General features: G+C 38.1%; 49 protein-coding genes and 1 tRNA gene (1 of these 50 running past the window's edge). All 50 read right to left on the bottom strand.

Annotated elements, in window-relative coordinates; translation table 11 throughout:
• Positions 1 to 361 carry the beginning of an acetyl-CoA hydrolase/transferase family protein gene (locus E6X37_RS00250; RefSeq protein WP_118091359.1) on the bottom strand. The gene continues 1,145 nt to the left of window position 1, outside the view, so 361 of the gene's 1,506 nt are visible here — the first part of the coding sequence; it begins with the start codon at positions 359 to 361; its stop codon lies off the left edge, out of view.
• 524 nt (positions 362 to 885) lie between these two features.
• The gene (locus E6X37_RS00245) at positions 886 to 2,124 is read right to left on the bottom strand and encodes an O-antigen ligase family protein (protein ID WP_004696499.1); all 1,239 of its coding nucleotides are present in this window, start codon (positions 2,122 to 2,124) and stop codon (positions 886 to 888) included.
• Positions 2,125 to 2,133: 9 nt separating this feature from the next.
• The gene (locus E6X37_RS00240) at positions 2,134 to 3,441 is read right to left on the bottom strand and encodes a bifunctional folylpolyglutamate synthase/dihydrofolate synthase (protein ID WP_316102028.1); all 1,308 of its coding nucleotides are present in this window, start codon (positions 3,439 to 3,441) and stop codon (positions 2,134 to 2,136) included.
• A gap of 12 nt (positions 3,442 to 3,453) precedes the next feature.
• Positions 3,454 to 6,111, bottom strand: a complete 2,658-nt coding sequence (locus tag E6X37_RS00235; RefSeq protein ID WP_118091362.1) for a valine--tRNA ligase — start codon at positions 6,109 to 6,111, stop codon at positions 3,454 to 3,456.
• A gap of 20 nt (positions 6,112 to 6,131) precedes the next feature.
• Positions 6,132 to 7,022, bottom strand: coding sequence for a twin-arginine translocase subunit TatC (tatC, locus tag E6X37_RS00230; protein WP_118091363.1), 891 nt, complete (start codon positions 7,020 to 7,022; stop codon positions 6,132 to 6,134).
• Between the two features lies 1 nt (position 7,023).
• Entirely contained in the window at positions 7,024 to 7,995 is a 972-nt protein-coding gene (locus tag E6X37_RS00225) for a polyprenyl synthetase family protein (RefSeq protein ID WP_004698598.1), read from the bottom strand.
• Positions 7,992 to 8,690 carry a ribosome biogenesis GTP-binding protein YihA/YsxC gene (gene yihA, locus E6X37_RS00220; protein ID WP_004698657.1) on the bottom strand — a complete coding sequence of 233 codons (699 nt, stop codon included), beginning with the start codon at positions 8,688 to 8,690 and terminating at the stop codon, positions 7,992 to 7,994. The genes E6X37_RS00225 and yihA overlap by 4 nt, the downstream gene beginning before the upstream one ends.
• The gene (lon, locus tag E6X37_RS00215) at positions 8,690 to 10,999 is read right to left on the bottom strand and encodes an endopeptidase La (RefSeq protein WP_004696511.1); all 2,310 of its coding nucleotides are present in this window, start codon (positions 10,997 to 10,999) and stop codon (positions 8,690 to 8,692) included. Before lon ends, yihA begins: the two co-directional genes overlap by 1 nt.
• A gap of 65 nt (positions 11,000 to 11,064) precedes the next feature.
• Positions 11,065 to 12,318, bottom strand: a complete 1,254-nt coding sequence (gene clpX, locus E6X37_RS00210) for an ATP-dependent protease ATP-binding subunit ClpX (RefSeq protein ID WP_004698679.1) — start codon at positions 12,316 to 12,318, stop codon at positions 11,065 to 11,067.
• Positions 12,319 to 12,330: 12 nt separating this feature from the next.
• Complete coding sequence (gene clpP / locus E6X37_RS00205) at positions 12,331 to 12,924, bottom strand: ATP-dependent Clp endopeptidase proteolytic subunit ClpP (RefSeq protein ID WP_004696517.1); 594 nt, start codon at positions 12,922 to 12,924, stop codon at positions 12,331 to 12,333.
• A gap of 36 nt (positions 12,925 to 12,960) precedes the next feature.
• Positions 12,961 to 14,265: a trigger factor gene (gene tig, locus E6X37_RS00200; RefSeq protein WP_278618193.1), complete on the bottom strand. Its 1,305-nt coding sequence runs from the start codon at positions 14,263 to 14,265 to the stop codon at positions 12,961 to 12,963.
• A gap of 163 nt (positions 14,266 to 14,428) precedes the next feature.
• Positions 14,429 to 14,884 (bottom strand): CBS domain-containing protein, encoded by a 456-nt coding sequence (locus tag E6X37_RS00195; RefSeq protein ID WP_004696521.1) that lies wholly within the window; start codon positions 14,882 to 14,884, stop codon positions 14,429 to 14,431.
• Between the two features lie 111 nt (positions 14,885 to 14,995).
• Complete coding sequence (gene rlmH, locus E6X37_RS00190) at positions 14,996 to 15,475, bottom strand: 23S rRNA (pseudouridine(1915)-N(3))-methyltransferase RlmH (RefSeq protein ID WP_008714315.1); 480 nt, start codon at positions 15,473 to 15,475, stop codon at positions 14,996 to 14,998.
• 2 nt (positions 15,476 to 15,477) lie between these two features.
• On the bottom strand, positions 15,478 to 16,284 hold the full coding sequence (locus tag E6X37_RS00185) for an MBL fold metallo-hydrolase (protein ID WP_008714316.1): 807 nt from the start codon (positions 16,282 to 16,284) through the stop codon (positions 15,478 to 15,480).
• 105 nt (positions 16,285 to 16,389) lie between these two features.
• Positions 16,390 to 17,577: a RuBisCO large subunit C-terminal-like domain-containing protein gene (locus E6X37_RS00180; RefSeq protein WP_278457637.1), complete on the bottom strand. Its 1,188-nt coding sequence runs from the start codon at positions 17,575 to 17,577 to the stop codon at positions 16,390 to 16,392.
• Between the two features lie 204 nt (positions 17,578 to 17,781).
• Entirely contained in the window at positions 17,782 to 19,167 is a 1,386-nt protein-coding gene (locus E6X37_RS00175; RefSeq protein WP_004698561.1) for a nucleobase:cation symporter-2 family protein, read from the bottom strand.
• Between the two features lie 145 nt (positions 19,168 to 19,312).
• On the bottom strand, positions 19,313 to 21,862 hold the full coding sequence (gene xdh, locus E6X37_RS00170; protein ID WP_101928840.1) for a selenium-dependent xanthine dehydrogenase: 2,550 nt from the start codon (positions 21,860 to 21,862) through the stop codon (positions 19,313 to 19,315).
• 17 nt (positions 21,863 to 21,879) lie between these two features.
• Positions 21,880 to 23,229 (bottom strand): dihydropyrimidinase, encoded by a 1,350-nt coding sequence (gene hydA, locus E6X37_RS00165; RefSeq protein ID WP_004698618.1) that lies wholly within the window; start codon positions 23,227 to 23,229, stop codon positions 21,880 to 21,882.
• Positions 23,226 to 24,917: a selenate reductase gene (locus E6X37_RS00160; RefSeq protein ID WP_278618198.1), complete on the bottom strand. Its 1,692-nt coding sequence runs from the start codon at positions 24,915 to 24,917 to the stop codon at positions 23,226 to 23,228. The genes hydA and E6X37_RS00160 overlap by 4 nt, the downstream gene beginning before the upstream one ends.
• A gap of 28 nt (positions 24,918 to 24,945) precedes the next feature.
• Positions 24,946 to 26,274: a putative aminohydrolase SsnA gene (ssnA, locus tag E6X37_RS00155; RefSeq protein WP_101928838.1), complete on the bottom strand. Its 1,329-nt coding sequence runs from the start codon at positions 26,272 to 26,274 to the stop codon at positions 24,946 to 24,948.
• A 54-nt stretch (positions 26,275 to 26,328) separates the two neighbouring features.
• Entirely contained in the window at positions 26,329 to 27,264 is a 936-nt protein-coding gene (gene arcC, locus E6X37_RS00150) for a carbamate kinase (RefSeq protein ID WP_101928837.1), read from the bottom strand.
• A 68-nt stretch (positions 27,265 to 27,332) separates the two neighbouring features.
• On the bottom strand, positions 27,333 to 28,526 hold the full coding sequence (gene ygeW / locus E6X37_RS00145; RefSeq protein ID WP_004696537.1) for a knotted carbamoyltransferase YgeW: 1,194 nt from the start codon (positions 28,524 to 28,526) through the stop codon (positions 27,333 to 27,335).
• 152 nt (positions 28,527 to 28,678) lie between these two features.
• A complete protein-coding gene (locus E6X37_RS00140) occupies positions 28,679 to 29,989 on the bottom strand; it encodes a YgeY family selenium metabolism-linked hydrolase (protein ID WP_004698551.1) in 1,311 nt (436 codons plus the stop codon).
• A 12-nt stretch (positions 29,990 to 30,001) separates the two neighbouring features.
• Complete coding sequence (gene dpaL / locus E6X37_RS00135) at positions 30,002 to 31,213, bottom strand: diaminopropionate ammonia-lyase (protein ID WP_156697643.1); 1,212 nt, start codon at positions 31,211 to 31,213, stop codon at positions 30,002 to 30,004.
• Positions 31,214 to 31,222: 9 nt separating this feature from the next.
• Positions 31,223 to 31,855 carry a helix-turn-helix transcriptional regulator gene (locus E6X37_RS00130; RefSeq protein WP_316689331.1) on the bottom strand — a complete coding sequence of 211 codons (633 nt, stop codon included), beginning with the start codon at positions 31,853 to 31,855 and terminating at the stop codon, positions 31,223 to 31,225.
• Positions 31,856 to 32,253: 398 nt separating this feature from the next.
• Positions 32,254 to 32,673, bottom strand: a complete 420-nt coding sequence (locus E6X37_RS00125; protein WP_004696544.1) for a flavodoxin — start codon at positions 32,671 to 32,673, stop codon at positions 32,254 to 32,256.
• Positions 32,674 to 32,683: 10 nt separating this feature from the next.
• On the bottom strand, positions 32,684 to 33,271 hold the full coding sequence (locus E6X37_RS00120; RefSeq protein WP_008714331.1) for a DUF3793 family protein: 588 nt from the start codon (positions 33,269 to 33,271) through the stop codon (positions 32,684 to 32,686).
• A gap of 104 nt (positions 33,272 to 33,375) precedes the next feature.
• Positions 33,376 to 34,008: a hypothetical protein gene (locus E6X37_RS00115; RefSeq protein WP_195394636.1), complete on the bottom strand. Its 633-nt coding sequence runs from the start codon at positions 34,006 to 34,008 to the stop codon at positions 33,376 to 33,378.
• 190 nt (positions 34,009 to 34,198) lie between these two features.
• Complete coding sequence (locus E6X37_RS00110) at positions 34,199 to 35,887, bottom strand: glutamine--tRNA ligase/YqeY domain fusion protein (protein ID WP_195394635.1); 1,689 nt, start codon at positions 35,885 to 35,887, stop codon at positions 34,199 to 34,201.
• Between the two features lie 82 nt (positions 35,888 to 35,969).
• Positions 35,970 to 37,019 carry a 2-hydroxyacid dehydrogenase gene (locus tag E6X37_RS00105; RefSeq protein ID WP_278618201.1) on the bottom strand — a complete coding sequence of 350 codons (1,050 nt, stop codon included), beginning with the start codon at positions 37,017 to 37,019 and terminating at the stop codon, positions 35,970 to 35,972.
• 123 nt (positions 37,020 to 37,142) lie between these two features.
• The gene (gene mscL, locus E6X37_RS00100; RefSeq protein WP_316689330.1) at positions 37,143 to 37,610 is read right to left on the bottom strand and encodes a large conductance mechanosensitive channel protein MscL; all 468 of its coding nucleotides are present in this window, start codon (positions 37,608 to 37,610) and stop codon (positions 37,143 to 37,145) included.
• A 284-nt stretch (positions 37,611 to 37,894) separates the two neighbouring features.
• The gene (locus E6X37_RS00095) at positions 37,895 to 39,562 is read right to left on the bottom strand and encodes an ATP-dependent nuclease (protein ID WP_278618202.1); all 1,668 of its coding nucleotides are present in this window, start codon (positions 39,560 to 39,562) and stop codon (positions 37,895 to 37,897) included.
• 171 nt (positions 39,563 to 39,733) lie between these two features.
• Positions 39,734 to 40,621, bottom strand: coding sequence for a DMT family transporter (locus tag E6X37_RS00090; RefSeq protein WP_008714338.1), 888 nt, complete (start codon positions 40,619 to 40,621; stop codon positions 39,734 to 39,736).
• Positions 40,622 to 40,833: 212 nt separating this feature from the next.
• Positions 40,834 to 42,333: a threonine synthase gene (gene thrC, locus E6X37_RS00085; protein WP_278618203.1), complete on the bottom strand. Its 1,500-nt coding sequence runs from the start codon at positions 42,331 to 42,333 to the stop codon at positions 40,834 to 40,836.
• Between the two features lie 182 nt (positions 42,334 to 42,515).
• Positions 42,516 to 43,457 (bottom strand): Dyp-type peroxidase, encoded by a 942-nt coding sequence (locus E6X37_RS00080; protein ID WP_004696562.1) that lies wholly within the window; start codon positions 43,455 to 43,457, stop codon positions 42,516 to 42,518.
• Between the two features lie 281 nt (positions 43,458 to 43,738).
• Positions 43,739 to 43,814 (bottom strand) — tRNA-Lys (locus E6X37_RS00075).
• An 83-nt stretch (positions 43,815 to 43,897) separates the two neighbouring features.
• Entirely contained in the window at positions 43,898 to 44,200 is a 303-nt protein-coding gene (locus E6X37_RS00070; RefSeq protein ID WP_316604086.1) for a hypothetical protein, read from the bottom strand.
• Position 44,201: 1 nt separating this feature from the next.
• A complete protein-coding gene (gene moaA, locus E6X37_RS00065) occupies positions 44,202 to 45,167 on the bottom strand; it encodes a GTP 3',8-cyclase MoaA (RefSeq protein ID WP_004698566.1) in 966 nt (321 codons plus the stop codon).
• 26 nt (positions 45,168 to 45,193) lie between these two features.
• Positions 45,194 to 45,634 carry an MOSC domain-containing protein gene (locus E6X37_RS00060; protein WP_004698555.1) on the bottom strand — a complete coding sequence of 147 codons (441 nt, stop codon included), beginning with the start codon at positions 45,632 to 45,634 and terminating at the stop codon, positions 45,194 to 45,196.
• 213 nt (positions 45,635 to 45,847) lie between these two features.
• Positions 45,848 to 47,176, bottom strand: a complete 1,329-nt coding sequence (locus tag E6X37_RS00055) for a nucleobase:cation symporter-2 family protein (RefSeq protein ID WP_038125499.1) — start codon at positions 47,174 to 47,176, stop codon at positions 45,848 to 45,850.
• A 180-nt stretch (positions 47,177 to 47,356) separates the two neighbouring features.
• Positions 47,357 to 47,974: a cyclodeaminase/cyclohydrolase family protein gene (locus tag E6X37_RS00050; RefSeq protein ID WP_004698544.1), complete on the bottom strand. Its 618-nt coding sequence runs from the start codon at positions 47,972 to 47,974 to the stop codon at positions 47,357 to 47,359.
• A 29-nt stretch (positions 47,975 to 48,003) separates the two neighbouring features.
• Positions 48,004 to 49,674, bottom strand: coding sequence for a formate--tetrahydrofolate ligase (locus tag E6X37_RS00045; RefSeq protein WP_021148392.1), 1,671 nt, complete (start codon positions 49,672 to 49,674; stop codon positions 48,004 to 48,006).
• 249 nt (positions 49,675 to 49,923) lie between these two features.
• Positions 49,924 to 51,198 (bottom strand): SLC13 family permease, encoded by a 1,275-nt coding sequence (locus E6X37_RS00040; protein WP_077708600.1) that lies wholly within the window; start codon positions 51,196 to 51,198, stop codon positions 49,924 to 49,926.
• Between the two features lie 157 nt (positions 51,199 to 51,355).
• Entirely contained in the window at positions 51,356 to 51,967 is a 612-nt protein-coding gene (gene ttdB / locus E6X37_RS00035) for a L(+)-tartrate dehydratase subunit beta (protein WP_195394632.1), read from the bottom strand.
• On the bottom strand, positions 51,967 to 52,869 hold the full coding sequence (gene ttdA / locus E6X37_RS00030) for a L(+)-tartrate dehydratase subunit alpha (protein ID WP_004698665.1): 903 nt from the start codon (positions 52,867 to 52,869) through the stop codon (positions 51,967 to 51,969). Before ttdA ends, ttdB begins: the two co-directional genes overlap by 1 nt.
• Before the next feature lie 383 nt (positions 52,870 to 53,252).
• Complete coding sequence (locus tag E6X37_RS00025) at positions 53,253 to 54,281, bottom strand: AraC family transcriptional regulator (RefSeq protein ID WP_038150581.1); 1,029 nt, start codon at positions 54,279 to 54,281, stop codon at positions 53,253 to 53,255.
• Between the two features lie 192 nt (positions 54,282 to 54,473).
• On the bottom strand, positions 54,474 to 54,740 hold the full coding sequence (locus E6X37_RS00020) for a SemiSWEET family transporter (RefSeq protein WP_004698672.1): 267 nt from the start codon (positions 54,738 to 54,740) through the stop codon (positions 54,474 to 54,476).
• A gap of 415 nt (positions 54,741 to 55,155) precedes the next feature.
• On the bottom strand, positions 55,156 to 56,178 hold the full coding sequence (locus E6X37_RS00015; RefSeq protein WP_004698749.1) for an AraC family transcriptional regulator: 1,023 nt from the start codon (positions 56,176 to 56,178) through the stop codon (positions 55,156 to 55,158).
• Positions 56,179 to 56,192: 14 nt separating this feature from the next.
• Positions 56,193 to 57,260: a zeta toxin family protein gene (locus E6X37_RS00010; protein WP_004698578.1), complete on the bottom strand. Its 1,068-nt coding sequence runs from the start codon at positions 57,258 to 57,260 to the stop codon at positions 56,193 to 56,195.
• A 71-nt stretch (positions 57,261 to 57,331) separates the two neighbouring features.
• Positions 57,332 to 57,671 (bottom strand): cupin domain-containing protein (locus E6X37_RS00005; RefSeq protein WP_394802165.1); only part of this gene is annotated, 340 nt, incomplete at its 5' end.

The following is a 57,671-nucleotide window of genomic DNA, read 5'->3' as shown; positions in this document are numbered from 1 at the left end:
GAATATTTTGTGCCATTGTGCTTAAATGCATATCGATGTATTTAACATCTCCACCATTTAAAGCCTTTCTCATATCTTTATTGGTTTGATATGGAAAGCGGCGATTAATACCATTAGCACGAGTTAACGCACCATCAGCTTCATCACCTACGGAAGCACCTGTCCACAAATCGATTTTGAATGGTTCTTTTTCCATTCGTTCTGCCAATGCCAATGGCACAACTTTTGCATAACCCGATGGTGTAAAGCCGGAAATACCAACTTTGTCATTAGGGTTAATCAACTGAGCTGCATCATAAGCAGTGACAATTTTACCTTGCAGGTCCACATTTTTTACGCGGTCTTTGATGTCTATCACCATAACCATCTCCTTTAAGAGTAACATTGTTAAACGACAATTGAATCTCTTTGGTCTAATACGTTCCTTAAACCGACTTCATCGTAGTCCACATCCAATGTATTGTCAACTTATATGACTAAAATGTATTTTTTATCACACTCCGACTGTGCATTATGACCAAAACGCATAGGTTTTTACATTTTTACATAAGTTTTATTCACACCGATATAACTCACAGGAATTATCAATTTAATAGTATATATTGTTGTTTTTTATGTATATCGAACTATCTCAATACAACATATAGAGCCTTATCAATATAATAAAGAAATAATATATACAGAAACTGACCGCTACACCTCCTATAAAAATATAGATATACAAAAAACCGGTTTTCAAATGCAAGCAATAATGTTCAATTATTCTAACATTAGAAAACCGGTTAAATATACTTAAGCTTACCCTGCTAAGGTATGTATAAATTATACCATACTATGAAATTGTATCGCTACCATAAAACTTACTAATTATACAAAATATACCTTTTACATATGGGCCTTTGTGGAAAGTTGTACTTTCACAAAGGCCCCAACCCAACCAAGGAGTTGCCAAAAAACAATAGTAACTTGATGGCTATAGAGCTCAAAATCAGACAATCCACTAAAAAGAACTCCGATAGCTAAAGCGCCTATACCTATCTGTGCAGCTTGTCGGAACATATCCCCTTTCAAACGAACAGATGTAATAACATGACCGACGATAACTGCTAGGAATGATAGCAAGCCAGGAATACCTGTTTCAGCCAATATATTTAAATATAAATTATGGGCATGATACATCAACACATTAGGACCTTGAATGTAATAGTTATACTCTGGATAAACTAAGTAGAATGTATTCCACCCAATACCAAAGATTGGGTTTTCTCGTACGATATACATTGTGCTATCCCATAGAGCCCAGCGAAGATCTGATGACGTATCATGACCTTGGAATATAGACCAAAGTCGTGAAGCAACTTCCCCTTCATAGAAGTATAGAATTAACGGTACCACTAACAAGGATAAGAATAGTCTTCGTTCTACGAAAATAGCCCAATACAGAATCATGGCCGCAAAACTAATCCAAATACCACGCGAATAGGTTAATAACATCGTTAAAAATAATACAACACCAATAATCAGCATTGTAACAACTTCACGAGTACGATTCTCTTTCATATAAACAAGAATATAGCTAATACATACACTTAGTACCATCAATAGATAGGCCCCTAACAAGTTAGGATTTTGCAATGTAGACGCCATTCGACGCATCAATTTAGGGAATTGTGCTGCATCAACCCATTCTTTTATATGTATATTGGGAACAAATATATACTGATAGGCCCCAATAATGCATACAAGAACGGCTGTACCTAAAAAAGCACGAAGAAAATAGTTCCACTGTTTAGGTGTTCGAATATAGGTACGAACTAAATAGTACATGCCCCCACCCGCTACAATTTGGTAGAACCAGCTCTGAATAGACCAATCCCAGTTTGGGGACATTAACGACGATATACCTGTCCAGATAACAAAGATCATAACAGTCCAAGATAGATAGCCTGTCGGCAAACTCAATGATTTACTAGAAATTAAATCATATAATGCCAAACCTATAGCCAACCAGAGAAGTACATCTCCTACCATTGGTTGAAGAGGCATCGCAATGACAACACCATAGATTAATCGTTCAATATAAAAGGTAAGTCGTTTCTGATTAGGAATGAGTGAGAGTTCCATATTCTCACCTCAATGACTCATCTCATGGAAAAACCACTGACGAGCATCCCCTAGAATATATAAAGAACCACATACAGCAATGATATCACCAGTCTTTGTATGTTTGTAAGCCAATGCTAATGCAGCCTCAACAGATTCTGCAGTTTGATCCATCACCTTAGGTACAGTACGGAGAATCACTTCAACCAAGTTTTCAGGTACCTCTGTTCTATCTGTTGGTGCAGGTACAACGAGGACTGTGTCGCCAGATTTAACCACTTCACGAATAATAGCCTCTTGGTCTTTATCTTTAAGGATAGCCATTACCACCGTTTTCGGTGTGTTCTTAAATAGTTCATTGTACGTCATGGCAAAAGACTCAGCCCCTGCCGCATTGTGAGCACCGTCAAATATAAAGGTACGATCTAAGCCTCGTTTAACTTCAAAGCGCCCCGCCCACGTAGTGCGGGCAAATCCTTCACGCATCGTTTCTTCACTGATGTTCGTATCCTCTTTCATCAACAGGCGTACGGCCATCAATGCACAAGCGAGATTTACAGATTGGTGAATGCCAGCCATCGTCGTAAACAACATAGCAGGTGCAGCATCGTTAGAACTAACCGTAATCATTTGACCACCCGTTACAGCGCTGCGGCTATCAATACCAAAATCTTTATTAAAAACATAAAGCTTGGCATGTTGTTTTTTAGCTACGTCCTCAATGATATTAAGAGGTGTATCTTGTGCAGCTGTCACTACAGGCACCTTAGGTTTAATAATCCCCGCTTTATGGCGTGCAATTTCCTCGACAGTATCACCACAATATGCTTGATGATCTATTGTTACATTAGTAATAACAGATACTTTTGGAGTCACGATATTAGTAGAATCTAGTAAGCCACCTAAACCAACTTCTACTACAGCATAGTCGACACCTTGATCCTTAAAGAATAAAAATGCGGCAGCTGTTAATATTTCAAATTGTGTTGGCGCTTCTATTCCATTACTAATAATAGTATCTACTGCAATCTTTACGCGACTAATTAATTTTCCAAAGGCTTCCTCTGTTATATTTCCATCATTAATTTGAATACGCTCCGTATAGGATTGAAGGTGAGGCGATGTAAATCGCCCCACCCGTAATCCACTTGTAAACAGTGCGTAGGAAATATATGAGGTAACCGAGCCCTTACCATTTGTACCTGTAACATGAACAATTTTATAATCTTCTTGTGGATTCCCTAACACATCCATAAGAGCCGTAATTCGTTCAAGGCCAGGTTTAATACCAAATGAAGATGCCTGCTCCAAATAGGCTAAGGCCTCCTGATATGTCATATAAACCTCCTATTATAAGGTTTCAAGGAACGCTTCACGTTCCAATAACGCTTGTTGTTTTTGTTTATATTCTTCTAACTTTTCTTTTTCTTTTGCTACTACAGCTTCAGGAGCTTTTGCTAAGAAGCCTTGGTTAGACAATTTACCTTCCAAACGAGAAATTTCTTTTTCCATTTGGATTTTTTCCTTTGCAATACGCTCTCTTTCTTTTTCACCGTCAATCAAGTCTTTAAGTAAGAGATATACTTCCATACCATTGACAACGGTTACAGTCGCATTTTCTGGTTTTGGATCATCGGTACCAAGAATTGTTACTTTCTCAGCCCAAGCCAATGTTACGAAGTAGTCACTATGTTCTGCTACAGTTTTAGCTAATGCTTCATCTGTTGGCGCTACGATAACCTCAGCTTTTTTACCTAAAGGCACATTCATTTCAGCACGCATGTTACGAATACCTTTGATAGCATCCATCATAACTTCCATTTGACGTGCTGCCCCTTCAAGATTATCAAATTTCAATGCTTCAGGCCATTTAGTAACAACGATGCTGTCCCCTTCGTGTGGCAAATGTTGCCAAATATGTTCAGTTACGAACGGCATGAATGGATGTAATAATTCGAGCATATGACGTAAGATTGTTACAAGTAAATATTGAACTGTACGACGATCACGTTCGTTACTTTCACTATACAAACGAGGTTTCGCTAATTCAATGTACCAATCGCAGTACGTATTCCAAATGAAATCATATACGGAACTTGCAGCTTCACCAAGTTCGAATTTATCGAGATTAGATGTTACGCTTTGTACGGTTTCATTGTATTTTTGAACAATCCATTGGTCTGCTAATGTCAAATCATCTGCTGTTGGAACAAAACTTTCATCATAATTTGTAAGGTTCATCAATACAAATTTTGATGCATTCCAAATCTTATTGGCAAAGTTACGGTTAGCCTCAACACGTTCCATATAGAAACGCATATCGTTACCAGGTGTGTTGCCAGTTACAAGAGTAAAGCGCAATGCATCAGCACCATATTGGTCGATAACTTCAAGCGGATTAATACCATTGCCCAAAGATTTACTCATTTTACGGCCCTGGCTATCGCGGACAAGACCGTGAATAAATACATGTTTAAATGGAATTTCATGTTCAAACTCAAGAGCCATAAAGATCATACGAGCAACCCAGAAGAAGATAATATCGTAACCAGTTACAAGCACACTTGTTGGATACCATTGTTTAAGTTCTGGAGTTTGCTTAGGCCAACCCATTGTGGCAAACGGCCATAAACCAGAGCTAAACCATGTATCAAGAACATCTGGATCTTGTGTAACATGACCGTGGCAATGAGGACATTCTGTAATATCTTCACGGCTAACGATAGTTTCACCACAGTTATCACAATACCATGCAGGAATGCGATGGCCCCACCACAATTGACGAGAAATCGTCCAATCGCGGATATTTTCAAGCCAGTTCACATATGTTTTTGTAAAACGTTCAGGAACGAACTCTACTTCGTGGTCTTTAACAACCTTAAGAGCGGGCTCTGCCAATGGTTTCATATCTACGAACCATTGTTTAGATACCATTGGTTCGATGATTGTATTACAACGGGAGCAATGACCTACTGCATGGTCATGATCATCAATTTTTTCAAGTAGGCCTAATTCTTTAAGTTCTGCTACTACTTGTTTACGCGCTTCTTCACGAGGTAAGCCATTAAATTTGCCAGCACCTTCATTCATTGTTGCATCATTGTTCATAACAACGATGGATTCCAAATTATGACGTTGGCCCATTTCAAAGTCATTAGGGTCATGAGCAGGTGTAATTTTTACACAGCCTGTACCGAAGCTAGCATCTACATAGTCATCGGCAATTACAGGAATTTCTCGATTAACAAATGGCAAGATCAATGTTTTACCAATGAGATCTTTATAACGATCATCATCAGGATTTACTGCTACTGCTACGTCACCAAACATTGTTTCTGGACGAGTTGTAGCAACAACAACAAAACGATTATCTTCACCTTTTACAGGATATTTAATATGCCATAAATGGCCATGTTCGTCTTCATGCTCAACTTCAACATCAGATAACGCAGTGGCACAACGAGGACACCAGTTGATGATGCGTTCACCGCGATAGATCAAACCTTTTTCATAAAGGCTTACAAATACTTCGCGCACTGCATGGTAATACCCTTCATCCAAAGTAAATCGCTCACGGTTCCAATCACAGGATGCGCCAAGGCTACGGATTTGTTTTACAATAGTATCACCATATTCTTTTTTCCATTCCCACACGCGCTCTACGAATTTTTCACGGCCCAAATCATAGCGAGATTTTCCTTCTTCTTTAGCAAGCATCTCTTCTACTTTGATTTGTGTAGCAATACCAGCGTGGTCTGTACCTGGCATCCACAATACATTGTAGCCTTGCATGCGTTTGAAACGGATGAGGATGTCTTGTAATGTGTTATCAAGGGCATGCCCCATATGCAACATACCAGTTACATTAGGAGGTGGTAATACGATACTAAATGGCTCTTTATTCGTGTCTACTTCTTCGTGAAAGTATCCTTGATTTTCCCAATAAGAATACCATTTGCCTTCTATTTCACCAGGATTATATGTGGTTAAATTTTCGTAGGTTTTCATCGTTCCTCCTAAAAGACTCCTTAGCGCTTCATAATTTTAGCCAATACAAATAGGCTTGTTTCATATAGCAATATCATAGGTAATGCAATCATCGTTTGCGAGAACATATCCGGTGTAGGTGAAATGACAGCACCTATGATAAAGGATATAAGAATAAATATCTTTCGCTTCGTTTTTAAAAAGCGTGATGTAATTAAGTTGAAATATCCCAAAATAATTAAGATCAACGGCAACTCAAAGATTAATCCAAAGGGTAGTACAAAGGATAATACAAAGTCCATATACTGACCAATAGAAAACATCGGCTGTAATTCATCTGTAGCAAAGCCCATAAAGAACTTCACTGCTGCAGGCAATACGAGAAAATAAGAAAATACAATACCTATCCCGAATAGACCAATTGCTACTGGTAAGATCCAGTTAGATAGCTGCTTTTCTCGTACAGTTAGTGCAGGCTTAACAAATAGCCAAATCTGATGCAATATAATGGGAGCGGCTATGACTAAGCCACCTACAACAGACACCTTCATATATGTAAAAAATGCTTCAGTAGGTCTCATATAATAAAGCTTGCCAGCCGGTTTTAGGAGTATTTCCAATAATAAGTCTACATAATAATAAGAAATACAAGTTCCCACAATAACTGCTACAGCTATTATAATCAACCGTTTTCGCAGCTCTGAAAGATGTCCTACAAGGGACAATTCCCTTGCTTCATCCATCATCTTCTGCTCTATAGCCGTATAAACTGGTTCATCTTCCACATCCTCAGGAATGTGTTGAGTTGCCACCTTATATCGTTCTTGCTCAGACTTTTGTTCTGCTTCACGCCGTTTTTGACGAACTACACTGTCAAAAGAAGGTTTTTGCATGGGATATTCGAAATCCGATTTTGGTTCGAATGGTTCCATATTATACCTTTCTATCAGCTAGATTTTCTACAGCCATCACAAGGAATTCCTTCCCTGGGAAATCACGCACTGCAGCGAGTGCCGCTAGAGCATCTTTACAATATTTATCAGCTACAGCTAATGTATTATCAATGCCACCTTGAGCAATAACATAATCAATAATGTCTTGCTCATTACCACCATTATTTAAGCCTTTAATATCTTCAAGCAATTTATCTTTATTACCATCGTTAACGATACTTAATAACGGATACGTCAATAGTCCCTCTCGAAGATCATTCCCTACAGGCTTTCCCGTTGTCTCCGCTGTTTCACGATAATCCATAATATCGTCTGTAATTTGGAATGCCATGCCTAATGCATGACCATATTTTTTCAACTCTATGATTTCATCCTCTTGCCAATCTCCTAAGAGACCACCAAGCTCCATACAGCCTTCCATGAAGTCTGCTGTTTTCTTTTGCGTCTTTGTCATATAACGCTCTATGCCTTGATCGATGCGATATACATCTTCCATTTGCATGAACTCACCTTCTACGAGGCATGTAATAATATGAGAGAATACTTGAAGATACTTCATATTCGTCATTTCAGATACGATTTTAAATGCTTTGGCAAATAAATAATCACCACTAAGGATAGCTACCTTATTACCTTTATGCATGTGAATTGTATCCTCCCCACGGCGAATTTCAGCTTGATCTAAAACATCGTCATGGATAAGTGTTGCTAAATGAAGCATTTCAACAGCCTCAGCAATTTTAATGCGTTGACGCTCTATAGATGTACCTGCATTAGCAATCAATAGACACAATTGAGCGCGCAAACGCTTACCACCTGCTGCTGATAACGGTCGAATCAGTGCATTGAAGTCCTCTGCACCGGTATTAAAAGATGATGCAAGAGACTCTTCGACATGCTCTAAATCTAGAGCAATGCGTTCCATAATCTCTAATTCGTTCGTTTGACTCATGCTTCATCTCCTACCAAAATTTTATTGATTCGTTGTTGTAAAAGCTCACGTCCAGTATGCTTTAAAGAGCTGTACAAAATCGGCGGGGTAGCCGTTGGATATAGTTCTTTAATAATAGACAAGTTTGCAGACTTTTCTTTAGCCGTCAATTTATCGGCCTTGGTCACTACAATTTGTAACGGAACACCGGCTTCGACGAGCCAATCAAAGGCCACCTTATCAATGGTCATTTCAGGATGGCGACCATCGATAAGCAAACACAACAACATCAATCGTTCAGAATGTAAAATATAATCGGCAATAAAGGAAGACCACAGATTGCGGTTTCCTTTATTTGTCTTTGCAAAACCATAACCAGGAAGGTCCACAAGAAACCAGTTATATCTGCGTTCCTCGGTGTCAGAAATATCCTCTTTTGATTCAATATCAAAGTAGTTTATCGTCTTAGTCTTACCTGGCTGACCACTAACGAGGGCTAACCCACGATAGTTACATAAAGAATTAATCAACGAAGACTTGCCCACATTAGAGCGTCCAAGGAAGGCGATTTCTACGGTATCCCCTTCAGGATATTGATCCGCCTTCACACAGGAAGTATTATATTTTGCAGCTATAATACGAGGCCCCTTTGGTTCTTTTCGTGTATATTGTGGTTTTGGGCCCATTGGTTTAGTGGATTTTTTCTTCTTTTGCATTACACAAGTGCCTTTGCTAATACTTCATCCATTGTCTTAACTGGCGTAATGATGAGGCCTTCTTTCACAATGTCAGGTAATTCTGCAATATCCTTTTCATTGCCTTTTGGAATCAATACCTCTTTTATACCATGAGACAAGGCTGCTAATAATTTTTCTTTTAAGCCGCCTATTGGTAATACGCGGCCACGCAATGTGATTTCACCAGTCATGGCAATATCAGAACGAACCTTGCGGTTAGTCAAAATAGATACCATAGCTAATGTCATTGTAATACCTGCAGAAGGACCATCTTTAGGGGTTGCCCCTTCTGGCAAGTGAACGTGAATATCAAGCTTTTTATAAAAATCTTCTTCAATCTTTAAAGCTTTTGCATTATGGCGAATATAACTCATAGCCGCTTGACCAGACTCTTGCATAACCTTGCCGAGACTACCAGTTAAAGCCAATTTACCGGTACCATTCATAGTTGTAGCTTCACATGGTAATACTACACCACCAACAGATGTCCAAGCTAATCCATTTACATAGCCAACTTGTGCTTTCTTTTCTCGCTCTTGGTCAACAAAGATTGGTGCGCCTAAGAATTCGTGCAGATTCTTAGTAGTGACTTTTGGTGCGTCTCCGCCTTCTTCAACTACTTTGAAAGCAATCTTACGGCAAATCTTAGCAATTGTTTTCTCTAAAGTACGAACACCTGCTTCGCGAGTATATTCGGAAATTACCTTTCTTAACACAGCATCAGATAATTTAACCTTGTAATCTTCAAGGCCATTTTTCTTAATTTGCTTAGGTGTTAAGTAACGCTTAGCAATTTCTAGTTTTTCTTCTTCCATATAGCTGGACAACTCAATAATTTCCATACGATCTAACAATGGACCAGGAATATTAGATGCTACATTAGCCGTAGTAATCCAGAAAACTTCAGAGAAGTCGAACGGTACTTCGATAAAGTGATCACTAAATGTGCTATTTTGTTCTGGATCCAATACTTCTAATAACGCTGAAGATGGATCACCTTTATAATCAGATGCTAATTTATCAATTTCATCCAATAAAAATACAGGATTCTTAGTACCTACATTTTTTAACCCCTGAATCATACGACCAGGTAAAGCACCAATATAAGTACGTCGATGTCCACGAATTTCAGCTTCATCACGAACACCACCTAAGGATGCACGGATAAACTTACGATTCATTGCTTTAGCAATAGAGGTAGCCAAAGAGGTTTTACCAACGCCTGGTGGGCCTACTAAACAAAGAATAGAGCCACTATTTTTACCGGTTAATTTACGAACCGCTAAAAATTCTAAAATGCGTTTCTTAACCTTTTCAAGGCCATAATGATCGGCTTCGAGCATAGCATGAGCGCCCTTGATATCTAAGCGGTCTTCCGTTAATTCATTCCACGGTAATGCCAATACCCAATCTAGGTAATTGCGCAAAATTGTTGCTTCCGGCATCAATTGAGGCATGCGGCTGTAACGAGAAATTTCTTTATCAATACGCGTATGTACGTCTTCACTTAGGTTAAGTGCTTTTAACTTAACTCGTAGTTCTTCTGCCTCCTCCTCGGGATCTCCTTTATCACCCAACTCATCGTGGATAACGCGGATTTTTTCGCGCAAGAAATATTCCTTCTGCGCTTTTTCCATAGATTGACGCACTTGATTATTGATGGAATTTTCCAAATCAGAGATTTGTAATTCCATATTTAAAATGCCTACAATCATGTTAAGACGACGAGCTACAGATAATTCTTCAAGTAACTCTTGACGTTTCAAATTATTAATAGGCAATAGAAATGCAACTTGGTCAGCTAATTCACAAGGATTGCGTAATTCCATAACGCGCGTTACACCTTCATCAGTAACTGATTTAGCTTCTTCTGCCCATTCGCCAAATTTAGCTTGAACCAAACGACGATAAGCTTCAAGCTCTACATCGTCTTCAAATTCAGACGCCACTCGTTCATAGTCTCCTATATAATAAGGGTCCATGCTAGTAATATTCATAAGACGAATACGAGTGATGCCCTCTACAAGAACACGTACTATACCACCTGGTAAGCGCAACATTTGTTTAATTTTTACTAATGTACCCATTTGGGCTAAATCATGAACTGTTGGTGCATCTACAGCATCATCTTTTTGAGTTACGACGGCTAAAATGCGGTCCTCATTCATTGCGGCTTCCACCGCCTTAATGGATTTGTCTCGACCGATATCGAGGTGAATCACGATATTCGGGTATACTACCATGCCTCTGAGAGGTACGGTAGGGATCCCAACTTCGAGTAAATTCATACTTCCTCCAGGTATATATATTATGAAAAGAAACTCATTCCTACACAGAAATGAGTTTCTTCGAATTACGATTTCAACTGGATGTCTTGGTCTGCCTCATTTTTGAGTATAGGTTCACCTGTGCTTAATACGGATTCACGATTCACAATGCACTTAGTTACTTCCGGCATGGAAGGAACCTCAAACATTACGCGTTTCATCACCTTTTCAATGATAGCACGCAAACCACGAGCACCTGTTTTTCGCTGTAATGCTTCATCAGCGATTTCTTCTAATGCATCTTCAGTGAAAGTTAACTCTACACCATCAAGGGATAGAATTTTTTCATATTGTTTTGTTAATGCATTTTTAGGCTTTGTCAAAATTTGAATTAATGCATCTCTGTCTAATTGATCTAATGTCACCATTACAGGCAAACGTCCAATAAACTCAGGGATCAAACCAAATTTTAATAAATCTTCAGGTACAACATCTTTTAAGATAGCCGATATATTACGTTCTTCTTTACGCTGTACATCTGCACCAAAACCAAGTGTTTTCTTAGCGGTACGCTTAGTAATAACCTTGTCCATACCATCAAATGCTCCACCACAAATAAAGAGAATATTCGTAGTGTCGATTTGAAGCATTTCCTGATTAGGATGCTTTCTACCACCTTGAGGAGGAACAGAAGCAACGGTACCTTCTAAGATTTTAAGCAATGCTTGTTGTACACCTTCACCAGACACATCACGTGTAATAGAAGGATTTTCAGACTTACGAGCAATTTTATCGATTTCATCGATATAGATAATGCCACGTTCAGCCCGAGCTATATCATAATCTGCAGCTTGAATAATTTTGAGTAGGATGTTTTCTACATCTTCCCCCACATACCCAGCTTCAGTTAAGCTTGTAGCATCTGCAATAGCAAATGGTACTTCTAGCATTTTCGCTAAGGTTTGAGCCAATAGTGTTTTACCACTACCAGTAGGACCAATGAACAATACATTAGCCTTTTGTAATTCTACATCATCTACTACATTATCTGTTTGTAAGCGTTTGTAGTGATTATATACGGCCACAGCTAAAGAGATTTTAGCATCATCTTGACCAATAACATATTCGTCAAGATGAGCTTTAATTTCTCTAGGCGTTGGCAATTCTTTTAAATTGAAGTCGTCCGTCTCAACCGCACCCAACTCATCTGCAATGATGCGTTCACAAACTTCAACGCATTCGTCACAAATATACACGTTAGGACCCGCCACTAATTTGCGGACTTCTTCGCTTGTGCGTCCACAAAAACTGCAGCGCATAGTATCTTTATCTTTTGCCAAGGGGCGCCTCCATTACTTGCTTTCTACAGGTTCTCTTGTGAGTACCTCATCGATTAAGCCGTATTCAACGGCATCCTGAGCACTCATGAAGTTATCGCGATCTGTATCGCGAGCTACTACTTCAATATCTTGTCCACTGCGAGAAGCTAAGATACCATTTAACTCTTCACGCATGCGAAGAATCTCACGGGCATGGATTTCAATTTCAGATGCTTGCCCTTGCACACCGCCTAATGGTTGGTGAATCATGATGCGCGCATGAGGCAACGCATATCGTTTACCTTTAGTGCCAGCTGTTAAAAGCACAGCACCCATGCTCGCTGCAGAGCCTACACAAATAGTAGACACATCTGGTTTGATATATTGCATCGTATCATAAATAGCCATGCCGGCAGTTACAACACCGCCAGGGCTATTGATGTACAAATGGATATCCTTATCAGGATCCTCTGCTTCTAGGAATAACATTTGCGCAATAACCGCATTTGCCACATTATCATCGATGGGGCCACCAAGGAAAATAATGCGATCCTTTAACAAGCGAGAGTAAATATCATAGGAACGCTCTCCGCGTTCACCTTGTTCAACTACGATTGGTACATACATATAATCACCTTTTCATGTACCTAGTTGAGCAAACTATTATTCAGCCGCTTCAGCGCCTTTTGCATTATCAATAATGAATCGAGCTGCTTTTTTGCGAGCTACAGAGCCTGCCAACATAGCTACACGACCTTCTTTTGCAATAATATCCCAAACTTCTTTAGGATCTGCCCCAAAGTTTTGAGCCATAATGAAGATTTCACGGTTCATATCATCTGGAGTTACTTCGATACCTTCAGCAGTTGCAATAGCATCCAATACTAAATCAGCGCGTACGTTTTCAGCTGCGGAATCTTTGTATTCAGAGCGTAAATCTTCGATAGTTTTATTGGAGAATTTCAAGTAGTCATCAAGTTTCAAGCCACGGCCTTCCATATTCATAGCCAATTCTTGAATCATTTGTTCTACGCGATCTTTAATCATTACTTCTGGGATTTCTACAGTTGCATTTTTAACAGCTGTTTGAATCAAGTCAGCATTGTAAGTATCGATTGCACGACGGGAAGCTTCTTCCTCCATTTTAGTGCGAAGATCTTTTTTCAATTCTTCAATAGTTTCGTAAGAGCTTGCTTCTTTTGCAAATTCATCATTCAATTCAGGCAATTCTTTACGTTTAATATCATGGATATGAGTTTTGAATTCTGCTTCTTTACCAGCAAGTTCTGCTACGAAGTAGTCTTCAGGGAATGTTACTTTTACAGTTACATCATCACCAGCTTTAGCGCCAATTAATTGATCTTCGAAGCCAGGAATGAAGCTACCAGAACCAATTTGTAATGGGTAGGATTTACCTTCACCACCATCAAAAGGTTTACCATCAACGGAACCAGCAAAGTCGATTACTGCGAAGTCATCTTTTTGAATTGTAGCGCCTTCTTCAGCAACAACCATTTTTGCTTGTTGTTCACGAATATTGTTCAACTGTTCTTCGATTTGTTCATCAGATACTGTAGCATCTTGTTTTTCTGCTTCTAAGCCTTTGTAATCGCCAAGTTTAACTTCAGGGCGTTTAGTTACAGTAGCTTTGAAAATCAAATCTTTGCCTTCTTCGAATTGTTCTCGTTTGATTTCAGGTTCAGATACAGGCACAATATCATTTTCACGAAGTGCAGCACTATAGTTTTGGCTAGCCAATACTTCAAATGCTTCTTCCAAGATAGCTTCTTTGCCGAAGTTCATTTCCAAAATACGGCGAGGCGCATGTCCTTTACGGAAGCCAGGGATGTTCACTTGACCTGCAATGCGTTTTACAGCTTGTTTAATGCCCTTATCTACTTCTGCTGCAGGTACTTCAATAGTTAACGTTACTACGTGTTGATCAACAGGATTTACAGTTGCTTTCATTTAAAATATGTCCTCCTCGAAGGGCAATATGCCCAAATTTCTGTAGTATATTATGCACTCCTAATAATAACATAAATGCAAGGTCAATGCAATTCTTCTCAATATACACTAAAAGACCACCCCAAAATGGGTGGTCTTTACATATTTTACATAATTATGCTAATTAGTTATCTTTAGCAATCAATTTGATAATGTCACGACGAGACAAAATCCCGATCAAACGATACTCTTTATCTACAACTGGCACATTTTTCAAATGTTGATCAAGCATAACAGATACAATTTCTTCTACATCTTTATCCGGTGTGGTTGTAATTACTTCATCAGTCATCAACTCATGAACGTGAGATGCCAATAATTTTTTGAATTGAGCATTGTATTCGCCAATGCCATTGTAATAGATGCTAGCGCCTAATACATTAACATAATGAGGCACATGAGGACGTACTTTTTTATATAGTAAATCACCTTCAGAGATAATACCTAACAACTTATTATCATCATCCACTACGGACACCGCTGTTAAATTATATTTAACCAATAAATCAGCTACATCAGAAATCGGCGCATCTTTGCCAACAGTAACAGGGTATTTATTCATTACTTCTTGGATTTTCATAGTGAATTCCTCCTTACAAATACATCTTGCTTTATTATACTATTCGCCACAGTATAATAAAACTCCTTTTTTCTGAAAGTATTATACAAATAATTTTTAAGTCTACGTCTTCTACCAATGATAAGGTTCATTACGATTGATTTTTGATGCTCGATAAATTTGTTCTACAAGTAGCAATCGAACCATTTGATGAGTAAAAGTCATAGGGCTAAAAGATAATTTATAATTTACAGCCTGACGTAATATATCACTCACCCCAAAGGCACCACCAATAATGAAAGCCATATCGCTAACACCATCCACCTCAAGCTTAGATACCGTCTTAGCGAGTTCTTCAGAGGACATTGGTTTGCCATACACGTCAAGTAATACGGTATACGCATTTTTAGGGACCGCTTTTAATAAACGGTCTCCTTCTTCTGCAACGACTTGTTTGCGATCCGCATTACTCGGCTTATCTCCAATTTTACTTTCATTCAGCTCTGTAATTGTAATGCCACCATAGGGGCGCATGCGTTTCACAAACTCTGCTACGCCCTCACGTAAATAAGCATCCTTCAATTTGCCGATACAGACTACATAAAATCTCATTTTTACCTCTTCACAGATTGGATGGACACAATTTCATTAGGCTGACCATGTTGTAACTTCATTTCAGGTCCAATACGAACACCACCATCAACAAGCATTTTGCCAATAGTTTGGGTAACAAGGACAGAGTTATTATTATTTTCAGAACGATGGGCCAATATAACTTGCATAAAATCAGGACGTTTCATCATGAGTAGTGCTTGCGCAGCCATTTCATTACTCAAATGACCTTCATCACTAGCCACCCTTTGTTTCAAAAACGGCTGATATGGTCCGAATCGCAACATATGAGGATCATAATTCGCCTCTAGCACTAACAGAGTCGTATCATCAATTCTACGTAAAATATCATCTGAAATCACGCCTGTATCAGTGACAATAGTTGCCTTATCGTTCCCAGCAAACACATTTATACCAATTGGATCAGCCGCATCATGACTTACCGAAAAAGGTTCCACAATTAGACTCCCCAACGTCAAACTGCCCTTTGTAAGCTCGATTAATCGATTCTTTGGCACGATTAACTTATCTTGGATTTCACGCCAGGTGCCTTGCTTCGTATACACAGGAATATCAAATCGTTTTAGTAATTGTTGTAATCCCGCAATGTGATCACTATGTTCATGACTGACAAATATACCCTCTACCTGTGCCATATCAATTTGTAATTCTTTTAACCCATTGACAATGCGTCGACAACTGATGCCTACATCATGCAATATGACGGAGTTCCCTTTTTTTATCACTGTACAATTGCCCTTACTACCACTGGCAAGGACATGGACCTCCAACGGTGAGGATTCACTCATCAAAACACTCCATATACTTAATCATAAATCTATTATTTCTGTAAAAGTCAATAGCTTAGTTATTTAGTTAAATATTGTATTAACTCATTTAAATTCAAGCTATTATTACGTTCTTTCAGATAATTTAGTCAGACGCTCTACAAAATACGACATATTAGCCTCAATATCTGGCCCTCTGCGGAACATATCGCCTCCAACAAGGAACATCGTATCATTTCCGTACAGCTCAACAAGTTCATTAAGACGAGTATCTGTAACGCCACCACCTGGTGCAGGGCAAGCCGCCTTCATCAAGCCCATTGGTCGTTTAATGTAAGAGGAAATCCTCTTGCATTGTTCCTCTGTAAAAGTAAAGCGTCCACCATAAGATACGAAAATTGACATATCAGCCCCAAAGATACGAGGTAATAAACCTAGTTGTAAATAGTCAGCTACTCCAGATACACCAGGGCTTACAAATCCACCAGAATAAGCTGGATGATGAATAATGGGCAATCGTAAGTTTTCATCAGTAGCTAATTTGTGTAACCAACCGAAACCAACGAGACCTGCAGCCACCATGAGAGCTGTAGCACCAGCCTCTTTGGCAAAATAAGCGCGTTCTAACACATCTGTACCATCACCTGATACGTTTGCAGCATATAAAGTATGTGTACCATGTACAGCATTCATTTCCTGTACCATAGCAGCACATCGTTTTACACGATCTTTATATTGAGAGAAGGACTGATTAGAAATACCATGATCATCCTTTATGACATCTGCACCACCACGTGTGTAAGCGCCACACATACGAGCCAATTCTACATTCGGTGTGCCCATCGGCTTTACAACGGCTTGAATCATTGGACGCGTCGGGGTTTCCACTAATCGACGAATTCCTTGTAAGCCAAATTGTGGTCCCTTAAACACATCGTAAAGTGTTGGACATAGTTCAATATCTACTACCCAAATATGTGGCTGTAACGAAGAATTACCAAAGACAACATTTAAAAATTGTGTAGCCTCTAAGGCCGTGGTATCTACGTGATATGAAATACGAGCCAAATAGTAACGAGAGGTGTCAATTACAGCATTTGGCATCACACCTACATTGATATAAGGAGAGTCTTCTACTATAGGTTCAAGAGATTCTAGTCGACCAGTAATAGTTTCTTTAATGTATGGATCCGTTACAAACTCATAAGGAAATTCTATAGTTTGCTCCACTTGAACAGCCCAAGCAATTGATTTTGCTTCTTCATATGTACTCGCTTCTATTCTATATGTAACTATAAATCGCTCGTCTTTCATAATGCGTCTCCTTTGCAATAATATTATTTAATTATATACCAAAGTAGTATACGATTCCATAAAAAAAGACCTCACTCCAAATCAGAGTGAGATCTTTTTAACAAACGAAACCATATATATTGATGTTTTACCTATACTAACAAGGTTTCTACTGTGAGAGACAATACATATAATCGCATGAGAGTAAACTCGTCTAACTATATCTTATTGGTAGAAATGTTTAGGATAACCTTTGAATCGTGTGAAGTGGCGATATTTACGAGTCGCACGATTAGGTTCGTTAACAGTTTTATAACCAAAACCATTAAACATTACATTTAAAATAACAGCTACTATACTACCAGCTGTGATACCAGATTTCAAAAGAATTTGAGCCCATGCTGGAAAGTGTGTATAGAATTGAGGTGCTGCAAGAGGAATCATGGATACCCCAATACTAATGGCAACTAGCATCAGGTTATAGTTACCATCGAAACTAACTTTACCAAGAGAACGAATCCCACTGGCGATAATCATGCCGAACATAGCAATCCCTGCGCCCCCTAGTACAGCATTTGGAATACAAGCTACGATAGCGGCTAATTTAGGGAAAAGGCCTAATAAAATTAAAATTACACCAGATGCTGCTACAACGAAACGACTCTTAACACGTGTTACAGCAATAAGACCTACGTTTTGAGCAAATGCTGTATACGGAAAACTATTAAGGATACCACCAATAATAGTAGACAAGCCATCCGCGCGAAGTACCGCAGCCAATTCATTTTGACCAATAGGTTTATCTACAATTTCACCTACCGCAATACTATCACCAGTTGTTTCTACCATAACTACGAGCATTACAATAATCATAGATACAATAGAAGCAAAGTCAAAGGTTGGAAGACCAAAATAGAATGGTGTTACAACAGAAATCCATTGAGAACGTCCTACCTCTGAAAAATCTGTAATACCAACAATCATAGCTAAGGCTGTACCGAGAATAAGGCCAACTAAGATTGCCAAATTACCAAGGAAACCTTTACCAAATCGATAAGTTAATATAACGAGAACAAATGTAGCTACACCAAGAGCTATGTATAGTGGATCGCCAAAGTTTTTATTGCCTACGCCACCCCCCATCCAGTTAACAGCTACTGGCATCAAGTTGATACCAATAATAGTAATGATAGTACCTGTTACTACAGGTGGGAATAGCCGAATCAAACGACTGAAAAATGGTGCCACAAGGAATGTAAAGAGACCAGCTACGATAATCGCACCGTAAATCGTATTGATATCATGCTGTTGACCAATCATAATCATAGGGCCTACAGAAGCAAATGTAACACCTTGAATAAGAGGAATACGCCCGCCAACTGGTCCGAATCCTAATGTTTGAATCAATGTAGCTACACCACATGTAAATAAGTCAGCTGTAATCAAACGAATTAAATCTTCAATTGGCAAATGCATAGCTTGTGCAATAATAATTGGTACAGCTACTGCCCCAGCATACATAGCCAGAACGTGCTGTAAACCATAAGCGAATAACTGCGGGATTGGCAGCATACCATCTACATGGTCGACACCAGATGCACCTTTACTCATAAGAATCACCTCATATCTTACGTTTTAGTTACTAGTTAAACAATATAGTCATACTATCGTACATGATAGAGTTTAGAAATCTCATCGACTTCACGTGGGAACCTTGATGGCTAGGGGCAAAAGCCCCTACCATTAAGCAAATATTCTATTTTTTATAACCTGTATGTTTAATCGGCAAGGACCTACGTGGTTCTCCGTCGATACGACGATACGCATTTGCAATAGCCGGTGCAATCGGAATGCTAGAGATTTCGCCAATACCTTTAGCTCCGTATGCATATTGTTCTGGTGTCCCTTTTTCGATAAGACTTACATGAATTGGAGGACATTGGGTAGCTCTAAGAAGTCCTAGCGTACCGTATTTAGATGTTACATACCCTTCTTTATAAGGGAAGTCTTCTGTAACTGCATAACCCATTCCCATAATGGCACCACCTTCGGCCTGACCTGTACAGGATTGAGGGTTCACTACACGACCTACATCGTATGCTACATGTAAATTAGCAACCTTATTGTCTTCACCAATTGTTGCTACACATGCACCATAACCATAGGCAACGTGATTTTTTGGATGCGATTTATCAGAATTAAATGGATCTGTTTCACCGAGGAACTCTTCATAAATCTCTACGCCATTCAGTTCTTCTAATGTTTTAGAATCTAACATTTCTTTTAAGCGAAGACTTGCTTTGCGCGTTGCTTCACCGGTAAAGAGCGTTTGGCGAGATGCAGTAGTTGTACCAGAATCTGGTGTGCGTACTGTATCAGGACGTTCTACAAATACTTTATCCGCCGTTAAGCCTGTTGTTTCACAAAGTACTTGTGTTGCCATAGTAGCCATGCCTTGACCAATACAAGCAGCACCCGTACGAATACGAACTTTACCATCACGTACTTCTAAAATAACGCGACCCGTATCAGGTAGTCCTACACCAATACCACTATTTTTCAAACATACCGCAAGACCAGTACGATCAGAGGCATAATATGCATCTTTTACAGCTTCCAAACATTCTACTAAAGCGGTTTCTTTGGAACAAATTTGGCCATTTGGTAATGAGTCACCAGGGCGCACAACATTTTTATAGCGGAATTCCCAAGGATCCATGCCTACTAACGCAGCTAATTCATCAATATTTTGCTCTTGACCAAAGATAGTTTGTGTTACGCCGAACCCACGGAATGCACCACCAGGAACAGTATTTGTATAAACACATACACCATCAAAGGCAAAATTATCAAAGTGATAAGGGCCACAAGAATGAGTACCAGCACGTTGAAGTACAGGACCACCTAAAGATGCATACGCGCCACAATTAGAAATGATATTTACCTTACTTGCTACCAGATTACCTTCTGCATCACAAGCTGTTGTAATATCCATTTCCATCGCATGACGTTTAGTATGGATATTAAGACTTTCTTGACGAGAGAATAGAACCTTAGTTGGTTTACCTGTAAGCCAAGCTACGAGAGATGCATGATGCTGTACGGTCATATCCTCTTTACCACCAAAGCCGCCACCTACGAGCATGCTATGAACCTTTACAGATTCATTTGGAATGCCAAGCATACGAGCAACTTCACGCCGATCATCATAAACATTTTGGCTACCTGAATGCAGATGAATTTCGTCTCCCTCACGATATGCAACGGCACATTCTGGTTCCATAAATGCATGGTCGGTTTGAGGCGTAGAATAATGATTTGTTACTACAAAAGCAGCCTCTGCAATAGCCTTATCTACATCGCCACGAGATAACGTTTGACGAGACAATACATTTCCCTCTGGATGTAATTGAGGAGCATCTGGTTTTAGCGCTTCCAATGGATCTAGTATAGGTTCTAATTCAGTATAATCAACTTCAACTAAAGCCAATACTTCATCTAGATACTTCTTCTCAGTAGTTGCTACCAATGCAATTGCATCGCCTACATAACGTGTAATATCACCTTCGGCGATAAGTACATCCCAATCCGGTACTAAATGACCAGTCTTATTGAATGGTACATCCTTAGCAGTCAATGCCGTTACACATGCTGGATGTTCAAGAGCTTTAGACACATCAACACGATCAACTCTAGCTCGTGGGTATTTAGAACGCAATGCTTTGGCATAAATCATGCCATCCATATAGATATCATCAGAGTATTGTCCAGTACCTAATGCTTTTTCCTCAGCATCTACACGGTGTAAACGAGCGCCTACATTACCATTTGTATCCTTTTCTGGAACTGGTAAGTTCTCACGGAACATTTTTGCAGCTAACATAATGCCCTCTTCAATTTTTACATAGCCTGTACAACGGCAAATATTACCTAATATCGCCTTTTTAACATCGTCAGGTGTAGGGTCATTATTTTCGTCAATCAATACTTTTGCACTAATAATCATACCTGGTATACAGAAACCACACTGCACCGCTCCGCATTCACCAAAAGCATAGGTGTATACTGCTTTTTCTCGTTCAGATAAACCTTCAATCGTGACAATTGATTTACCATCTAATTGAGATAGTTTGCTTACACAAGCCTTTGCTTTTTTTCCGTCTATAATTACTGTACACGTACCACATGCACCAGCACTACAACCTTCTTTAGTGCCCGTCAACTTTAAATCAGCTCGCAAGAAATCAATTAAACGTTGATCCTCTTGAACCTCATATTGGGTGCCATTCACTTGAAAGCGGTACATATATAGCCCTCCTCTCATTAAGGAATACATTCACCAAGATATGATTCTGTTAAGGATCCATCTTGTACCACATGGTGACCTCTAAGGATAACATCTCGAACCTTGCCAGTTACAGATATTCCTTCGTAAGGTATATAGTCAGCCTTTGTATGGGCGGACTCTTTTGAAAGCACATGTTCTATATGCTTATCTACAATTGTTATATCCCCATCACTACCTACAGCTAATGTACCCTTCTTGGGATACATGCCATATAGCTTTGCTGGGTTTTCACTAACTAATTTCATAAAATCTACAGCGCTCATATTGCATTGATTAACCAACACATCATAAGCAATGATACCCCGTTCTTCGGCTCCAGGAATACCTCCAGGAATTCGGGTAAAGTCATACCGACTCTTTAATTTTTGGTCATTAAAGGTAAAGCTACAATGGTCGGAACCAATGGTTTGAAAAACACCATTTACTAGTGCATCCTTCAATGCCATTTGATCTTGTATCGTTCTAAGTGGAGGACTCATCACAAATTTAACCCCTTCAAAATCAGGTAATTTATATCGTGATTCATCAAGCACCAAATACTGTGGACATGTTTCACAAGTGACTTGATGTCCTAATGCCCGCTCACGTAGAACTTCATCTACGCCTTCTTTAGAACTTACATGCACAATATGCACGGGATACTCTAATGCAGCACCAATTGTACTAAATCGCTTAATCGCTTCCGATTCAATCATGGCCGGTCTTGTGAGTGGATGATTGTCTACATCTAATTCACCACGTTTACGTTTATCTGCTACAAAGGCATCGATAAGATCACCGTTTTCACAGTGAGCCCCTACAAGCGCACCCGTTGGTTTTATAGCTTCAATAGCATCATAAATTTCTCGATCTGTTAAACGGAAGCCATACGCTAAGTACACTTTAAAGGATGATACACCAGCTTCTACAACCTTTGGTATTTCATGAGATACCTCTTCATTCATTTCTACAAGCTCCATATGGAATTTGTAGTCACAGGAGCAATGCCCTAAGGCACGCTCCTTGTGAACTTCTAAACCTTTACAAAGGGATCCTTCCTCAGGAGAAGCAAAGTTAATAATTGATGTTGTCCCACCAAGAATAGCGGCTTTTGTACCACTATCAAAATCATCTGCAGTAGACGCCAAGGCATTTGTCATTTGAAAGTGTGTATGAGGATCAATAAATCCAGGGAACACATAGCAACCTTTTGCATCAATTACTTTAGCCCCGTCTGGAACAGGAATGTGTTCATCGATGGCGACAATTTTGTCGCTATCAATTAATAAATCTCCGGTAAGGATTCGATCAGTTAAGACCAAGTCCCCTTGTTGTATGATAATCATGATACATAGTACACATGCTCTTTACAGAAGGCATGTACGACTCCTTTCAATTCTTCAGGTAATGCATCGATGTCACATACTGCTTCTTCACCTTTGAAGCGATAACCACAGCTAGTGCCTTTGATGTAGAAACCATCATTTGTACTATCTGCTAAAGCTTCAGCATTGTGGAAGAATGTAATGCGATCCTTGTATGGTTGACAAGGTTCTACGCAATGACATGCACAGTTACCACACTCATTACAGCTTTGATCAACATGGACGATCAATTTAGCATCATTTACAGTAACGACTTCATTACATCTATTAGGACATACGCGAACACAAGCACCACACACTACGCGGCAGTGATAGTCAGAACTACGTGTGCCTGGGAAGGATGGCATTGCTTCACGTTTTTTCTTCATTGTATCGCTCTTCTTGAAGATTTTATTTTCACTAATGTCTTTAGCAAGTTTAGCGATGAGATCTTTATGAACTTTTAAAGCAGCATTGTAATCAGTAGATTCCACTTCGTCTGCTAAGCCTTTGAAAGTATTGTAACCTTCACCTTGTAGAAGAATTGTACATACTGTTACAGGCCAAATACCACAATCAAAGATAGCTTTGATATTTTGTTTTACAGCACCACCGCTATAAGACATAGGCAAACGTTCGCCGAATTGAGCACTTAAGAGCTCAGCTACACCAATTGTTACAGGTAACAAGGATTTACCAGACATATACATTTGCTCGCCTGGCAATTCATTGTTGTGAATTTGTACAGGGAATGTATTTGTCAATTTAACACCGAAAATCTTATTGTGTTTTTCACCAAGAGCGATAAGACGCTCTAACATCGGAACAGCTTTATCGAATTGAAGGTCAACTTCAAACTGATGATCTTCAAAGTCAATGTATTCAAAACCAGCGTTATCCAATAATTCTCTAATGCGTTTTGGCCCTAACAATGTAGGGTTGCATTTTAAGTATAAATGAAGACCTTTTTCACTGATAAGGTACGAACAAATGGATTCGATTTCTTCTGCTGGGCAACCGTGCATTGTGGACAATGTAATTGCTTGGCAAAGTTCATCACTGATAGAGTTGATATAATCAGCATCAATATGCTCAAATTCATCTACATGGTCAAGACACCATTGTTTACATGTATCCCACATAGGAGATTGAGATGCATTTCGCATTGTATTGATGAATTTATCAACCATAGGGCTCTTAATACCAGCCAAGTTATAGCCAACACTCATGATGAATAAAAATCCATCTGGATCACCTAAACCTAATTCTTTAGAGATTAATTTCAATGCGAACCAAGCTTTGATATATTCATCAGCAGCTTCATCACAGCTATATTCAGAAGACCACTCTACGTTATATGCTTCGTCTACAGAGTAGATACAAGGTCTAGGAATACCTAATTCTTCACCATACATAATTTGTACGGTTTTTAATTCGATGCAACGAGCACCAGCTACATAGGATACCACAATGTTTTGTGCCAACTGTGTATTAGGGCCAGCTGCTGGGCCTACAGGATTTTCAATAGATTTACCAAAGATAGATAAGCGTTGATCATGATTCGTACGATGAATTTTATTTACATTGTAAATACGATTGTACATCTTGTACTCAGTCATAATGTGGTTCATCAAATTTCCGAAACTTACCGGATACATAATGTCACTCATAATGTCACACTCCTTTAAAGCGTTTGCGTTATGGGTTTAGTCGTTTCCATAAACCTTTAGATGTTGCTAAAACTTCGTCCATTACTTCAGCTTTATCAATGCCTTGTAATTTACGATCAATCATGCGTGGTACACCATCACTAATAGTTGTTACCACATACATACCATTAGCACCGAATAGTAAGTGACCATTGATGTTGTTTTCATCAAGTGGTGTTGGTGCTGCGTAATCAAGAACAATTACGTCAGCGGCAGCACCTTTTTTAAGGATGCCTACCGTAGTATCGAAGAATTCATTAGCCATTTTGCGGTTGTTTTCAAATAGCATATGAGGTACTTCGCCCCAGCCTACATATGGTTTATGTTGCTCATGTTTCACGAGACAATTCGCTACTTTATAAGATTCGAGCATATCATTTGTATAACCATCTGTGCCAAGCCCAACAGTGATCCCTGCATCTAATAGTTTTAAGATATCTGTCGTGCCTACTGCATTACCCATGTTACTTTCTGGGTTATGTACGACCTTAGCTTGAGAGTTTTTCAATAATGCCACATCTTCGTCAGTTACGTGTACACAGTGACCAGCGATGCTCTTAGGGCCTAAAATACCTGCCTCTACGAGGCGTCTAACAGGTGTCATGCCATATTTTTCTTTACTATCTGCCACATCTTCTGGGCCTTCAGCAACATGAACGTGATATCCTAACTTGTCTTCATTTTGTGCTTTCACATAATCTAATGTTTCAGGACTTAGAGTAAAGGATGCATGTAAGCCCATCATAGCAGCGAGTCTAGATGGATCTTTTTTAGCCTCTTTACCAAAACGTACATTTTCTGCAACAGCGGCTTTCATCTGATCAACACCGTTACGGTCAGACACTTCGTAGCACAAGCAAGAGCGAACACCAAACTGTTTAGCTACATCTGCAATGATGGATAAGCTGTTAGGCACTTCACCATAACTTGCGTGATGGTCAAAAATAGTAGTTACACCATTTTCGATACAGCCTAAATACGTAAGTAATGCACTTGCTTTTACATCAGGAGCGGTCAATTTATTATCTAAGTAGAACCAAAGTCCTTCCAAGATTTCACCGAAGTTAGTCGGTGCCGGACCTGGCAATGATAAACCTCGTGCAAGAGCGGAATAAATATGGTGATGTGCATTAATGAAACCTGGCATAATTAGGCCACCATGAGCATCAATGATTTCTGCATTTACATACGTTTTACATAATTCATCATATATACCAATATCAACAATTTGAGTCCCGTCGATAGCAATAGCACCATCATAAATGATAGGTCTATCAGCGTCGCGAGTAATAACAGTACCTTTTCCTAATATAATCATGTGGGCACCTCCTCAACGATTCGTTGAAATGCATACTTATAAACTTATATATTATTATAATACGATACGTGTGCCTGTTTTTCCTGCTATACCATCTTTAGATTTCTCTAATAATGTGACAATTGAAACACGGCCTTTTTTGGATTCTGCAAATGCTATAGCGGCTTCTACCTTTGGTTTCATCGAGCCTTCTGCAAACTCACCAGCTGATACAAATTCTTTAGCTTGTGTAACGGTTATTTCATCAAGCCATTTTTCATTTTCTTTACCAAAGTTAATGGCAACCTTTTCAACAGCTGTTAAAATAACGAGAACATCAGCATCAATTTCTTGGGCCAATAAACTACTAGTCCAATCTTTATCAATAACAGCAGCTGCACCATGAAGTTCATTACCTTCTTTAGTTACTGGGATACCTCCCCCGCCACAAGCAACAATTAATTGTTTACCTACTAAACCTTTAATTGCTTCTAGTTCAATAATTTCTTTTGGTGCTGGAGATGCCACCACACGACGATAACCACGCCCCGCATCTTCTTTTACCACATAATCGTAATTCTTTTCTGCGTATTCAGCTTCTTCCTGAGTCATAAAGTGACCAATTGGTTTTGTAGGATTTTGAAAAGCTGGGTCATTTTGATCAACAAGTACTTGTGTAACCATGGTCATTGTTGGCAAATCTTTAATACCACGATTTAAGAGCTCTTCGTGAAGAGCATTTTGTAAGTCATAACCAATATAAGCTTGGCTCATTGCTACACATACAGATAATGGAGTGTTTGGTTGACCTTCTACTTCACGAGTCAATGCAGCCATCGCATTGTTGATCATACCAATTTGAGGTCCATTACCATGTGTTACCACTACGTCACAATCAGCTTCTACTAAATCAATGATTGTTTTAGCTGTACTTTTTACTGCAATTTTCTGTTCTGGTAAGGAATTGCCTAATGCATTCCCCCCTAGTGCTACTACAACTCTCTTTTTCATGTTATGCCTCATAACAAACTATTAAGAATAAAAGGAGCCATCAATACGGATGGCCCCTAAACTTTACTTTACGGTTGAACTCGTTCGGTTCCCTTCCGTTCTAATTCTTTTAAGGTTTCTACAGGATTTTTAAATTTGCTAAGGAAAATCATAGCTGCAATAACATATGGTTTGTAGCTTGCTTCCTTATAAAGAGGTATGCGGTAGCGATCAAATACTGTTGCATCTACTTCGCCTTCTTCACAACTTACACCTGTAATATCTGCTGGTAAGCAATGTAAGTAAAGAGCTTTGCCGTCCTTTGTGAGACTCATCATCTCTTCCGTACATGCCCAATCTTTATGTTTACCATTTTCTTCAAGAAGAACTTTTTCTAATGCTTTAATACCTTCATGATCATTTTCACCATACAGTTTTGTACGTTTTTCCATTGCACCGAATGGAGCCCAGCTCTTAGGATATACGATGTCTGCATCTTTGAAAGCATCCTTCATGTCGTTAGTTCTACGGAATGAACCGCCGCTAGCTTCAGCTTGTTTCTTAGCGATTTCTTCAACTTCCGGCATTACTTCATACCCTTCTGGATGTGCTAATACAACTTCCATACCTAAACGAGTGAATAAACCAATAGCACCTTGAGGTACGGATAAAGGTTTACCATAGGATGGAGAATACGCCCACGTCATAGCAATCTTTTTACCTTTAAGGTTTTCTACACCGCCAAATTCTTTGATGATATGAGCTGTATCAGCCATGATTTGCGTAGGATGGTCGATATCACATTGGAGGTTTACAAGCGTTGGGCGTTGCTCTAGTACACCATCTTCATGACCTTCTTTAACTGCATCAGATACTTGATGCATATAAGCATTCCCTTTACCGATATACATATCATCACGAATACCGATAACATCTGCCATAAAGGAAATCATATTAGCTGTTTCACGAACTGTTTCACCATGAGCAATTTGAGATTTACCTTCGTCTAAATCTTGAACTTCAAGACCTAGCAAATTACAAGCGGAAGCAAAGGAGAAGCGAGTTCTTGTAGAGTTATCACGGAATAAAGAAATGCCAAGGCCACTGTCAAATACTTTAGTAGAAATATTGCGTTCTCTAAGAGCACGTAATGCATCAGCTACGGCCCAAACACCTTGCAATTCATCATCAGATTTTTCCCAAGTTAAGAAGAAATCTTCGCCGTACATTTTACTAACGTCTAATTTTTGTAAAGTTTCAATACTTTTATTGAAGTCTGTCATCTGTAAGTCCTCTCTTTCAATTCCCTAAAGGGCTACTTAGGATCTAACTTTATACGATGCCTCATCAAATGTTGAGGTACCATATGAAATTCTTAATATCAACTATTTTCAGTTATTTTCGTTAAAATAAATCTAATTCAACGTATGTGATATTAGTCTTTGCAGTATACGGATGGTAATAATGCATATACAGCAGCACATGTTACAAGATCTTGTTTCCATGTAATTTCGTTAGGAGCATGTGCTTGTGCTTCTGCACCAGGACCGAAGCCAATACAAGGGATGCCATTACGACCCATGATAGATACACCATTTGTGGAGAATGTCCATTTATCAGTTAATGGGCGAGCTTTACGCATTTCAACTGTATCTTCTGCACCAATACGTTCGTTGCCATATAAGCTAGTGTATGCTTCTTCCAAAGCTTCTGTTACTTTATGATCTTTAGGAATTACCCAAGTTGGGAAGTAACATTCGATTGGATATGTCAAACCAGTCCAAGATGGACGAGCGTATTCGTACATGGATACTTTCGCACCATATTCTTTAACATGTGGTAATTCTTCGATTTCTGCCAAGCAACTTTGCCAAGTTTCACCAGCAGTCATACGACGGTCCAAGGAAATAGCGCAGGAGTCAGCTACTGCACAACGGCTTGGAGAAGTATAGAAAATTTGGGAAGTAGTTACTGTACCGCGACCTAAGAAGCGAGCTTCTTCATAGTGGTCAGGGTTGAATTTTGGATCAAGCATTTTAACAAGGCCCTTAATTTTTGTGCTTTCATCAGCAGAGTTAGCATTCAATTCACGGATGTCTTGAAGTATATCTGCCATTTTATAAATTGCGTTATCACCGCGTTCAGGAGCAGAACCATGGCAAGATACGCCTTGTACATCTACACGAATTTCCATGCGACCACGTTGCCCACGATAGATACCGCCATCGGTTGGTTCTGTAGATACTACAAATTCAGGACGGATATTGCGTTCCTTAATCATGTATTCCCAGCAAAGGCCATCGCAGTCCTCTTCTTGTACGGTGCCTACAACAAGTACACGATATTTATCACTTAGAAGTCCTAAATCTTTCATAATCTTAGCGCCGTATACAGCGGATACGATACCACCCAATTGGTCAGATACGCCACGGCCACCAATTTTAGTTTCGTCTTCGAAACCATCATATGGATCAAAATCCCAATTGTCACGATTGCCAATACCAACTGTATCAATATGTCCATCAAAGGCAATGAGGGTTTTCCCTGTACCCATATATCCAAGAATATTCCCCATAGGATCTACTTCAACTTCATCAAATCCTAGGTCTTTCATCTCTTGTTCTATACGTTTTACATGATCTTTTTCTTCAGCACTTTCACCTGGGAATGCTACGATCTCACGTAAAAATTTTGTCATCGCTGGGCCATAAGTTGCCGCTGCTTGTTTAATTGCTTGTAAATCCATAATTAATGCCTCCTAACGATCTTCACCATACCACATAATATTTTTATATCTTTCAGGATCCGTATCACCTTCAGTGGAGAAACAGAGTACCTTTGAAGACGCATCTAGTTCTAACTCTTTCCGTAAATCTTCATATTCCGGCATCGTCATAAGTGCCATTACAAGGCCTAATGGAACTGCACCAGACTCACCAGTAGTAATTGGAGTATCACCTTTAATTGGTGCACCACCAACGCGCATGCCTAAACGTGCCACCCAGTCAGGCGCAGAAACGAATACATCTGCATGATTTCTCAAAATATCCCAAGAAACTGTGTTCGGTTCACCACAAGCTAAGCCTGCCATGATTGTTTCTAAATCACCCTCTACGATACGAGGTTTACCATCATCAGCTACAGCACCTTTGTATAAACAAGCTGCAGCTGCCGCTTCTACAACAATTAATTTAGGTTTTTTAGCCACATTGCTGTATAGATTAGTGAAGTAACCCACTACAGAACCGGCAAGGGAACCTACACCAGCTTGTACAAATACATGAGTAGGAACTTTACAATTATCAGCTTCTAATTGATTGGCTGTTTCCATAGCCATTGTGCCATAGCCTTGCATAATCCAGTTTGGAATTTCTTCATAACCTTCCCAGGCAGTATCTTGAACTACAACACCATTAGGAACTTCTTTAGACTTTTTAGTTGCTAAGCGTACACACTCATCGTAGTTGAAGTCTTCGATTGTTACAGTAGCGCCTTCGTTTTCGATTTGTTTTCTACGATATTCTGTAGAGCCCTTTGGCATAAATACTACAGATTTTTGACCTAATTTATTGGCTGCCCATGCTACACCTCGACCGTGGTTACCATCAGTGGCAGTAAAGAATGTAGCTTGACCAAACTCTTCTTTTAATTTTGCTGATGTTAATACATCATATGGTACATCCTCAACAGCTTTACCAGTTTGTTGCGCCACATATTTTGCCATCGCATAGGAGCCACCTAATACCTTAAATGCATTAAGGCCAAATCGGTAGGATTCATCTTTTACAAAGAGTGCATCAACACCGATATAAGACGCTAAATTCTTAAGCGATACAAGTGGAGTAACGCTATATTGTGGAAAACTTTCATGAAACGCTTTAGCTTTCTTAACCTCTCTAACATCCATAACGGACAAAAACTTGTCACTTGATGGTGCCATTGTATTACGTTTCCACTGAATTCGTTCCATATTTGCCTCCTAGGATTCTTCCTTTACAGTATTTAAATCACTATAAAGAGTAAACTTAGAAATATTAAAATACTCTGCTATCTTCTCAGAAGACTTCGAGATAAGAAAAGCCCCTTTTTCGTTTAAATAGGTAATAGCTTTTAAGCGTTCCACCTTATTCATCAATGGTCCTGGTTTACCAACTAAACGCTCTACGTCTAGTAATAAATCATCTAATAGTTCCGATACACTCGTCGTAATTTTTTCAACAGATCCTGCCTCTTCCTGACCTGTATTGACCAAACTATCCAAAAGTCGATGCATCATAACAAACTCTGTTATATCTTGGTTAATCCCCAACAAGTATGCTATACGACCTGTATCATCACGAATATACATGGTAGAAGATTTTAATATTCGACCATCTTTAGTCTTTGTGAGATAACCAAATCTGCCCTCGCTACCATCGTCATGACTCAGCACATCTAAAACCACATGCGATGGGCCATCACCAACATGTCTATTAGTTATAGTTCCATTCTCAATATATACAAGAGAAGAATTAATATCCCCTTGTAAATCATGAATCAATACTTCACAGGATGGTCCAAATTGTACCGCTAATCCATGGGCTATGACTTTTATTCGCTCTAATGTACTCATTGAAATAACCCCTCTTTCAATGTCATAGATTAACCTTTCCCGTTTAAATTACGCTAGCCCGGTTAATAGCTAATATAAAATTAACCCTAACTATTTTTGTATCAACCTAAATTTTTGTTAGGTTCTTTAACTAAATTATAGGACTATGTGTACAAAAACGCAATATAATTATGTATTAAAGTTATTTATAATTATGCGCTTATATACACAAATAGAGATAAAGATAAATAAACATTATGATTTTCATCACATTTACTTATCGATATCAAAATTTTTAATGACCTTTGCTCCATCATATCAATCATAAGTACATACAAAAAAGGCTGTAATAACGAATTATCGTCATTACAACCTTTTATTATTAACTATTAGTATTTATGTTAGTAATTAAAATCAAATTAAGCGTTTGCTAATGTTTTACCTAATTCTTGGCATTGTGCATTACCATCATCATCAGGTTCGCCCAAGATTGCTACGCCATCAGCCACTAATTCGCCACCAGCATCTTTAATTCGAGTGCCCCAGTCTTCCAACCAAGTACCACCCCAACCATAGGAGCCAAAGATCGCTATTTTTTTACCACTCAACTTGCCTTCTAGTTCAGTGTAGAATGGTTCAAATTCGCCTTCTTCTAATTGTTCTGCACCCATATCAGCACAGCCAAGAGCTAATTTTTCATAAGCGGCTGCTTCATCAACAGATACTTCAGAAACGGATTTTACTTCAACTTCTTGACCTGCAGCTTTAATACCTTCAGCTACTTCATAAGCCATGCGTTCTGTATTGCCTGTACCGGACCAAAAAATTACACCAATCATCTTGTACCTCCTAGGCCGTTCTTGCGACCAATGAACTAAATGTTTTTCCCAACATCAATTGAGTTTGACAAAATTCACGACATGCTTTGTAACACAAGAAAGAGCGTTGTGCATTTACCACATCATGGTAAACCTTCCACTCTCCGCACATTCGGTATCCCCCACCACGATAGGAAATAAAACATTTCACATCCTTTAATGGGTAACCTAGAAAAATGCCGATTTCATGTGGAAACTCAATGCTTACTTCCATACGATATCTAAGATGTTCGAGCATCTCCATAATGCTCATTCGATCATGATAACCGTAGGCTTTCAAAAATAACATCACCGCAGGTTGCCGTACATAGTCTCTTAATTGCTTCTCACGGAATACCAATAATAGTCTTCGCGCTTTACAACGACATAATTCAAAGAAGAACAATCCTTTTTCATTGAACGCTTTATTATACTCTATCAATACAAATTGGATTTGTTCATTCATGTCCCGTGGAATAGAAACCAAGTTCGATAGCTTAATACCTCGAATTGCCGGTGCACAATGATATCCAATGATATGGTCAATTGAATTCATCATAATAGTACCTGCCTGTTGCACATCGTTAGAATTTCCTCTAATGAGAATAATTCCTATAGGCTCATAGTACTCTTGATGAGAAAAATTGTCAAGAATAATTGATATATATTTTCAATAATTATTTATTATTTGGTATGTAATAAACCTTTAACTTTAGGGAATACAACACTATCATTAGCTTCGTCAACAGCAATTAAATGAGCATTTGGTCCTGTATATTTATCTTCAGAAATACTAATATGTAATATCTCATTATAAGAATTATTATTAGCTATACTTTTATATTTCAATGTGCCTTTATAGGCATTGCCTTGTTTTACTAATGGGTTTATTACCGTGAAAGTACCAAGTACAGGACTATCGCCATTGTTAATAGCCGCAGCTAATACTCCAAGAGATGAAGAATCTGTATTCAAATGTTTTGTTTCACTCATGCGACCAAATAATTGTTTACCTAACACAACATTCGCATAAACAGCATATTGCATTTCATTCTCATTTTTAATGTTTAATGTATATACGTCTGCAGAAGACGCGCCCAACCCAAGAAGTACAGACTTAATATCTTTTTTACCCTCCCCAGCAAACAACGCTTTAGGATTATTTTGATACATAGTAACACCTTCAGGCAATTTAACACCTTGATATGTTATAGTTTGACTTCTATTTAAAATGGACTTTATGTTTGCTGCAGAACCCGTAGCAGGCATAGATACCAACGCAGCCGCTACCGTAGCAAGTAGTACTATTTTTTTCATTTTTCTCCTCATGAAAGCATTAATATAATAAACTAGCAATACAACATCTAGAGATTAAAGCCAAACAATGGCTTAGGCTATTCTAAACATCTATTGTCATTAAAGTATTTATAGTAATAACCCAGTGTTAAAGAACCGCCCACCAAGGAGCGGTTCTTTAACATTATAGTAATATAAAATAAGCGTTATATTATTTCTTTTGTGCCTTAGCCCAACTATCGCGTAAACCAACAATACGGTTCATCACAATATGGTCTGAAGTACTGTCTTTATCAGTTACAAAGTAACCTTGACGCAAGAATTGGAAATGATCACCTGGTACAGTTGTAGCAAGACTTGCCTCACCTTTACTATGGAATACTTGTAAAGACTCATGATTAAAATCACCTAAGAAATCTTTGCCATCAGAATCTTCTTTGAGCAGGTAATCATATAAACGGGATTCAATATCTACTGCAGTAGATGCTTCAACCCAATGTAATGTGCCCTTAACCTTACGTGTACAACCGCTACCGCTCTTAGTTTCAGGGTCATATGTACAGTGAATTTCTGTAATATTACCATTTTCATCTTTAATAACATCAGTGCATGTAATGAAGTAAGCTCCTTTCAAGCGTACTTCTTTACCTGGTGCCAAGCGGAAGAATTTCTTAACTGGTTCTTCCATAAAGTCATTGCGTTCAATGTAGATTTCACGACCGAATACAACTTCACGGTTACCCAACTCTTCATTTTCTGGATTGTTTTCAACTGTGCAAAGTTCAGTTTGACCTTCTGGATAGTTCGTAATAATAACTTTCACAGGATCAATAACTACCATAGGGCGTGTAGCTTTGAGTTTCAAATCTTCACGGATACAGAACTCAAGCAAAGCAATATCAACAACGCTATCAGCTTTAGCAACGCCAATACGATCACAGAAGTCACGAATAGATTCTGGAGTATAACCACGACGGCGCAAGCCTGAAATAGTTGGCATACGAGGATCATCCCAACCAGCTACGAGACCAGCTTCAACAAGAGCACGCAATTTACGTTTGGACATAACCATTTTAGTTACATTCAAGCGAGCAAACTCAATTTGTTGAGGAATTTCAGTATCATCCCATTCCTCTAACACCCAATCATATAATGGCCGGTGAACTTCAAATTCTAATGTACAAATAGAATGCGTAATGCGTTCAATAGCATCTTCAATAGGATGGGCAAAATCATACATAGGGTAAATTTTCCACTCATTACCCGTATTATGATGCTCTGTATTTACAATACGATAAATAACAGGATCACGCATTACGATATTAGGATGCGCCATATCGATTTTTGCACGCAATACCTTTTCCCCATCTTTATACTTGCCAGCTTTCATTTCTTCGAAGAGCATCAAATTTTCTTCTACACTACGATCACGGTATGGACTATTGACACCAGGAGTAGAGAAATCGCCACGATTTTGTTTAATTTCATCTGCAGTTTGATCATCTACATAAGCTTTGCCAAGCGTGATTAATTTCTTAGCATACTCATACATTTGGTCAAAATAATCAGATGCATAACGTGGTTGTTCATTCCAATCAAATCCAAGCCATTTAACATCTTCCATGATGGAGTTTACATATTCGACATCTTCTTTTACAGGATTTGTATCATCAAAGCGAAGATTTGTTAAGCCATTGTATTGTTTACCAATACCAAAGTTGAGGCAAATAGATTTAGCATGTCCAATATGCAAGTAACCATTTGGTTCTGGTGGAAAGCGAGTCAATACACGGCCACCGTATTTGCCAGTTTCGTTATCTTTGTTGATAATAGCTTCAATAAAGTTAACAGATACAACTTCTTCAGGAGCTACATCTTTTTCAATGTCTTTATGTTCCAACGTTCTTACCTCCATAGGAAAAATATTCTTTTATTTTACCATATTTTGTATAAAACCGCATATCTTTTAATGTCTTCCACTTTTAGTCGAAATCAGTTAAATCAACGCCAGCCTTTTTAAGCTCTTCTAGCGCAGACTCTACATCCATTTGAGGTTTCTTATAATTTACTTCTTCATTTACACATGTTTTTAAAGGTTTCTTATAAACGCCGGCAATAATATTGTCTGCTGTCAAAATAGACATGTCATAACGAGTCCTATCTGTGTAAGAGCCAATATGTGGTACAATGAGGCAATTTTCTACCTCTAATAATGGATGATCCACTGGTAATGGTTCTGGATCCGTCACATCGAGTGCCGCATAATCAATTTCACCTGTATTTAAGGCATTAATGAGTGCCTCTGTATCAACGATAGGACCACGACCTACATTTACAAATAAAGCGGTATTTTTCATCTTCTTGAAGAATGCTTCATCACACATATGATAGGTTTCATCTGTTAATGGAGCCATTACACAAACTACATCACTAGTCGCTAAAAGGTCATCTAGCTCCATATAAGTAGTCTTATGAATCTTATCATCCAAGCGTTGATTACGATTATGATATACAACAGTCATACCAAAGGCACGGGCGCGGCGAGAAATAGACACGCCGATAGCCCCCATGCCAATGATACCAAGAGTGCGACGACTTAAATCAAAACCTTTAATATTAGAAGGTCTTTGAGCCCAACGACCGTCTTTTACAAAGTTAGCATTTTCTATAATACGACGACTAGCCGTGGCAATCAAGGTAAATGCAAGTTCTGCTACCGTTTCATTGAGAACACCTGGTGTATTGCCATAAGGAATGCCTGCCGCTGTTAGTTCATCAATGTTTACATTATCATAGCCTACGGCCGCTTGTGCTATAACCTTTAAATTTGGCGCATTCTTTACAAGATCAGCATCTACATCTAAAGGTCGTACACACCATAAACCATCTGCATCAACGAGCCATTCCTTCAGTACCTCACGAGGCATCACTGTTTTTTCAGTCCATTGGCGCACATCTACATGCTCTTTTAAATATGCAATCGCATCTTTGCGAACCAGTCCATTTACTACTACTAGAGGTTTCTTTTCCATGTATATCCCTCCCTAAAAAATTCTATATATTATAATTATATTTTATACTAGAAAGCTAACGTAATACAACAAAAAGGAGTAAGGCCAAAACCTCACTCCTTTTATGTATAATTTAAATTTGAACTAGTTCAAATCTGCAGTACAGTTAGGACATTTAACTGCATTAATATTGATTTCAGATTTACAGAATTGACATTCTTTCGTTGTAGGTGCTTCTGCAACTTCCTCTTCTTTCGCGGATTTCATCATTTTAGCCAAGCCACGAACCATCAAGAATACAACAAATGCCAAAATCAAGAATTGAATCAAATTAGTAATAAATGTACCATATGGCAATACAGATCCAGCTGCACGAGCTGTAGCAATATCAGCGCCAGCCATGAATGCATCTTTAGAACCTGTGCTCAATGGCAAATACAAATTACTAAAATCAATACCACCTGTGAATACACTGAGAACAGGCATGAATAGGTTGTTTACAACAGAATTAACCAATGCTGTGAAAGCAGCACCAATAATCATACCAATAGCTAGGTCCATCATATTGCCTTTGAAAGCAAATGCTTTAAAGTCGTTTAAAAAGTCTTTCATTTTCATACTCCTAGATACGTTTAATTGAGAATGCATTAATAACAGTACTAATCATAAAATAAAGATAAAAAGATGTCAATAAATTTCGATGTAGTTTTTAAAATTTAGTTAATATAGTTTTTCATAATTCTATCTATTATTGTAATAAATCACGTATTATGCGTATTTTTTGCACCATATTTTCTATACCTACACTCTAAAACGCTTTGATACATACTAGAAAATAGAGCCTAACCAAACTTTGGTCAGACTCTATTAATTAGAAGTATTAATGTATTGTTCCATTAACCTAAACCTAGTGAAAGAAGTTTAGCACGCTCTATTACTGCAATAAATGCAGGTGGTATCATGGAAGCATCTAAGAATTGACTAATACGACGCCCTACAATTACCCCTTTATTGGCATAGAACCAAGAGAAGTAATAAATATGTAAATCATCTAACTTACGATCCGAAATATTCGATAAACATCGTTGTACAATTTGACTTTTAGTAATACCTAGTTTCGCATAACCACGACGTGCCATGTCCTTTGTTACCATTGGCCGTGCATCATCAATAATATCCTTGATAATGGCATCCATTATGGAACGCTTTTGCATCGCAAGCAAATACGATACAAAATCCATTTCAAAACAAATTTCTTGTGTGTAAAATATATTGCTATGTGCTTTTGCATACTTTCCCTCTACATCTCGATCATAGAGAGCTACTGTTGGAATAGAGAATCTATTAAATAATTTTTGTAATTTACTAATAGAAGACTCTCCTCGGGCATTGATAAGACAAATGCCAAAGTAATCAAAATCTACCCCCAATCGTTTACCAAAACCTGCAAAGCTACCGTACTCTGTCTCTCCTTCTACAATGATAATACACCGAGCGTAGAGCGCCTCCTTAGCCTCTGGAAAATGCATAATCAAATGTTTCTCTACCTCTTTAGGGAAGTTAAACGTAACCCCACAAGCTGCACAGACCATATTATTTTCATCCCGATAAAGGCGAATAATGTGCCGATAATCATCAACAAGCGCATCTGTACTATGTGTAACTACAAAAAGTTGTCCTAACAATCCATCAATTTTAAATACATCTCGCAACAACGATAAAAACTCTTCATTTTCATTAGTTGCAATTTGGCGGTAATAATTGAGCACAGCCCGTTGCAAATAAGGGCTTAAATGTAGCTCTGGCTCATCCACACTGATAAAGATTGGTAAAAACTTGCGACCCTTTCCATCATATACAAGTAAAGCTTCTAGATTTGTAGTCGCACTACTCACCTTCATATAGATTTGAGCTAAAATTTTAAGAGCCACAGCCATTATTAAACGCACATTATCAGCAGAATACTTGCGTTCTATAGCAGAAGATGTAGACAACACCTCTATAAGGTGTTGAATATTGAGCATACAATAGGGATCTAAATCCTTGCGTAAACTGACAATTTCACGCTGCAAATCATCAGTCGCCATTTCTAATCGAGATACATAAGCTTGTAAGAGATGTCCTAATTCAATATATACAGCAGAGGGTATAGAAAATAGCTCTTGCTCTGATGTATCGCGATGACACACATATAAGGCATGACGAATCATAGATAACGCCATAGGTTCAATCCCTGCATCAGTGACTCTGTATAATCGTGGATATACCTCTTGTACAACTTGTTCAAGTCGTAAACGGTAGGTGGGGCCTTCATCAGCAGTATACATGCTTTTATAATTTAACTCACCTAAAGATATTTCAAAATCAATGCGGATAGGCTTGTTTACATCCGTGAAATCACTTTCAATGAACCCATGGCACTCCATGATAATTTCTAAGAGATCTAGAAAATTAGACTTACCTACTGCATTCTCACCGACAAAGTAATTAATATCATTGTGAAAGCTTAGCGTTACATCCGCTAAGTTCCTATAGTTTTCAATATGCATCCATTTTATATACATAGCTCCTCCGTCTGTAGCTACTTTCAAAATGAAAGAGCTCTAGTATATTTCATTACCACAAATCACTAACTAATACCCTTGTATTATCTCTTTTATGTAAAAAGGTGCTAATCACGAATGTAATCAGCACCCCACTGTCATATACAATCTGATATTGTATATATTCGACATTTATTTGATTTTATCCTCTATGACCTTGCCCTCTCTTAATGGACCACTCTGTTCTTTAAGACGCGCCAACATAACAGAAGATATAAACATGGCAATACCAGCACCCACTGTGGCTATGGATAAGCTTTCACCAAAGATCAAGAACCCGTAGAAGGAACTAATAAATACGCCAACGTATTGCAAGAATTGAGCCACTACAGCATTGGTCGTAACAAAGGCTCCGGTCAAGAAAAACTGAGCCACTACACTAATACCACCGATAGCAAAGATAATTAGCCAGTCTGTACCTTGAGGCATAACGAGCTGTTCTGTAGTGACGAGGCCCGCAATCATACCAGTAATCATAAAATAGGCCATAATTTCAAAATTACTATGTTGTCCGCGTTTACTAATAGTTCGTATTGTCGTATAAGCCGCCGCAGCTAGAGCAGCACCTAAAATTGCTACCAAGGCATACCAAGAAAATGATTCATAACTAAAAGGATTTACCATTACTAAGACAGCAATCAAAATGACTCCGAGCCATTTGCCAGCCCCTTTAGGTATCGATTCCTTCAGAAACAGAGCACTAAAGATAAAAACAAATATTCCTGTCGTCTGAAATAGAATTGTTGCATCAGATAATTTTATGTGTACCAAAGCGATAAAATTACATACCATACCAAAACCGCCGTATAGGCCACGCATGACGAGGAGCCCCCGATTCTCTTTTGAAAATCGGATTCCCTTCACATACATGATAATGAGCACCGCAACAGTCCCAAAGAACCCACGGGCAAAAGCGATCTCCCCAGGTGGAATATTCGTCCCCAACAGTTTTACGAATACATTCATCGTACTAAACAAAAGTGCAGATAACAGTGCATATATAAGGCCCTTTTTAGCCATAGCCCCTCCTATAATTATATTTCTCTATATAATTATAAACCCATATTTCTATAAATAATGAATACATCAATACATACTAACAAAATTCCATATCATATATGATGAATGTTAATTTAATGAGAAAATGAATTTAATTGGTTAATCAATAAAAAATGATTACTCAATAAAAAACATATAGATATGCCGCCCTTCTAAGGAAAGGCGGCATTGTATTATTTAGAGAATGTATCTACAAAATCTAAGATTTCTTGTTTCATATTCTCTTTGTCGATTGCTTTTGTAAAGCGCAATGGTTTGGATTGTAAGGCTTCCAATTGTTTAGGGAAGGCAACACCCGTTACAGCAGAGATATTATCTAAGCTTTCATAAGGAGTCTCGCCCACCTTGATATCCAATGCCTCACAGATTGGTGTAGGAAATTTAAACGGATGTGCTGTAGATGCAATCACTGTATGACGAGCGCCATCTTCAGGATGCTTCTCCAACTCCTTCATATACGCCCCCATAGCAACCGCCGTATGAGGATCCATTACATAACCGTAAGAATTGTATACTTGTTCAATGATTGCTTTTGTTTCTTCATCATCAACGTAGGCACCAGCAAAATCAGTCTTAACACGTTTGAACTCTTCTTCATTAACAGTTAATTTGCCTGTTGTTTTAAGATCTTTCATCCATCCTACTGTACGTTCGCTATCTTCACCAGAAATATAATATAAGAATCGTTCAAAGTTAGAGGATTCAAGAATATCCATAGATGGAGAAATCGTCGTATAGAATGGGCGGTTCATATCGTAGGTACCGTTTTCAAAGAAGTCAGTAAGTACGTTATTTTGATTAGATGCACAAATCAATTTGCCGATAGGAATCCCCATTTTTTTAGCATAGTAAGCAGCCAAGATATTACCGAAGTTACCTGTTGGAACTACAACGTTGAAAGCTTCGTCTTCATGGATTGCACCTTGTGCAACCAGTTCAGCATAGGCATTTACATAGTAAACTACTTGTGGAGCTAAACGACCAATATTGATAGAGTTCGCACTAGAAAACATAACCCCTTTTTCAGCAACCTCTTCTGCAGTTACTTTATCAACAAAGAGACGTTTCAAGAATTGTTGCGCATCGTCAAAGTTACCATGAATGGCTGTGACATTGACATTCGCCCCTTCTTGTTTTTGCATTTGTTCCGCTTGCATAGGACTAACGCCATCAGTTGGGTAAAATACCTGAATATGAGTGCCAGGTACATCCTTGAAGCCTTCAAGAGCTGCTTTACCAGTATCACCAGAAGTAGCCGTTAAGATAAGAACTTCTTTTTTCTCACCTTCCGCCTCTTTAGCAGCTACTAAGAGATATGGAAATAAAGACAAAGCCATATCTTTGAAAGCTTGTGTGCGACCATGGAATAGTTCCAATACAGAAACCTTTTCCAATAAAGAGTGTAATGGTGCAATATCACGGGTGCTGAAATTAGCATCGCAGTAAGCAGAATTAATCATTTCATTTAAATGAGCTTCGGAAAAGCATGGAAACAACTTTGCTAAAACAACGGCTGCTACTTCTTGGTAGTTTTTATCTTTCACATCATTGTAAGTTAAGCAATTTGTAGGGAATAAAGATGGTACATATAGGCCACCATCCTCTGCCAATCCGTGCAACAATGCATATGTTTCATTTACCGCAACGGTACCGCGGGTGCTAGTATAATTCATAGAATACCTCATTTATAACTACAATGGATTTTTACGAGTTTAATAGATTTATTATAGCATAAAAGCGCCCACTTGGGGCGCTTTCTATAGAATTGTATAATAAATTTTAATCTGATAGATAAAACTAAACATTACTAACTAATTAGATAAATGTTTAGTCTCCACTATCAATCAGAAATCCCTTATAATTCACCTTCTGCAATAGCATCCAATGTATCAAGAGACGGAATGAAAAATAGCATGCCCGTAATAGGCTTAGAATAATCAAGCAATTTATCATTTTGTGTAAACATATTGGTAAGCATTGTTTTGGTCACATCCCAGTAACGAGCATAACCTATAAAGTATGTGCCTCGAACACCTTGACCAGGTTGAGCAAATGGAACATTCATACGAACGATCTTATGTTCTTCATCATCACGATTGTCTTGAGCCACTACATTGTGAGCTGCCGGGTCTTTTTCGTCATCCTCTAATTCGATATCACTAAATTTGCGACGACCAATGAATTTCTCTTGCATTTCTGTAGGAAGTGCACGCCATGCATCAAGATCATGTTCATATTTCTGTGCAAATGCATAAGAGCCGTTAGTAAATTCAGGATCTTCATCGCCAATAACACCCCACTCTACGGCCTCTTGACCAACAGGATTTTCAGTACCATCAACAAAATCAATAATCGCACGACCTTGTTCGTAGTGGAAGCCATGGGTTTCATCTACAACAGATGTAATAGGGCGTAAGAACTCCATAATTTGATCCACTACAGTATACGTAACAGATTCATCATTAGAGCGGACATGCAAAAATAAGTCAGCTGCTACAGCTGGTACATCTTGTTTATCACCTTTTATGCCTTGGAAGTCTTCTAACTCTTTTGGTACCGGTGCATTAGGGAACAAATAATCCCATGCCTTACGGCTAAAGCCAAAGGCAATGCCCAAACCTTCCCCATTAGCGCGAATACTAACAGAACGTTTAATGGCTTGAATACGATCTGCCATATCTTGAATCACTTCAAGCTCTGCCTCATGATCTTTACGGTTTAATAACAAAGTAGTGAAGTTGACACTTTGGCCAGCATCTTTATACACATCTTGTGTTCTAGAAACATCTACTGCCATTTGGTACCTCCTAGTGAGAAAACTATTATAAAACCATCATAAGCTATTATAGTTTTACTGTCTATAAAATATATTATATTGTATCAATACTATATTCAATTAATATCAAAATTTATAAACTTAATTGAATCAATGACTACTCGTTTGAGAGAAATAAGATTAAACCACAACGTATTTTAACCATGTAAATAACTATATAAAGGCTAAAAAGATATGTAAAAAGCTAAAAGAAAAATATTTACACAAAAAAAGAACTCACACAAAATGTGAGTTCTTTACTCTGGTGGACCACCAGGGGTTCGAACCCTGGACACCCTGATTAAGAGTCAGGTGCTCTGCCAGCTGAGCTAGTGGTCCATGACATGAATAATTATATGCTTATTTTATAGGAATGTAAAGAAAATTTATTACACTCCTATAAAATATCAACATTCATATTATTAATATTGTAATACCCAATCTTTCATAATATTACAGGCCTCAGTAAGGAGTAGATCACTAGTCCCTACGCAGTCTTCACCGCTATATAGTTGAAGCACACTATGAGTGCGGCTTACTTCTTTAACAATAACATTCGTCAAATTAGACTTAGGAACGCTAAACTGTAAACCATAACGACCAAAATAAGTAAATACGGTTTCTTGTGTATTGTATTCTATATGGACTTGAAGCATCTTGCCTCCCGGCCAGCATGATTCAACATTCTCCTTTGATCTAGGCTTTAAAAAATCAAGAAATCCCATACTACCCTCCGATTCGCCACATTGGTCGTTCTGGTTGCTCCATGCCTATACCATCATGTCGTTCTTGTTTTCGTTGCAAAGCACGTTCGATATGCTTAGCTAAAGCCTCTTCTGAGGCACCATTGCGCACGAGTGATACGAGATCAGCCTCATCATCTCGCAACAAGCACAATCGCATTTGACCGTCAGATGTAAGACGTACACGATTGCAAGTGTCACAATAGCTATGAGACATAGAGAATATAAAGCCTACAGCCTTACCACTAGGTAGTGCCAAATATGTAGCAGGACCAAAGCCATAAACAGAATGAACCTCTGTGAGAGATCCGCCACTAACGCGTTCTAGTTGTTCCTTCCATTCATCAAAGGTAGGCCCATGAAAGGCATCACCTTGGAACGGCATGTATTCAATAAATCGCCAAACAACAGGCCATTTTTCAACATATTGTAATAAAGATTTAACTTCATCATCGGACCAATAACGAGATAAAACCGTATTAATCTTAACGGATTTAAAGTTAGCATTAATAGCACTACGTATACCGTCGAGGACGGACTCCAACTGTCCCGCTTTACCAACACAGGTGGCAAAAGCTTCAGTTTCAAGAGAGTCCAAACTAATATTCACACGATTCAAGCCAAGTTTTTTTAACCGTTGCGCTCGTGAGGCTAATAAACTACCATTGGTAGTCATAGAAATATCTTCAAACCAACCTGTTTCTTTAATACGACCTAGTAACTCTTCGATATGTGGATAGAGCAAAGGCTCACCGCCTGTGAGGCGTACTGCCTTCACACCAATATGATGGAAGGCCCCTAATATATTCATCCATTCATCAACAGATAATAGTTGTGTTTGACTTTGAGGAGTAATTTCTGCAGGTCGGCAGTAGGGACAACAAAAATTACACGCATCTGTCAACGACAGACGTACATATTCAATTGTACGACCCCATGCGTCTTTCATAACACACCTCATTTACTAATACGAAATTATTTAATAATAGATACTTCATCACCTACATGAATCATACCAGTTTTAAGAACCTTACCAAAGATACCTTGTGTAGGCATAATACAGGAACCAACTTGTTTCATAATTTCACAACCTTGATGACATTCCTTGCCAATTTGAGTAATTTCAAGAATCACATCATCACCTACTTGTAAGTGAGTCCCTACAGCTAATTCATAAAGAACCATGCCTTCTACTGTAATGTTTTCAGCGAAATCACCAGGTTTGACATCTGCACCTTGTGCCCTCATGTGATCAATACTCGCAATACCAAGCAAGCTGATTTGGCGATGCCAATTTCCTGCATGAGCATCTCCCTCCATCCCATGATCAACAATGAGATTGGCGGATTCAATATTATGTTTTTTTTGCCCTTTTCTCTCACTTATGGAGATAGCAATAATTTTTCCGTCTGCCACGTAGCCCTTCCCTTCTTATGGGAACATTCCATATACATAACTTTTATAAACACTTAATTGTAAATACAAATTAATATTTCTATTTTATGAAAGCATCACAAAATAGTTCTACAATTATCTATATATTATAGCATAATATTCTAATGTTTTTCCTGTGATTTTATTCACTAAAAAAACTCTACCGAAAGAGGTAGAGTTCTCATCTAGTTATTATTATCGGCGACCCATTTCTTTAATTTCGTCACCTTTATTAACACCATTTAGTAATAAATTAAGCAAGATTGCCATAATACTACCAAAGGTAATGCCAGATTTTAATATAATTTGTGCCCAATCAGGGAAATTAGCATAAAAGTTCGGCGCCGCAATAGGGATCATAGCCACTCCAATACTAATCGCCACAAGCATCAAGTTATGATTACCATCAAAACTAACCTTGCCAAGAGCGCGGATACCACTGGCAACAATCATACCAAACATAGCAATACCAGCACCACCAAGCACTGCATTTGGAATACTAGCAACTATAGCAGCTAGTTTAGGAAATAAACCTAACAAAATTAAGATTACTCCAGATGCAGCTACTACAAAGCGACTTTTAACACCTGTAACCGCAATAAGTCCTACATTTTGAGCAAAGGCTGTATATGGGAAACTATTAAGAATTCCCCCTATTAAAGTAGAAATACCATCGGCACGAATAACAGAAGCCAATTCTTTTCGACCTATTGGCTTATCCACAATTTCACCAATAGCAATACTATCACCTGTAGTCTCTACCATGACAACGAGCATGACGATAATCATAGATAGTACAGAAGCCCAGTCAAAGGTTGGCAAACCAAAATAGAATGGTTCAATGAAAGCAACCCATTGAGATCGACCAACTTCATCAAAATTAGCAACGCCCATTGCAAAGGCAATTGCTGTGCCTGCGATCAAACCGATTAATACAGAAAGATTACTTAAGAAACCTTTAGCAAACTTGTATACAAATACAACAATTAAGAACGTAAGAAACCCAAGTCCTATGTTTGTATAGCTTCCAAATTCTGGATTTCCTACGCCGCCCCCCATCCAATTAATGGCAACTGGCATTAAGTTAATCCCAATAAGAGTAATTATGGTTCCCGTTACAACAGGGGGGAACAGTCGAATTAGACGACTAAAGAATGGAGCTACTAGAAAGGTAAATAAACCTGCTACAATAATGGCGCCGTAAATGGCAGTCATACCATGCTGTGCCCCAATCATAGTCATAGGTCCGACAGATGCAAAGGTAACACCTTGGATCATAGGGATACGCCCACCTATATTACCGAAGCCTAATGTTTGAATTAAGGTCGCAATGCCACAAGTAAACAAGTCTGCTGTAATAAGACGAATCAAGTCCTCCACAGGTAAATTCATCGCCTGTGCCACGATAATCGGTACCGCGACAGCTCCAGCATACATGGCAAGTACATGCTGTAAACCAAAGGCAAAGAGCTGTGGTATGGGCAACATACTATCGACTGTATTTATTTGGTTCTGATCTGTCATAATGTCTCCTACATAAAACCTCGAAATATCACCCATTTATTTTACACTATCGTTCGGATTATAACAATAGAAAAAAGAGAGTCTATTATTTTATACGTATTAATAGGCTCTCTTTATATTATTTCCCGAACTTTTATAGTTTGCTCGGTTATATTATTCGATTTATATTATAATCTCTTATTATTCATATAACCCTATGATAGACGACTCTTTAACATCAAGATCTTTTTCAATGGCATACATCTTAGATGTTAGTTCTGCTACAAAACTTTCATCTTTAATACCAGATAAATTAATACGCACATTCAAAAAAGCCGATTTCACCGCAGCACGCGCATTAATAGCCGCAATAATACCATCTGTAATAAGATTTTGATTCCCCTTACGAGAGGCTAATTCTGCTAAATCAAATATTTGATTCGCTAATTCTCCAATTTCAAAAGGTACCATAGCAGCATCTTTGTATGCTTGTTGAATAGCAGCTGTACGCGCAGCCTTCTCTTCATCTGTATTCTTTGGCAATCCTAAGGCGTTCATAAAGATATTAAATACATCTGCATCAGCTTGAGATAATTCGAGCATGCGCTTGCGAATCGCTTCTGCTTTAGCTTGAAGCTCCTCCATTTCGGTCTGAACCGCTTCATAACCTTTTTTACCAAATGTAAGGTTTGCTACCATTTCTGCTAAAGCCGCCCCCGTTGCGGCAGTCAATGCCGCAATAGCACCACCACCTGGCGTTGGCTCTTTAGAGGCAGTAGCAGCCACAAAATCTATTACTCGTTGTTCTACTAATTTCATAACATAGCCTCATGTAAAAACACTTTCTATTAAAACAAGCCTTTAATTGTGCCGTCTGCTTCGATATCCATATTAAGAGCAGCAGGACGTTTAGGAAGGCCCGGCATGACCATTACGTCACCTGTACGACATACGATAAAGCCTGCCCCATTAGCAACACGAATATCGGATACAGTAATTGTAAAGCCAGTTGGTGCGCCCAAAAGAGCTGGATTATCGGATAAGGAGTATTGCGTTTTCGCCATACATACAGGCAAACGATCAAGTCCCCAATCTGCTAATTGTTTAATTTGCTTTTTGGCTTTGTCCGTAAAGATAACACCATCGCCACCATAAATAGTTTTAACGATTTTATTAACTTTGTCCTCAAAACTATCTTCTAACTTATATACGAATTTAGGTGTTGGCTTAGGGCCTTCAAGTAACTCTACAACTTTTTTCGCCATATCAGTGCCGCCTTCGCCGCCCTTTTCCCAACATTCATTAAGCTCTACAGGCACGCCAAACTCATCACATAGGCGAGTCAACTCAGCAATTTCTGCATCTGTATCGCTAGCAAATTTATTGATTGCCACTAATACAGGCACATTGAAATAACGCATGTTTTCAATTGCTTTTTGTAAGTTGCTGAAACCTTTAGTTACGGCTTCAACATTTTCTGTATTCAACTCTTGTTTTGGTACACCACCATGCATTTTAAGAGCTCGTAATGTAGCTACGATAACGATTGCATCAGGGAAAATATCGCCGTATCGGCATTTAATATCAAGGAATTTTTCAGCACCCAAGTCAGCGCCAAAGCCCGCTTCCGTAACTACGATATCACCAATCTTAAGTCCTAGTTTTGTAGCTACAATGGAGTTACAACCATGAGCGATATTAGCGAATGGACCACCATGAACGATGGCCGGTGTATGTTCTAGTGTTTGTACAAGATTCGGCTTGATAGCATCTTTCATAAGGAGAGCCATCGCACCTTGACAACCAAGTTGATGAACATAAACAGGATCACCTGCTAAGTTACAACCGATAACGATGCGACCAAAACGTTCTTTCAAATCTTCTAAATCCTTAGCTAAGCAAAGTATAGCCATGATTTCAGAAGCTACAGTAATCATAAAATGATCTTCCCGAGGGAAGCCACATACTTTACCACCGAGTGCAACTGTCACATTGCGAAGAGCACGGTCATTCATGTCTAGAACACGAGTCCAGGATAGTTGACGCAAATCGATTTGTAATTCATTACCTTGATGGATGTGATTGTCGATCATAGCCGACAACAAATTGTTAGCCGCTGTAATAGCATGCATATCACCTGTAAAGTGAAGATTGATATCATCCATTGGCACAACTTGAGCATAACCGCCACCTGCCGCACCACCCTTAATACCAAATACAGGCCCTAAGGATGGCTCACGTAATGTAGCGATAGCATTTTTACCGATTTTTTGTAAGCCTTGTACGAGGCCGATGCTCGTTGTAGACTTACCTTCCCCTGCCGGTGTTGGCGTAATAGCCGTAACAAGTACCAATTTACCATCTGGCTTAGCTTCTAAACGGCGAATAGCATCAAAGGAAATTTTCGCTTTATAATGACCATATTGTTCAATATCATCAGGTGTTAAACCACATTTATCGGCAATAACCTGAATCTTCTCCATTTTATTCTGTTGGGCAATCTCAATATCGCTTAACATAAAGCCTCCTCGGCACCATGGCCAGCTCAAAAACTATATAACAACTATGAAACCACATTCAATGTCTACTGTAGATGTATATTTGTACAACTACAGTAATCTATTATATATGAAAGTAGCCCTTATGTCTAATCAATTCTTACCTATCTATACATTATATTAACTTATTACTAAAATATTCTCTCCCAATAGTACAAAAATAAAACCGCCACCTATGGTGACGGTTTTGTATGACTAACCTTTATATAATTATGGGTTAAACGGGAACAAAATCGGTAACAACACTAAAGATACAATTGCAGATACTACAATTAACGGTACGCCTGCTTTTACATAGTCTTTAAAACTATACCCAGCTACATTATATACCATAGTATTTGCAGGCATCCCTATAGGTGTACCATACGCAAGAGAGCTAGAAATTACGATGGCAACAAGAATCGCTTTAGGATCAAAACCTAATTGAGATGCTAGAGACAATCCGATTGGAGCTAGCAATGCAACATCTGCTGTATTGGACATGAAGTTTGTCATAAATACAGATAGGAAGAAAAGTACCGCTAATAATGCCAATGGATTAGGTGTATCCCCCAAAGCATCAACAATAAGATTTGCAATATATGCACCTGCCCCAGATTTTACCATTGCTGTGCCAAGAGCTAAGGAACCTACAAATAATAAAATAGTCTTCATATCAATAGACTTAACTGCTTCGTTTTCGGTAATAACTCCTGTCGCTACGATAACAAGTGCGCCTACCCAGGCACTAACCGCTAAGGATACGCCAATTTGTTTTTCAAAAATCATAGCAGCGATAGTCAACACCAATACCAAACCAGCTACCCATTTTTTCCAAACTGGAACATGACTGAAATCAGCATTTTTTTGATAGTTTGGATCAGGTTCACGCGTTGGAACTTCAGGTAAGAATCTTTTACCAATGAATGCATAGAATAAAGTACCTACGATAAGCATAGGTAAACCTACTTCACCATAAGCAAAGAAACTAAAGGATCCAAGGCCGGCTTCTTGCAAATTAGAATTTGCAATCATATTACCAGGAGAGCCAATCATAGAAATATTCCCCCCCATAGCAGCGGCAAATACGATTGGCATTAAGAATTTAGTTTGGTTAAAACCACCCTTTTTGCAAATACCAATAACAACAGGAATCATAACCGCTGCAGTACCTGTATTAGATAAGAAGCCAGACATAATACCTGTAAGCATCATAATAGCAATAATAAGGATAGTTTCATTTTTAGCAAATTTATTAACAACGTTACCAACATCAACAGCTACACCTGTTTCAAAGAAAGCAGCGCCGATAATAAACATAGCAATAAACAAAATAACATTAGAGTCAACGAAACCTTTAAAAGCTTCCGCTGCAGTTAATACACCAGAAAGATGTAATCCAACGGCCACAATCATAGCCGTAATAGACAATGGAATTTTCTCCAATGCAAACATTACGATTGCAAATACAAGAAATCCCAGTGTAATAGCAATACTATAATCCATGAGAATTCCTTTCATGGTAGTCATACTCTTATAGTATATCTATATGAAGATACGCTGTAAATCACAAAACAATATTATTAATAATTATTTCTCATATAGATATATTTACAAGTTATGAAGTTATTCATAATATAAAGAAATCGCTATTCTTATCTTATTATTTGATGAAACCTACGTGTTTATATATTTCGTCTAATATTTCATCTTTTTTCTTATTATATTCTATTTTCTTTTCTTCAAAGTAGTTATTACCGTCTGCATCAATGGATACGATAAGCGGACCAAATTCTTTAACCTTAAAAGTCCACAAAGTCTCACACATACCTAATTCACGCCAATTAGCAGATTCTACTTTTTCGACTTCTGTAGCAGCAAGAACCGCATTACCTGCAGGGAACACACAGTGTAGTGCACCAAAGTCTTTGCAGGCACGTGCTGTTTCAGGACCCATGCCACCTTTACCTACAATGAGACGTACACCTGTCTTTTTAACAAATTCATATTCGTATTTTTCCATCCTCATAGATGTAGTAGGTCCTACAGATACAACTTCAAATTCATTATCGCTTAAAGTACGAATAATTGGACCTGCATGAAGTATAGCCCCATCTTTAACATCAACCGGTAACGTTTTACCTTCTTCTACCACACGACGATGCCCCATATCACGACAGGTTGTAATATGCCCAGTCAAATAAATCACATCGCCTGGCTTAATGCCTGCTAAATCAGATTGTTGAATAGGTGTAGTTAATATTTTCTTAGCCATTATAATGTCACTCCTTTATGAGATTTAACTGTGCAATTACCATCCTTGTCAAATACGAGATCGCCGCGACGATGATTCCAACAACCTACACTAACAGCACAAGAAATAACAGATGGATGACGTGTACCATGTTCAATGTTCACACCTAAAACAGTTTTATCCCCACCCATACCTTGAGGTCCAATACCAATCTTATTAATTCCATCTTCTAACAATTGTTCCATATAAGCCGCTTTTTCATTAGGTGCTTTTGAAGATACAGGGCGCATTAATGCTTTTTTAGATAATCCAGCAGCGGTATCAATAGTTGTAGCAATCCCTACACCTACCAATAGTGGAGGACACGCATTCAATCCATAGCTTGTCATCAAATCAAGAACAAACTTAGCAATACCTTCATAGCCTTCGCCTGGCATCAATGTTTTACCTGACCCTGGCAAGGAACACCCGCCACCAGCCATATAAGGGAAGATTTCTACATCATCACAACCAGAAATGATATCCCAGTGAATATAAGGTGCAGTGAGGCCAATATTTTTACCAGTATTAAACTCATCAAAAGTTTCTACACAGTTCAATCGTAATGGAGCCTCTTGTGTAGCCTTATAAGTTGCTTCTCTTAGAATATCTTCTAATTCTCCTAATAAGGGATAATTAGATCCAACCTTTACCCAAAATTGTAATACACCAGTATCTTGACAAGAAGGACGATTAAGCTGAGCTGCTAAATCCATATTATGTTGCATTGTTTCATAAATAGATTTGGCCATAGGATTTTTTTCATCCTGTGCCAATTCATGAATTTTTTCTTGTACATCATCAGGCAATACCTTTGCCATATAAGAAATGAAATTAGCTATCTTATTTGTCATTTCTTGTACTTGTTGTTCCTTCGTACTCATCGCAAACCTCCAAAAAGACTTCAATATTTAAGACGTGATTATTTCTGTTTCGGAACCTTAGCTCCTTTCGATGATTCTATTCTACTCTTTTTTCAGTATATAACTATCCAATTTACAAGTTGATTTTTATTGGTGAAAGTCTGTCAAACACATACAAAATTTCCTTAATTATTTTCTTTTAACCCATTAAAAATATACAATTTCACCTATATGATTATAAAAAAAAGAGCACTACCATCAGAACGTAGTGCTCTTTCACCATATATTTTAATAGGATTAACAAATATACAAAATCACCTATACCTAATAATTGTATATCCACCTAATTTAATTTTCAAAATCATGAAATTATAGCTAATTACAAGTTATTATAAGAATGAAAATTATGATTGTAATCTTTTTACAACCATCTCAAGTTGGTCTCTAACATCCTGTAACTTTTGATTAGCCTCATCTAATCTATTCTTATCGATAGAGACATCTTGATAGGGTAAGTAAGTTTGTAAAATGTCTATAATATCTTCTTCCTGAGTAGAAATAATTTCCTTCCAATCATGTAATTTTGTCTTACGCCCCATCTCTTTTGCTTGCTTTCTATATTCAGATGGTGTTGTATGGAAATGTTTCTTGAAGGCCACATTAAAGGCTTTAATATCTGCAAAGCCACAACTACTTGCAATATGTGCTACTCCATCTTCAGAGTTAGCTAAACGAACTGTAGCCTCTCGTAATCTCAACCGCAACAAATACTCTAAAAAGGAAACCCCTAATTGGCGTTTAAAAAATTGAGATGTATAGTTCACATTATAACCGCCTATTTTAGCAATATCTTCTAACTCTATCTTCTGCTTATAGTTTTCATCAATATAGGCAATCATTTTATCAAAGGTAGCTACAGTCATATCAGCAGGCTTTGTATGTATAGGGATAGTCTTAACCGCATCAATTTCACGATATATATCACTCGTCATGGCTAAAAAGTGACTCTCCAACCATAATTGACGATCAGGACTTTCACTATTCACCATTAACAACATCATTTGTGCCGCAAGATAACGTAAGGACGTAAAGAATTCATTATCCCTATTAGTTTTATCTGAGCGCAATACAAATTGGTACATGCCGAAGTTAGGATCAAAGTATTGGAAAAACTCCTTACTCACATGAATAACAAGAGCTGTTGTATCCTCCTCTAAGGCCAACGTAGCATGACCTACTTGAGGGGAAATAATAATGGTATCAAGAGGTTCCATTGTAAAAACCTCACTATTACAACTCATGTCGATTCTGCCCTTTAACAAGATCAAGACTTCAACGCCACTGTGCCAGTTGTAATGATATGTACTAACCTTATATATATCACTATTGAAATCTATATGATTGTGTTTATAGGTATAGTGAAAGTAATCCATAACAACGTAATACCCCTCATAAAATCAAACAAATACCTCTCAATTATTTACATAAAAAATGCACCCCTTATTAATCAAAGGGATGCATTCATTATGATATATATAATTAATAACGGTCAACAGTAATCTTATTTTATATATTAATAAATTATAGTTTTATGCTTCTATAGCATTATATATCTATTCTTAAAATTACATAACCGCTGTAATAGCCGCTGCTAAACCAAAGAAGATACCTGGTGCATTGGCTAATGCTACTGGAATATCTCTATGTTCTTTAAACAAACCATACGCTACCCATAATGTACAGTTGATTGCAGCTACAAGTGGTTGAATCCAATCACCAGTACCTGGATGTGCAAGGTTATGCATGATTTGTGGGAAATAAGATACATACATAGCTACAGCAGTAACAGTTGCAACTTTACCTACGTTTTCCATAAATTTTACTTGATTCATATATCCTCCAAAATTATAACTTACTAATTTTTTTACTCCTGATGAGATATATTCTACTCAGTTTAGTGAATATAACTATCCAAATTAAAAGATAATTTTTATATTAAAATCAACGAAAAAAGATAGATTTCTCTCGATTTATTGTATTTTGGGACTATAACAATATATAAATTCACCCGGAAAATACATATAAAAAAGCACTACTTATCAACAGTAGTGCTTTTTCAATAACTTTATAGGGTTTTTTGATATAGAAATTTACCCAATTCTAATCTTTCTATATGTGTCATAAATTCATCAAAATAATTTGCTTACCAAACTCTTATCACAAGAATATAGCTACTAAAAGAATTAGCTACTATAAGAATTAGTTACTATAAGAATCTAGTTGCCATAGAGATATAACAAAATACCTTTATAAATCCTTTACTACATCTGCTAACTTTTCTTTCAAAGATTCCAATTTTTTGCTCATAAATTCCAATTCACTCTTAGCTCGGGAATCATCTTCATACGACAAGAATGAATGCAATACATCAAGAACATCTTGATTGTCTACAGAAATAATTTCTTTCCAATCTTGTAAGACGGTTTTACGCCCAATGCTTTTGACTTGCTTACGATATTCTGTGGGAGTCATATTAAAGTGTTTTTTAAAAGCCACATTAAAGGCTTTCACATCTGCAAATCCACAATCGCTTGCAATTCTTGCGACAGCCTCATCCGTACCAGCTAAGCGAACAGTAGCGTCACGGATTCTTAACCTCAATACATACTCAACAAATGAAATCCCCATTTGCTTTTTAAAGAACTGAGATGTATAGGCAACATTATAGCCCCCAATTTTTGCAATATCTTCCAACTCTATTTTCTGCTCATAATGCTCATCAATATAGGCAATCATTTTATCGAACGTTGCGGGTTTCATATCACCAGGTCTAGCATTTTCATGAACCTTTTTAATGGGATCAAACTCTCTAAATACATCCCCAGCCAACGCTAAGTAATGATGCTCTATCCACATTCGATGTACCGGGCTTTCACCTTTAGTCATCAATAACATCGTCATAGCTGCATGATGCCGTAAGGTTGTAAAGAATTGATTGTGACGAGTACTATTATCTGAACGCAATACAAATTGATAGGCGCCAAAATCTGGATCATACTGTTGGTAAAATTCATTTCCTACATGAATGACAAAGGCAATGACATCCTCTTCCAGAGCTAATGTGGCATGTCCCACTTGAGGAGAGATAATGACCACATCAAGTGGTTCCATCGTAAATGTCTCACCATTACAACTCATCTCCATTTGGCCTTTTAATAAAATAACAATCTCCGTCTCACTATGCCAGTTGTAATGGTATGTGCCAACTCGATATATGTTGCTACTAAACTCTATGTAATTATGTTTATATGAATAGTCGAAGTAATCCATTACACTTTTACTCCCTAAGGTAATTTCGCTCTTAACTCCTGTTCCTGTGATTTACTCTCTTCTAACAAGGCCGATTCATCTTGAGTCCAAGGACCAAATAAAATTTGGTCTACAACAGTTCCAACAGATTCAGTACATAATTTTGAATTATATACTTGTTCTAAATCACGTTTATACACTTGAATAGTTTCAAAGACTCCACTCTGTTCTAGTTCAGTAATATTAGCGACCAAGGATTTTACAATTCCATCATGATGATCTTTAGGAGTGGCTCTCGCTTGTAAAGGATCCACAATCATCATTTCTAAATAGCGCAATTGCGTCGTCAAATAAGATAACTCTGGCTTAGTAGCAATCAAACAAAAGTCGACGGTATAGCCTTTAGATTTTAATAATGTAGCTGTATTAATTGGTACTGCGGCGGAACGTAATGTGCCTTCAATAATTAAATTGTATTTTAAAGAGCTTAATTTATCAATTACAGCCTCTACCATCTTACCTGCAAACATTTTTGTGTAATCTACACTATCAACACCATATTTTTCTTGTAACTCTCTAAAATACGGGTGTTGAGCACGGTATGTATCGCCATCAATGATAATATAATTACCTTTTGACTCTAGCATTTTCACACGATGAATTGTGGTTTTCCCGGCTCCACTTTGACCACCTAAAATAACAGCACGAGGTGTACTAGATATATTTTTATTAAACGTTAAGAAATCAATGGTACGTTCTAAGGCCTTATCAAAGTCTTCAGAGCTATAGGATTCAATAGCTTGTACATCACTAGTCTCTTTAACAGCTTTAACATCACTAATGTCATGAGAAGCTTGTGCTAATGACTCTTTAATATTGCTTTCAAGGTCTACCATATCTGATTTTAGAACGTCTAACTCATGTATAGACGTGGCTAAATATAACTCTGTATTTACAATATGAGAATACGCTTTTAATAGCTCTACACAGTCACTAGTGTCACTCTCCTCAACTAAGTTACAGAGACGCGCTAATGTTTCCGCGCTTTGTTCTTTTAGAACTTCTATTTGTAAAGTTAAATTATACTGTTCAACGACATTCATACATTCGACCTCTCTCAACGCATTAAAAATGCACCCCTTATAATCTAAGGGATGCATTTATTATGATATATTTATTTAACAACGGTCAACAGCATCTTGAAGTTTTCTTGGGCATCGAGGCTATGAGGGACTTCAGAAGGCATGATCAATGTTTCACCAGCTTTCACATTGTGTTCCACATCACCGACGACGATATGTGCCTCTCCATCGAGGATTTGCACAATCGCATCGCCTACAATTATATGCGTTGAGATTTCTTCGCCCTTTGGTAACGCAAATAAGGTAATACTGAGGCGTTCATTTTGGGCAATCGTAATACTAATCACTTGCCCTTCTTTATACTCTAAACAATCGCCTAGATGTAAAATTTCGTTGACTGGGATATTTTTTGTGAAAGTCTTACTCATAGAA

Origin of the sequence: Veillonella parvula (genome assembly GCF_032550495.1) — a bacterium.
GTDB lineage: Bacteria > Bacillota > Negativicutes > Veillonellales > Veillonellaceae > Veillonella > Veillonella parvula_G.
The sequence above is the reverse complement of the archived record's forward strand: the minus strand, read 5'-3'. Positions and strand labels throughout refer to the sequence as shown.

Excerpts from the sequence above, each read along its gene's own strand:
- E6X37_RS00225 (WP_004698598.1), bottom strand. The coding sequence starts at position 7,995 with ATGAGTCAAACGAACGAATTAGAGATTATGGAACGCATTGCTCTAGAT.
- xdh (WP_101928840.1), bottom strand. The coding sequence starts at position 21,862 with ATGTACCGCTTTCAAGTGAATGGCACCCAATATGAGGTTCAAGAGGAT.
- E6X37_RS00090 (WP_008714338.1), bottom strand. The coding sequence starts at position 40,621 with ATGGCTAAAAAGGGCCTTATATATGCACTGTTATCTGCACTTTTGTTT.
- clpP (WP_004696517.1), bottom strand. The coding sequence starts at position 12,924 with ATGTATGTACCAATCGTAGTTGAACAAGGTGAACGCGGAGAGCGTTCC.
- E6X37_RS00240 (WP_316102028.1), bottom strand. The coding sequence starts at position 3,441 with ATGACATATCAGGAGGCCTTAGCCTATTTGGAGCAGGCATCTTCATTT.
- E6X37_RS00010 (WP_004698578.1), bottom strand. The coding sequence starts at position 57,260 with ATGAATGTCGTTGAACAGTATAATTTAACTTTACAAATAGAAGTTCTA.
- E6X37_RS00140 (WP_004698551.1), bottom strand. The coding sequence starts at position 29,989 with ATGGATTTACAAGCAATTAAACAAGCAGCGGCAACTTATGGCCCAGCG.
- E6X37_RS00130 (WP_316689331.1), bottom strand. The coding sequence starts at position 31,855 with ATGAGTACATTAGAGCGAATAAAAGTCATAGCCCATGGATTAGCGGTA.
- E6X37_RS00050 (WP_004698544.1), bottom strand. The coding sequence starts at position 47,974 with ATGAAATTAGTAGAACAACGAGTAATAGATTTTGTGGCTGCTACTGCC.
- hydA (WP_004698618.1), bottom strand. The coding sequence starts at position 23,229 with ATGATTATCATACAACAAGGGGACTTGGTCTTAACTGATCGAATCCTT.
- E6X37_RS00020 (WP_004698672.1), bottom strand. The coding sequence starts at position 54,740 with ATGAATCAAGTAAAATTTATGGAAAACGTAGGTAAAGTTGCAACTGTT.
- E6X37_RS00245 (WP_004696499.1), bottom strand. The coding sequence starts at position 2,124 with ATGGAACTCTCACTCATTCCTAATCAGAAACGACTTACCTTTTATATT.
- E6X37_RS00180 (WP_278457637.1), bottom strand. The coding sequence starts at position 17,577 with ATGAAAGACGAGCGATTTATAGTTACATATAGAATAGAAGCGAGTACA.
- ttdA (WP_004698665.1), bottom strand. The coding sequence starts at position 52,869 with ATGAGTACGAAGGAACAACAAGTACAAGAAATGACAAATAAGATAGCT.
- yihA (WP_004698657.1), bottom strand. The coding sequence starts at position 8,690 with ATGCAAAAGAAGAAAAAATCCACTAAACCAATGGGCCCAAAACCACAA.
- E6X37_RS00055 (WP_038125499.1), bottom strand. The coding sequence starts at position 47,176 with ATGACAGATCAGAACCAAATAAATACAGTCGATAGTATGTTGCCCATA.
- thrC (WP_278618203.1), bottom strand. The coding sequence starts at position 42,333 with ATGAATTATACTAGCACCCGCGGTACCGTTGCGGTAAATGAAACATAT.
- E6X37_RS00070 (WP_316604086.1), bottom strand. The coding sequence starts at position 44,200 with ATGGGATTTCTTGATTTTTTAAAGCCTAGATCAAAGGAGAATGTTGAA.
- E6X37_RS00025 (WP_038150581.1), bottom strand. The coding sequence starts at position 54,281 with ATGGATTACTTTCACTATACCTATAAACACAATCATATAGATTTCAAT.
- ygeW (WP_004696537.1), bottom strand. The coding sequence starts at position 28,526 with ATGACAGACTTCAATAAAAGTATTGAAACTTTACAAAAATTAGACGTT.
- E6X37_RS00040 (WP_077708600.1), bottom strand. The coding sequence starts at position 51,198 with ATGGATTATAGTATTGCTATTACACTGGGATTTCTTGTATTTGCAATC.
- rlmH (WP_008714315.1), bottom strand. The coding sequence starts at position 15,475 with ATGAGATTTTATGTAGTCTGTATCGGCAAATTGAAGGATGCTTATTTA.
- moaA (WP_004698566.1), bottom strand. The coding sequence starts at position 45,167 with ATGAAAGACGCATGGGGTCGTACAATTGAATATGTACGTCTGTCGTTG.
- E6X37_RS00105 (WP_278618201.1), bottom strand. The coding sequence starts at position 37,019 with ATGGAAAAGAAACCTCTAGTAGTAGTAAATGGACTGGTTCGCAAAGAT.
- dpaL (WP_156697643.1), bottom strand. The coding sequence starts at position 31,213 with ATGGAACGAATTCAGTGGAAACGTAATACAATGGCACCATCAAGTGAC.
- E6X37_RS00125 (WP_004696544.1), bottom strand. The coding sequence starts at position 32,673 with ATGATTGGTGTAATTTTTTGGTCCGGTACAGGCAATACAGAACGCATG.
- E6X37_RS00080 (WP_004696562.1), bottom strand. The coding sequence starts at position 43,457 with ATGGCAGTAGATGTTTCTAGAACACAAGATGTGTATAAAGATGCTGGC.
- arcC (WP_101928837.1), bottom strand. The coding sequence starts at position 27,264 with ATGAAAAAGAGAGTTGTAGTAGCACTAGGGGGGAATGCATTAGGCAAT.
- E6X37_RS00015 (WP_004698749.1), bottom strand. The coding sequence starts at position 56,178 with ATGGATTACTTCGACTATTCATATAAACATAATTACATAGAGTTTAGT.
- E6X37_RS00195 (WP_004696521.1), bottom strand. The coding sequence starts at position 14,884 with ATGAAAATCCAAGAAGTAATGAATAAATACCCTGTTACTGTTGGCAAA.
- E6X37_RS00095 (WP_278618202.1), bottom strand. The coding sequence starts at position 39,562 with ATGTATATAAAATGGATGCATATTGAAAACTATAGGAACTTAGCGGAT.
- mscL (WP_316689330.1), bottom strand. The coding sequence starts at position 37,610 with ATGAAAGACTTTTTAAACGACTTTAAAGCATTTGCTTTCAAAGGCAAT.
- E6X37_RS00115 (WP_195394636.1), bottom strand. The coding sequence starts at position 34,008 with ATGAAAAAAATAGTACTACTTGCTACGGTAGCGGCTGCGTTGGTATCT.
- E6X37_RS00235 (WP_118091362.1), bottom strand. The coding sequence starts at position 6,111 with ATGAAAACCTACGAAAATTTAACCACATATAATCCTGGTGAAATAGAA.
- tig (WP_278618193.1), bottom strand. The coding sequence starts at position 14,265 with ATGAAAGCAACTGTAAATCCTGTTGATCAACACGTAGTAACGTTAACT.
- E6X37_RS00045 (WP_021148392.1), bottom strand. The coding sequence starts at position 49,674 with ATGTTAAGCGATATTGAGATTGCCCAACAGAATAAAATGGAGAAGATT.
- E6X37_RS00185 (WP_008714316.1), bottom strand. The coding sequence starts at position 16,284 with ATGAGTGAATCCTCACCGTTGGAGGTCCATGTCCTTGCCAGTGGTAGT.
- tatC (WP_118091363.1), bottom strand. The coding sequence starts at position 7,022 with ATGGAACCATTCGAACCAAAATCGGATTTCGAATATCCCATGCAAAAA.
- lon (WP_004696511.1), bottom strand. The coding sequence starts at position 10,999 with ATGAATTTACTCGAAGTTGGGATCCCTACCGTACCTCTCAGAGGCATG.
- E6X37_RS00160 (WP_278618198.1), bottom strand. The coding sequence starts at position 24,917 with ATGAGTGACATTATGTATCCGGTAAGTTTCGGAAATTTGATGAACCAC.
- ssnA (WP_101928838.1), bottom strand. The coding sequence starts at position 26,274 with ATGATTATATTAGGAAAAGGTACTGTTATTACTCGCGACGCTGATAGA.
- E6X37_RS00175 (WP_004698561.1), bottom strand. The coding sequence starts at position 19,167 with ATGAGTAAAGGTGCATCTGGTGTCGACCATGTAGATGGTATGCTGCCA.
- ttdB (WP_195394632.1), bottom strand. The coding sequence starts at position 51,967 with ATGGCTAAGAAAATATTAACTACACCTATTCAACAATCTGATTTAGCA.